The following is a 55,529-nucleotide window of genomic DNA, read 5'->3' as shown; positions in this document are numbered from 1 at the left end:
GCCCTCGGGCGCGACGCTGACGTGACAGGTCACCGTGCCCTGAGCCCCAGCCACTCGAGCCCAGATTTCGCGGCCTCGTTCCGCACGGTCGCGTACTCCAAGCGTTGCCGTGGCCGGGAGAGGCCAGTTGGCCGGGATCTCAATCGTGTCGTCCGTTATCCGTTCATGAGGGGCGGCATGGAGCGCGACGCGAACTGCCCATTCGGCTGCCTCACCAGGGCTCAATGGTGTTCCGCCGGCAGAGGCGCTGGTGGCCCCCGCGAGCGTGAGCGGCGACGCGGCATCCCGTTCGTAGTTCAGGAGACGAAGTCGCGCCATCGCCATGCCAGCGAGCACCATCGTGAGGAGGGCGGGAATCAGACGCGCCGGTAGACTCGATGAGCGCCGCAATCGCCAACAGACAAAGAAGAGCGCCATGCCAATGCCGGCGAATACCGCATCCACGAACCACGTACTCGGAATAAGATCGGGACCATCGGGCGCTGGCGTCCGCCAAATGAGGAAGGCCACCGAGAGGATGGCCGCGCCCAGCACAGCCGCGTCGAGCAACCGAAGGGCGGGGGTGCCGGATGCGCGCGATTCAAACGGCATCGACACGCTCCGAGGCGAGCACAGGGAAAGCCGGCCGACCGCGCGGCAAGGCGAGGAGCCACACCGCTGCTCCCCGCCGGATCCATGTCCCCCTCGGTGTCATTATCCGATCGCGACGTACGAGAGGTGACGGCCCTGGGCGAGCACGGCGGCCGCGATCATCGCCGGCACCGGTTCAACACCCGGATGAAGCCCGGCGATGAGCTTGGCATTCACGACCTCGACGTTCTCGCCCGTCTCCTTGGCGAAATCCTGGGCCCAGTGTCCCATGGTGTTGCGGCAGGCGAGGACGCGGATGCCTGAGGCGCGCATCGCGGCGACGCCTTCGCCTCCGATGGCCGACCACTTGGCGGGATCGGTGCGCAGCGACGCGGCCTCCTCGGGCGTCTTGGCCGCGCCGGCGACCTTGCGGCCCACGCCATACTCCGCCCACACCTTGGGACCCAGCACGTGCGCGATCGACGCGGAGCCGGCCCCGAAGGCAATGCCGACCTCCTCAGGCTTCGCCCCGTGCGCATCGATCAGCGCGCGCTGCAGATTGGACGCCTTCCGGAACGGCGTGCCATCCGGCATGAAGCTGCGGATATCGAGGAAGGCACGGACCTTCTTCTTCGAGATGCTCTCGAGCCACTCGCCAATCTCGATCGATTCGGCGCCTGCGGCCTGCAGCGTCCCAGGGATGCTGACCCCGGCGATTCCGGCGACGGCCATTCCCAGCATTCGGCGGCGTTCAATCATTGGCGATGTCCTCGTTGAAGTGATTCCGGGGGCGCGCGTCAGTCTCGCCAGGCCTCGACGGTGTGTACGCCACTCTCCTGCCCCTCACGGTAGTACCTGCGGCGAACCACGGAAAAATGATGCCGCGCCAGCAGCGCATAGAACGCGTCGACATCGATCTGCCGTTCATGCACCTCGGCGACGATCGCGCGGACCTGCCCCAGTCGGTCCCCGAGCCCCGCCAACGCGGCGAGCTCACTGCCCTCGACATCGAGCTTGAGGAGGTCCACCTGGGCAATCCCGTGCTCGTCGAGCAAACGGTCGAGCCGCCGACTCTGCACCGGCTCGCTGCCGCCATCGCCGGGGGCCGTTGCCACCGCATGTTCGGCGCCGTGCCGGGAAAGCGCCATCATCACGGTGCCCTCCTCCGCGCCCAGGGCGGCCTGCACGGCGGTGGCCCGTGGATTCGCCCCGAGGTTCTTCGCCAACCAAAGGAAGTTGCTCGAGACCGGCTCGATCGCAAGCAGGGTCGCATCGGGGTGGGCCATCAGAAACCAGGACGAGGCCACGCCCACGTTCGCCCCCGCGTCGACGATCACGGGGGCCGGGCCCAGCGGCCGTGCCAGCTCGTATTGGCGTTCGTGGAAGATTTCGGCGACCGTGTAGATGTCGCACGCCCGGATGGCGAGTTCTCGGCGAACTCCCCCTGCGCGGAGCGGGAGGGCGACCTCCTCGGTGCTCATCGGGTCACCAAAGGTCTTCGCGTAACACGACAGCAATGCCGCGACCCCTGACACCCCATCGGCATGATGCCGAGCGAGGAAGCCAAATTCCCGAAGACGCTCGAGACGTTGCATCAGCAGGGTCACCAAGCTGCTCCAGCGGGGGGCCCGCGACGAGGAGTGGGAAGGAGGGCACCCCCGGAATGGCGTCGCCGGGGCCGACCTGCGAGGTTGGCGATGTCGCCTTGGGAAGGCGGAATGTGCGGGGAGGCACCTCCGCGGCGCAACATGGACGCCAATTCCCGGCCGGGGCAGGCATGGAAGATGCTCTTGTGCACCACCGGCAGGCGGCCCCGCCTGATGACCCTGTTGCGTCGCCCCCTCAGGAGCCCCATGACTGTTGCACAGATGCCACACCAAAGGTCACGCCCACCGGCGAGCGCCGGCGTGCCCCGCGTGGCCACGTGAGCCTCCGCATCGGGATCGACGCGACCTGCTGGGCCAACGCCCGGGGCTACGGTCGTTTCACGCGCGAATTGGTGACGGCGATGGTCCGCATCGCCCCGGAGGACGAATTCGTCTGTTTCCTCGACGAACGCGCCCAGGCGGTGTTCACCCTCGATGCCCCAAATATCCGGACGATCGTGGTCCCGCAGCATGTCTCGCCGACGACCGCCGCGAGTGCCGACTCGGCACGGTCGCCCGCCGACATGTGGCGATTCACTCGCGCGGTCGGCCGTCACCGTCCGGATGTCTTCTTCTCGCCGACGGTATACACCTACTTCCCGCTGCCGCTCCGGTTGCCGGCCGTCGTGACGGTCATGGACGCGATCGCCGAGCGCTTCCCCGAGCTGACACTGCCATCGCGACGAGCTCGGCTCTTTTGGCGTGCGAAGGTGAGCCTCGCGCTTCGACAAGCGCGCCTGGTGCTGACGATCTCGGACTACGCGGCGCGGGAGATCGCCGAGGTGCACCGGTTGCGGGCGGAACGGATCCGAGTCGCCCCCTTGGCGCCGGCCGAGCTCTACCGAACCACGCCTCCGACGGACGCGATCCATCGCGCGGCCGCGTCGGTGGGACTGCCGGCTGGCGCGCGCTGGTTCGCGTACGTCGGGGGCTTCTCTCCCCACAAGCACGTGGACATCCTGGTGCGGGCGCACGCGAAGACGGCGCGACTGCACGGCGAGCCGGTGCACCTGCTGCTGATCGGAGCGCGGTCGGGGGATGCCTTCCATGGTGATCAAGCCGCGATCGTCGCGGCCGTCGAGGCGTGCGGCACCGAGGCCCTCGTGCATTGGACCGGCTTCCTGCCGGACGACGCGGTGCGTGACCTGCTGGCCGGCGCGCTCGCCGTCGTGCTGCCGTCGGCGTCCGAAGGCTTCGGCCTCCCGCCGGTTGAGGGCGCGGCGACGGGGACGCCGGTGATCGCGACGACCGCCAGCCCGCTGCCACAATTGCTCGAGGGCGGCGGGATCTTCGTGGCGCCGGGTGACGAGAGCGCGTTGGCCCACGCCCTCGAGCAGATGATGACCGATGAAGCAGCGCGCACGGCCATGGGTCGCCGCGCGCGCGAGCGGGCGCTCTCGCTCACCTGGGACTCGAGTGCACGCGCGGCGCTGGCGGCCCTGCGCGAGGCGGCCGCATGAGCAAGCTGCGCTTCGGCTTCCTCACCACCTTTTACCCCCCCTACAACTTCGGTGGCGACGGCATCGGGATTCAGCGCCTGGCTCGGGGACTGGTCCGCGCCGGCCACCAGGTCACGGTGATCCACGACGTCGATGCCTACGAGGCACTCGCCAAGCGGCCGGCACCGCCGGCCGAGCCCGAGCCGGAGGGGCTGGAAGTCATCCCGCTGCGCAGCGGACTCGGTGTGCTCTCCCCGTTGCTCACGCAGCAGACTGGCCGGCCGATCGTCAACGGACGGCGCATCAAGCGGCTCCTCGACGAGCGGCAGTTCGACGTCATCAACTTCCACAACATGTCGCTGATTGGTGGCCCCGGACTCTTCTCGTACGGCGACGCGATCAAGCTCTACATGGCGCACGAACATTGGCTGGTCTGTCCCACGCACGTCCTCTGGCGGAAGGGACGCGAGGTGTGCACGGGACGGCAATGCTTCAGTTGCCAGCTGCAGTACCGCCGACCACCCCAGTGGTGGCGCTGGACCGGGCATCTCGAGCGCAACCTGCGGCACATCGACCGATTCATCGCGATGAGCGAGTTCAGTCGCGACAAGCACCGGGAGTTTGGTTTCCCGCGGGAGATGGACGTCCTGCCCTACTTCCTGCCCGAGGGGGAAGCGGAGGCACCGGTGGTTGGCGACGCCGCCCCGCACCCGCGGCCGTACTTCCTCTTCGTCGGTCGGCTGGAGTTGATCAAGGGGCTGCAGGACGTGTTGCCGTCGTTCGAGGGCGACGGCCCCACCGATCTGGTGGTGGCCGGCGACGGCGAGTATGGTGAGGCGCTGCGCGCGCAGGCTGCGGGCAACCCTCGAGTCCGCTTCCTGGGCCGGGTGCCAAGCACGGAGCTCGCGGCATGGTATCGGGGTGCCGTCGGGTTGCTGGTGCCGTCGCTCTGTTACGAGACATTCGGTATCATCCTCCTCGAGGCGTTCCGGCAGTCGACGCCGGTGCTGGCCCGACGGCTTGGCCCGCTGCCCGAACTGATGGCGGCCTCCGGTGGTGGCGAAGTGTTCGCCACACGCGCGGAGCTTGACGCGGCCATGGCTCGGCTCCTGCATGACCCGGGCTATCGGGCTCGCCTCGCCCTGGCTGGGCGGCAGGCGCTGGAGTCGCTCTGGACCGAGCGGACGGTGATCCCTAGATACCTTGAGATCGTGCGGGCTGCGGCCGCCGATCGTCAGGGCGCGCGAGTGCCTTCTCCCAACTCTTGAGGTCGGACATGCGGTACCTGATTACCGGCGGCGCGGGCTTCATCGGCTCCCACCTCGCGACGCGGTTGATCGATCGAGGCGACGAGGTGCTGGTCCTGGACGACCTCTCCACCGGCAGCATGGACAACATTGCAGCCTTGGTCGACCGACCGGGCTTCAGCTACCGCATTGGTTCGGCGCTTGACGTGCCGCTCGTCTCGGAGTGCGTGGACCGCTGCGACGTGACGATCCACCTCGCCGCCGCCGTCGGCGTGCGACTGATCGTCGAACGTCCGGTGCACACCATCGAGACCAACGTCAAGGCGAGCGAGGTGGTGCTCGCGGCGGCGGCGAAGAAGCAGAAGCTGGTGCTGATCGCCTCCACGTCGGAGGTCTACGGCAAGAGCGCCAGCCTTCCGTTCCGCGAAGATGGCGACCTGCAGCTCGGGCCGACGACGCACTCGCGCTGGGCCTACGCCTGCTCGAAGGCGCTCGACGAGTGGCTGGGCCTGGCCTATCTGCGGGAGAAGGGCGTGCCAGTCATCATCGTCCGCTTCTTCAATACTGTGGGGCCTCGGCAAACCGGACGTTACGGCATGGTGCTGCCGAATTTCGTGCGGCAAGCGCTCGCCGGCGAGCCGATCACCGTCTATGGCACCGGCGACCAGCAACGCTGCTTCGGCCACGTGCAGGACGCGGTGGAGGCGCTGCTGCGGTTGATCGGCAATCCGAATGCGATCGGTGGCGTCTTCAACGTCGGCTCGGACGAAGAGGTGTCGATCCGACAGTTGGCGGAGATGGTGCGCGAGGCGGCGGGGAGCGATTCGCCGATCGTGAACGTGCCGTACGAGGAAGCGTATGCCGAGGGGTTCGAGGACATGCACCGCCGGATTCCTGACCTGACGCGTCTGAAGGCAATGATCGACTTCCGTCCGGAGACGCCACTGGCCACCATCATCCGGGACGTCGTGGCGGAGCAGCGCGCCCAACCGGTGCGAGGCTAGACCGAGGCCGCCCGACCTCGGCCCCCGGGGGGCATCATCGCCCCGCCGGCTCGACCAGCGGCACCGGCGCCCGGGAGGCCAGGTACAGGACGTGTGGGTAGGGGAGCCAATCGCTGATCGGATAGGCCTCCAGCCGCCAGTCGGACGGGACCGCATCACGGAACCGCTGCTCATCCCAGTACCACATGTCGAATCCGCCCGTCATGGCGACATCCAGCGCCCAGGTGAAGAACAGCTTGGGCCAGGGCCGACGGCCGATGTCCTTCATGACCAGGTGACCGCCGGGCGCGAGACGGGAGGTGGCCGTCTCGATCAGGCGATGTTTCGCCGGGTCGGGGACGTGATGCAGCAAGTCCATCATCAGGACCGCATCGTATTCCGGATCGAGCTGGAGATCCCCTCGCGCATCGCCATGATCGAACCGCGTGTTGCTGAGTCCAAGCCGCGCGGCGGCGGAGCGTGCCAACTCGATGCGTTTCGCGTTCAGGTCGATCCCATGATAGCGCACCTCCGGATCACGAGCGGCAAGGTAGGACCCGAACAACCCGAACCCGCAGCCGATTTCCAGGATGCGATGCTTGCCCTGCAGGGAGCGGCTCAGCATGTCCAGGATCGTCGCATTGATGATGGTAAACCTCGCCCGACCGTACGCGCGCACGATCGGGCTGTCGAACGCCGAGATGATCTGTCGCGTCAGCCGGCGGTGCCGCACCAGGTCAGCGTTCATGTCAGTCACTTCGTAGGCCTTTCAGGAGAATGGGGAGATTCCAGCGCCGAATCCGGACCGAGGGGGCCGTCCAGGGACCATGCGCCGCCAGGGGCTTGCGGGGCGAGGAGGCGCCACACGGGACGGCCCGCATAGGCGGCCATCAGCGCGGCCCGCGTCGCCGCATCCCTGTCCCAAGCAAGGATGGTGCCCGTGCGCACCCGAACATCGACCGGATTGTACGATGCCATCGAGGCAAATTCCGGGAATCGACGGCCAGCGACCAGAATGAGTCCCCCTGCCGCCTCGGGGGACTTCGCGAGGGCCGCAGCACCATCGGAGGACATCCCTCGGTAGCGATGGTACTTGTCCAGGGCGCGCCACGGGGAAAAGGCCCCCAGCGAGCCGATGCACAGGATCCCGACGATCGCGATGGCCCGTCCTTGGCGGCTGGCCTCCTCGCCTTCGAGCCATCGGAGGCCGCTCGCTGCCAGCGCCACGCAGGGAACGATGATCAGGAACCAGTACCTGGCGCCGAAGTCCGGACCTCCGCTGAACCAGAACAGGGAATGCAGCCCAATGACGACGAGGATGCTCAGAAGCATGAGCAGTTCGACGCCTCGTGGACGCCTGCAAGCAAGCGCCAGCACGACCAGTCCGATCGAGCCGCATGCCCAACCGAAGAGTTCCGTATTCACCTGGAACAGGTTGAGCAGGCCGTTGATGAGGACATCCGGGGCGCCATGCCCCGGGAGCGGGTCAAGCCCGGGCCAGCCGAGGCCGCGCGTCGGGCCGAACCCGATCTCGTATCGTCCGACACCGTATACCTGCCGGAAGTACTCCTCCACCGGGAACGTCAAGGCGTGACCCGTCATGGCGGCGTTGTAGGCGAGTCCTGTGGCGCCGGCGAGCAGGGTGCCTAGCCCGAGCAGGAGCGACGGTCCCAGCCGCCGGTGACCCACGAGCATGCCGAGGGTCACGGCCCCGAAGATCATCGCCAAGGCCACGCCCTCCAGCGGGCGATTCACGCTGGCGAACCCGATGGCCCCGCCGCCGAGCAGGCACCACCAGGCGGACCCGCCACGCCATGCGCGCGCCACGGCCAGACTCGCCACCAGCGCCAGGGTCAGACTGAAGGTGTGGCTCATGTAGCTCATGGCCAGGAACAGATGCCACGGCGAGACCGCCAGCAGGAGCGTGGCGATTCTCGCGGTCCGCTGGGGCAGGATCAATCGCAATGCGGCGTATGCCAGCACGATGTTGACAGCGCCGAGGATCGGGTTGACGAGCCACGGGCCGCCAGCCGCCATGCCGATCGCCAGGACGGCCGGCCATCCCGGCGGCATGGCGGAGAACCAGCGCGTGCCGTCGATGGTCATCAAGTCAACGCCGAAGCCGGATGGCACGGCCGGTGCCGGCATCCACAACAGCCCCTTGGCGAAGTACTTGGCCTGCAAGAAGAACGCGACCTCATCGGGGATGTGGGGTCGACGCTGGTAGACGGTCATCGCAAGAAGCGCCGAAACGATCAGGACGACGACGGCGGGTCCGATGGCCCAGGCCCACCCGTCGCGAGCGACCCCGTCGGACGAATCGCTCCCCAGCCATCGTGCACTTGCCTCGCCGAGTCGCTGCGCGGTGGACTGGGGAAGCATGACGGCGATCAGGCCGAGGTTCACGGCCGCGATCAGCTGCACCGCGAAGAGGAGAGCGGATTCGACGAGGTAGTCGACCGGCGAGGCGGAGAGCACGCTGCTCGAGCCAAAGACCACCACGAGCACCAGAGCCAGTCGCCGCGGGAATGCCCATGCGGCCCAGTGGCCCCGCATCGCCCAGCCACCCAGCAGCACGGCCATGGCGTAGCCCGCATAGCTGCCGAGCAGCAGCGGTTTGGTGCTGATCAGCGTGCCAAGCGATCCGAGATGCTGGTACCCGACCGCCGGGCCCGCCTCGACCAGTTGCAGGAAGGTGAGCTGGCCAAGCACGAGTGCGAGCGCCCAGGCGAGCACGCTCCGCCAGCGCTCGCCCGGCTGGACCGGGGCGGGCACGCCAGCTGGCGTCATGGCTGCCATGCGACCGTGATGACGCCGGCGATCGCCTCGAAGCGCAGCGCGCCGTCCGTGCCGACGGTCGCCGTCGTCGCCAGCACGGCGGCGGGATTGGAGTTGGTGATCAGGTAGCGACCAGGGCGCAGGCCCCGGACCGCGAGCGTCTCGGCACCCTTGGCGTGCACCACGACGACGGGGCCACCCCCGGGGTTGGTGAAGCCAACCGGCCGGACATCGGCGTTGTCGCTCGTCGCCGCGATGCGGTGGGCACCCCGGCGGACGTAATGAAAGTACTGGCGGAGCGGACCCGTCCGCGCTCCCATCACGGGGCGTCCGCCCGTGATCGTGTAATACTGCGCCCCGTTGTCCGGAGTTGGATACGCCAGGGTGAACTGCTGCCACGCCGAGACGTTCGCGATCGTCAGATCCCGGAAGAGGTCCTCCACGTCGCTGCCGATATGCTCGAGCATCGCGGTGCGGAGGCCGAGCTGGCTGGCCCGCGTGCGGATCGCGGCGAGGTTCGCATCGGAGACGCCGGCGTAGCGATGGTAGGACACCTCTCTGAGGTACGTCAGGGCACCCGGGACGGCCGCCATCTGATCGAGATACGGGACGGCGTTCGCCATGCTCATGGTGGACGGTGCAATGAACTCCGGCGCAAACCCCGCGGCGGCGAGCCGATTGCCAGCCGCGACCACGGCCTGTCCGATCAGGGTCCCCCGCCACGGAGTCTTGTTGTCGGGCTCGAGAATGACCTCGACCGCGTCCGGCACGAAGCCGAACGTGCGCTGCATGTGCTGGAAGGCCGCGAGCAGAAACTCCGCATACTCCGCAGGGTCCAGGTGCGTCGTGCCCGTGCTGGGATTGAAGGCGACATAGTTCAGGTTCACGTAGAGCCGCTCGCCCCTCGCCTCCAGGCGCTGCCGGAGGGGGAGGACGACGGTCGTGACGGATCGGTTGAGTGCGGTGAAGTGAAATCCCGCCGGGTTGATCACGTTCGGGTCGGCATTGTCATTCACCACGACGTACCGCGTGGGGCGCCACTCGGATTCGGTGATCGTGCCGGCGAAGTACGCGGCGTCATGGTCCACGGGATGTTCCACCCCGGCACGGATCTCGAGTCGGACCCGATTGAGTCCGAGATCGTTGGCCGCCAGATCGAGCAACTGCTGCTGCCAGCCGGCAAACCCGGCTTCGTCCTGGCCGGCCTGCGTCACCGCCTCCCACCCCGTCATCACTTGAAACCGCGTCGACGTGTCCGCGGTGATGGTGGCGGTCACCTGCGAGGCCGGGGGGGGCGGTGCGGGCGGGGAGGGTGGCGGAGGAAAGGGACGCTGGTCGACGGCGGAGTCATTGCACCCGTGCAGCGCGAGGCACGCGATCGTCACGACGGCGCACCGGACGATCCGATGCCACCGCCACGCTGACCCGGTTGTGAGTGGCCGAACCATGGATTCCCCCCCGGAGGCGGCGACAGAGCAGGCGTTGCAGAGATGGTCCATGACTCAACCCACCGCCGGGCGGCGTCGGACGCGCCAGATCAGCACGACGCAGCCGGCGAGTCCCAGCACAGCCAAGGCGCCGAACGGCTGCACGCCCCCTGCCAGCGCGGGCGCGTACGCGGCCGCGGTCTTCTGGAGCGTGAGCAGCACGGGGAGGGTCGGGCCGACGGTGAAAAGTAGCGTCAGAGATGCTGCGACATCTTCCCGCATCATCGAGACGGCAAGCGAAATCACCAGCGTCGGGGCCACGAGTCCGACGGCGGCCCAGCGCGGCAGGCCACGCAGCACCGGGACGACGAGCGGAAAGAGCAGCGGGACGGCCGGCACGAGATAGCGAACGCCGGTGTTCCACTGCAGGTAGGCGAACTGGTTCGCGGCGTTGAACAGGACGAGTGCGGCGACGGCGAGCAACGCGACGGCACGCTCGCGACGATCGAGGTCGCCGTCGGCCGGTTGCGCCCAGGGTGCGGCGAGCGCGGCCACCAGGAGGGGACAGAAGGCGAAGAGTCCGTAGCGCAGGTCGATCAGGATCCGCCAGAGCAGCTCCGGATCGGGAAGGGTGATGCCGCTCAGGCCGCGGACGCTCAGTGGCGTGGCCGGCATGTAGCGCTGCGCCGGGAACCACGGGGAACCGAAGGCCAGCCATTGGTACCCCAACAGCAGGAGCACGGGACCGATTGCACCAGTCACGCATGCTCCGCCCAGCTCCACCGCCCCGCGCACCCCGCGGCGCTGCCATCCCTCGACGAGAGCCCACCCCCCGAACACCAACGCGATCGGGGCGGCGCTGTAGTCCATCAGAAGCCCGACTCCGAGCAGCAATCCGGCCATCACCCACGGCCCCCGACGGGAGACGGGGGGTTCCGTGGTCGTCGGCCACGTGAGGACGAGCCAGACGCCGAGGACGAGGTGGGCCAACAGGGCGTTCTGGTTGAGGAAGGCCGACCGAAAGAAGATCGGCGTTCCCAGGGCGTAGAGCAGTGACAGCGACAGCGCGAGCCGATCGTCCCGATACCGTGCGGAGAGGTAGCGGAAGAGGAGCACGGCGGCGAGCGCCCCGAGTGGTGCCATCAGTCCGACCTGCGTCACGAGCGCGGCCAGCGCCAGGCGCACGTCGAGCCCGCGCGCGCGCATCTCGTTCATGAAGGTGGTGCGGTTCGGGCGCGCGTCATCGTACGTCGTCGGCGGTTTCGGACGGGCGAGTTCCGGTCGGAGCGCAAAGAGCCCGGCAATCACCGGGCGAGCCAGGGCGTACGGGATGGCGCCGACCAAGGACGCCCCGGGATTGCTGTTGATGTACGCCCCGCGGCCAGGAATTTCGAACAGGTCAGGATGGAGCCCCAGATAGGGGTCGACGCGCACCGAAAGCCGCTCCCCGAGGGAGACGGCGAGGTAGGTCTCGCGGACCACGTTGGTCGTGGCAAAGGCCGCGTACACCAACCATACCGTGAGAAAGAGGCGAACGGCCATCGAAGCGCGGGTCATGGGTCTCCGGGAGGGGCGAAACGAGTCCGTCTATCCGTCACCCTGCGACGGTATCAGGGGGACACCATCAGGGACGGTAGAGCACCCACGCGTTGTACACGAGCCACAGCGCAACCGTGGCGAGCAGCCACCGATCGGAGAGCACCGTGTCGGTCGGCGTCCCCTGATCGCGCTGATGGACGAGATAGAGATAGCGAAACACCCCGTACAGCACGAAGGGAATCCCGTAACTGAGCTCCTCCGTCCCCACGCGCATGGCGGTGTCCGAGGTGAGCGAGTACATCAGGTAGGAGACAATCGTCACGGCCAGCAGGACGGAGGAGATCTGGTCGAGGAATGGCGCGCTGTACTGGGCCAGCACGGTGCGATGCGTCGCCGAGGCGTCGCCGAGTGCCGACAACTCGTGCCGCCGCTTGGCAAAGCCGAGATACAACGCGAGCAGGCCGCCGCAGAGGAGCAACCAGACCGACGGATGGACGGCAACCGCCGCGGCCCCGGCGAGGAGCCTGAGCACGAAGAAGCTGGCGATGGCGAAGACATCGAGCAGCACCACGCGCTTGAGCCCGAACGAATAGACCAGGTTGAGTCCCAGATAGAGGCCGACCCACCCTGCGGTCTGCAGGTGCGCCTGCAGTGCCACGGCCAATGCGAGGACCGCGAGCAGGACCGACACCGCGATTGCCTGCCTGGTGGTGATCAGGCCGGCGGCGACTGGCCGGAGCCGCTTGGTCGGGTGGTTGCGGTCGGCGTCACAATCGAGCACGTCGTTGAACGCATAGACCGAACTCGCCGCGAAGCAGAAGGCGACGAAAGCCATCCCGGCCGAGATCGCCACGTCCACCTCGCGCGCGCGCCCCGAAAAGAGCAGCGGGGCGAGGACGAAGAGATTCTTGGTCCAATGGCTCGGTCGCAGGAGCCGATACCAAGGGTCCATGCGGCCCGGCGGGGTGGGTGCGTCTGACCGATCGGTAATCGCCATGGGATCCCTCGTGCGCCAGTTCCGTGCCACCGCGGGCTACCGGACCCTGGCCAGTGAATCGCCCGGTCCGAACCAGTATCCGACAATCTCGCCCACGGCCCAGGCACTGACGTAGACCAGGTGAAAGGGCGTCGTCGTGACCACCAATCCGCGCGGCACGCCCTTGGCGAGATTGCCCCGGAGAATCCGCAGCAGCAACAACGGCGGCAGCGCGAGCGCCGCGGCCCCCATCGCCAGGCGCCGGGCCGTCGGCGCGCCAGCGACCCGCGCCCCGGCATACGACCGGGAATAGAGGTAGCGCTGGGAGATGTACTCGACGAAGCCGAAGTGCTTCTTGTGCCCGACGATGAGGGAGGCGTCACAATACAGCGTGATGCCCTCCGCCCGCATCGCGTCGTGAAGGCGATTCTCCCACTTCCCCTCGGCCGTGACCTCGCGAAAGCGCTCGAGCAGCGCGCGGCGATAGACGATGTTGTTGCCTGGCAGCCAATTGGCGGCGCCCTCCGGCAGCGGGGGGAGACAGGCGCTGTATTCGCACAGGAAGGTTGACCAGTCGAGCAAGCGCTGATCGGCAGCATTGGCAATCGGCCCGCCCACCACGTCGTGGCCGGCGGCCAGACCATCCAGCAGTTTTCGTCCCCACTCCGGCGGGACGATCACGTGGTCCTCGATGACCGCGACTGCGTCGGCGCGCGCTTCCTGAAAGGCGAGATGCCGCATCTCGGGGATGGTGGTCGAGGCCGGCACGGGAAGCAGGCGCACCTCCGGGAAGCGCGAACGCACCAACTCCCGGACCAGCGGTCCGAGCCGGTCGACGACGAGCACCTCGAGCGCGAGGCCGTCGCGCATCCGCTCGACCGCTTCGAGACAGCCGATCAGGTCGTGGAGTCCGTTGACCGAGGGAATGACGACCGTGAGTTCAACGGGGCGCATCAGCCCTCCCGGGCAATGGTACGATCACGTGGGCGCTCCCACACGGGGGCGCCGTGGAGCAGACGGTAGACCAGTCGTTCCACCATCTGGCCCATCCTGATACTGCGAGGCAGCGACTCCGGGCCGATCGCCGAGAGCTTGATGCTCCGGACGCCTGCGAGATTGGCACCGGCAATGTCAGTGAAGTACTGGTCGCCGACCATCACCACGTCGTGTGGTACGAGCCCCAGATGGCGTGTCACGGCAAGCACCAGCTCACCGTGCGGCTTCCGGAGCGGCATCGCGCCGGCCGCGGCGCGTTCGGCCACCTGCTCGGCCGACCAGGAATCCTCACCGCGCAGGATCTGCCGCAGCGCCACCGCATCCTCCCACCAATATCCCTTCAGGACGGGCACCGCGGGAAAGATCGTGCCCAGTTCCCGAAAGCGATCCTCGCCGGCGTTGGAAAGGATAGCGTGCTGCAGGTCGGGGATCGACGACAGCGTGCGAAAGGCGCGGGCCTCGTCGGCCACCGTCGTGTCATGGAAATTGGTGATGGTGCCGTCGACATCCCAGATGAGCGCCTTGATCCGGTGGTGCGCCACGAACTCGGCGTCGAGCAGGTCGAGGGAGGGCAGATGCCATGTCGGCTCGAGGTTGCGGAGCACCGACCCGATCTTCGGCAGTACCTGCATGATGGTGCCGATCGGCGATTGCCTCGAGGCCATCGGGTTCATGGCGTGAGTTCCGGCAAGGCGCCCCGACGGAGCGTGATGCCACCGGCCGCCGTGAGTGCCAGCAGGTACGCGAGGGCGCCGCCGGCCACGACGAGTCCGAGGGGCTGCTGCCCAAGCCACCAGACCACGGCAGCCATCGCCGCCGACGCCACGATCACCCGGCGAAACCGCCACGGCGAGGACATCGGCAACCCGAGCCGGTGCGTGTATCTCGCAGCGAGGGCGGTCCGGAGCACCTCGGTCGCGAGCGTGGCCACCGCGGCGCCGGCGAGACCCCACCCGGGGATCAACGCGACGTTCAGCGCCACGTTGATGCCCGCGGCCCAGGCGGCGGTGAGCATCAACTGGTCCTGCCGTTGATACGCGATGAGGGCGCTCTGGGAGACGTTGCGAATCAGGGCCACCGGGATCGACCAGAGCAGGATCTGCAGTGGCAAGGTGGCGGCCAGATAGTCCGCGCCGAACACCAGCACGATCAGTCGTGGCGCGACCAGTGCGCCGCCGACGGCCACCGGGATCGCCCCCGCGAGGACCTGCGCCAACGAGCCGTCGTAGAGGGCCGTGACCGCCGGTCGATCGTCCCGCACGCGCGTCATGACCGGGAGGAGCGTCATGGTGTACGTGGCGCCGAGGTTGAGGAAGAAACTGATCAGGGCATAGGCGGCCGCGTAAATGCCGACCGCGGCGGAGTCGCGGAAGATCCGCAAGAAGATGAAGTCGCTGTTGAAGATCGCGAGCCCCAGGAGCGCATGCGCGATCAGTGGCCACGATTGCTGCAGCAGCGTCCGGATTCGCGCCGGCTCCAGCACGACGCGGAGCGCGCGAAGCGGCGCCGGCAGCAGGCGAAGCAGGATGATCGCGCCCAGGCCCTCGCCGACGACCTGCGCCATCGGCACCCGACCGAGGTCGTCGGGGCCGCGCACCAGCGCCAGCACCAGCACCACGGTGACACACTCGCTGAGCAGCCGCCCGATCGATGCCCGACCGGACTGCTCCAACCCGAGGTGCACCCAGCGTGTCCCGAGCGCATAGATCGGCAGCGTGAAGGCGTAGGCCGCGATGATCGCCCCGTCAGGCTGCGGCAGCAGGGCACCCACGGCGACCGTGAGCACCATGAGGGCGGTGCCGACCATCAGTCGCGCCCCCAACGTGCTCGGCAACAGCGTGGGGAGCGCTTCTGGTGCGGCGGCGACCTCGCGCACACCCAGTGCATCCACGCCACAGTCGGTGAGGAAGGTGAGGTACAGCATCACCGCCGTGGCGAGGACGATGACGCCGTACACCGACGCGCCGAGGGTGCGTGCCAGATAGACGGTGGCGCCAAAGGCGATGATCCGAGCGGCGGCCTCACCAACGCCGAGCTTGAGGAAGCTGCGGCCGACAGCGGTGTCGTGGCGGACGCGAGCTGGTGGCGGGTGGGGCATCACGGGCTACGGTCGACCGGTGACGGTGCCGATCGCCTCGCCCAATGCCCAGGCGACGAGGAAGCCGAGGATGGCGGGCGTCGCGGCCACAAATCGCCCGGCATCCCCGCGGCGGGCGTGGACCCGGGCGTGCCGGCTCAGCACCACCAGCGGCACCAGTGGCCACGAGCATCCCAGCAGCAGTCGCTTGCCGACGCTCAGCTCGCCGGCCCGGATGTAGCCGAAGAGTCGACCCCAGTGGAATCGTTCGGCGAGCGAGACGAGCATCGGCTTCGGTGTCCGGTAGTGATCGACGACCAGCTCCGGCGTGAGGAAGAGCACTTCGCCCTGCCGCACCAGCTGCCAGTGCACCGCCGGCTCGTGAAATCGATCGATCCAGAGCGCGCGGGTCGATTCCAGCGCATGCCGCTTGTAGGTCACATTCACGTCGCTCACCCACGCGGCGGGTCCGGCAGCCAGCGGCAGCGCGTAGCGGGAGAAGTCGCAGACATAGAGCGCCCACTCGATCAGTCCGCTAGGGGCGGGCTCGATCGCCCCACCAATGACGGCCCACGGCTGCGCATGCAGCTGGACCACGGTGCGCGCCCAGTCCGGGCGGGGCACGCCGCGGTCCTCGAGGATGGCGACGATGTCGCCAGTCGCGATGGCGAGCGCCGCGGCACGACGTCGATCGTACAGCTCGTGCTGGCCGCCGGGGCTCGTGATCGGGCGCGTGGTGGACACCTGCCCCAGATCGAGGAATCGCACGGTCGGGAACGCGGGCGCGAGGGCGAGCAGATCGCGCACGCTGTCGTCGATCGGGACGAGGATCTCCATCGAGGGCGCGTGCTGCTGCTGGCAGAGCGCGGTCAAGAACCGCGGCACGGCGTCCCCGCCTTCCACCACGGTGACCACCACGCTGAGTTCGGGCGCAGTTCGAGGTGGTGCCATGGCGGAGGGGTGGAGCGGCTCGGTCAACGCATCCTGCCGAGCGGCGGGAGCTGCACCACCTGGCGGCTCTCCGAACTCTGGCGCAGCGCGTAGGCGACCTCGATCGAACGGAGACCGTCATGCCCATCCGCGAGATCGCCGCCAACGCCCCCTTCCATGCGGGCGATGAAGTCGTTCAGCTCATCGGCAAAGGACATCTGGGTCGTGACGGTCCACGATTTCAACTTCTCGCGAAGGATGACATCGGGGTAGAACTTGCGGACGGTGTGTCGCGGCGCGCCGGGGCGCTCGTGGGTGATGAGGGTGTTGCGCATCGGTCCGTAGGAGCCGCGCACCATCCCCAGGCGACCATAGACTTCCACGGCAACGCGGAAGCCGGCCCATTCGTTCCAGGTCGCGTGATAGCTCGCCGGAGTGCCCGCCTGATTGTGGAAGATGGCCATCGCGTTGTCTTCCGAGCCGGGCAGCTGCCAGACCCGCCCCGGCCGACCTTTGCCGGAAGAGAGCCATGTGATGCCGATGTCCATCGTCGCCGCCGCCCGATCCGGCATGCGGTACTGCCACTGGCGCGGAAGTGGCCGACCGTCGCCCCCAAGAGTGGGGTCGATCTCCCCAGGGTGCCGGCGGCCTGTGCCGGGTACTGCATCAGGGGAGGAATCGCTGATGGAAGCCCACCGCCAGCACGCGGTCCGCGGCCACGGCCGCCGCCACCATGCGCTGGCATCCGTCCACGGTATTGGACATCGGCTTTTCGCAGAGCACGTGCAGCCCGCGGCTGAAGGCCTCGACGCAGGCGGCCTCGTGCAGATGCACCGGGGAGGAGATGATCACCCCATCGAGCGGTTGCTCGAAGAAGGCCTCGAGGGTGGTCACGGGGACCGCGCCGCCCACGGCGGAGGCGGCGGCGACGGCCGGATCGGGGTCGAAGACGGCGGTGAGCGTGGTCCGGGGGTCCTCGTGCACCGTCCGTGCACGCAATCGTCCGATCACGCCGGCGCCAATGACTCCGAGCTTGTGCACCATGGAAGGCCCTATGGGGTTGGTGTGGATGTTCCTCGCTGGGACAGCAGGAATCATGCCCTCGGTCGCCACAGGGATGCAGCGCCACCATGCCGACGGCCAGCGCGTGCGCCGGGCTCGGCATCGTGGTAATGTGTTGGCATTCTTTATGTTAGCGGGCGTGGTCGCGGGGCGCCAGACAGGCCACCGCGATCGCAGCGCCGGACGAGGCAGGTCCGGACCCCTCACCTCTCAGGAGTCCCATGCGAAAGCTGCTGCGCGCTCCCATCGGCCTCGCTGCGCTGCTTGCGCTGTTCCCGCTCGTGGCGCCCGCCGCCCAGGCGCCGGCAGGACCCACCGGGCTGCTTCCCTGGTCGCAACAGATTCGCGTCCGCGAGTCGTGGCTCGATGCCCGGCACGCGATGCTGCTGCCGATGATGCGCCGGCATGGCATCGGGATGTGGATCGTGGTGAACGAGGAGTTCCACGACAACCCGGTGGTGCATGCGATTGCCCCGCCGCGCCCCTACACCGGCAACCGCGACGTCTTCGTCTTCGTGGACGCCGGAGCAAAGGGGCTTCGGCGCGTGGCGCTCACCGGCTATTCCGAGGACAACCTGACGCGCTGGTTCGAGAGCACGTCCGAACCCCGGCCTGCGGCGGTCGTCCTGCGTGAGCTCTATGCCGAGCACGCCCCCGCCACCATCGGCCTGGAGATCGGCGGATCACGCGGGCAGGCTCGCGCCCTCACCCACGACGCCTACACCTGGCTCGTCGGCGTGCTCGGCGACAGCACCGTGCCCCGCTTCGTCAGTGCCGCGCCGTTGATCGAGGAGCTCCTCGACACGCGTCTTGAGCAGGAGAAGCCGCACTACACTGCGGCGGTGGCGGTGACGGCGCGGATCGTCGAGCGCGCCCTCTCCAACGAGGTGATCACGCCCGGTGTCACCACGGTCGGCGACGTGCGCAACTGGCTGTACGACGCGCTGGGCGCGCACGGCGTGCGGACCTGGTTCCAGCCGGACCTGCGTGTCCAGCGGCAGGGCGGCGGATTGCCACTCTCGCGCGGCTTCCTCGCCGTGGCGCCGGAGAAGACGGTGATTCTCCCCGGTGATGTGGTGCACATCGATTTCGGGATCACCTACATGGGCTTCGACACCGACTGGCAGAAGATGGCCTACGTCCTGAAGCCGGGCGAGACCGACGCCCCGGCGGGGCTCAAGGCCGCGATGCGGAACACGAACATCCTGCAGGATGCTCTCATGCAACGCCACTCGCGTCCCGACCGTTCCGCCGGCGAGGTGTATCGGGCCACCATGCAGGAGATGAAGGAGCGCGGGATCGAGGCGATGATCTATTCGCATCCGATCGGGCTGCAGGGCCACGGCCTCGGCGCGAGCATCGACTTCCGATCGGGGGCGCGTCCGGGCGCCGATGGCAAGCGACTCCGGAAAGGCTCCTACATCTCGATCGAGCTCAATACCAAGACCGCGATCCCGGAGTGGAATGGGGAGCAACTCTTCGTGATGTTCGAAGACGATGCCTGGCTCGACGATGAGGGCTGGCACTTCTTCCGGCCGCGTCAGGAGAAGTGGTTCCTGATCGGGCGGCGCTAGGCCCATCGACCGGAAGGACGGCGGCAGGTGGCTTGCGCCCCCCTTGACAAGAAAATCTGTCAAAGGTAGAATCTCTCCATGCTTGACCTCCAAGTCATAGACGATCCGGCCGCGGCGACGTCTGCCCTTGAGCCGATCCGCAGCCGGCTGCTCTCCGAATTGGCCGTCCCCGCCTCGGCGGCGACGCTGGCCACCCGGGTCGGCTTGGGTCGCCAGAAGGTCAACTACCACCTGCATGCGCTTGAGGCCCACGGGTTGGTGCGGTTGGCTGAGGAGCGGAAATGGGGCGGGCTGACGGAGCGGCTGGTCGTCGCGACGGCCGCCTCGTACGTCGTGTCGCCGAAGGCGCTGGGTCCGATTGCCGTGAACCCGGAGCGGCAAGTCGATCGGCTCTCGGCGCGCTACCTCATTGCCCTGGGCGCCCGGATCATCCGCGAAGTGGCCGACCTCGTGGGTCGGGCGGAAAAGGCGGGGAAGCGCTTGGCGACGCTCGCGGTCGAGACCGACGTGGTCTTCCGGTCGGCGTCTGACCGTGCCGCGTTCAGCAGAGAGCTCACCGAAGCGATCGCGACGCTCGTCGCGAAGTACCACGATCCCGCCGCCCCCGGCGGACGCCCGCATCGCCTCGTCGTCGTGGCGCACCCCATTCCGCAACAGTCCGACTCCAAGGAGCTGACATGAGCATCAAGCGAGAGGCCTCCGGCCGCCGTTCCATCCAGGTCGACATCGAGGTCCCCGGCACGCCCGAGGAAGTCTGGGAAGCGATCGCCACCGGCCCGGGCATTTCTGCGTGGTTCGTGCCGGCGCAGTTCGAGGAGGAAGGCGGCAAGCCGGTCGCGGTGACGTTGGACTTCGGTCCCGCGATGGATTCGCGCTCGGTGGTGACGGCGTGGAATCCGCCGAGGCTGTTCGCCCGCGAGGGAGCTGGCTGGGCCCCGGGTTCCCCGCCGATCGCGACCGAGTTCAGCGTCGAGGCGCGCGCCGGCGGCATCTGCGTCGTGCGCGTGGTACAGAGCCTCTTCTCCAGCACGGACGATTGGGACGCGCAGCTGACTGGTGCCGAAGAGGGGTGGCCGGGCATCGCCCGCGTCCTGCGGCTCTATCTCACGCACTTCCGCGGACAGCGCTCGGCGATCATGCAGATCATGTCCCCGGTGCCGGGCACGGCCGCAGAGGCGTGGGAGACACTGACCGCGGCACTCGGGCTGCACGGCGCGCGTGTGGGGGATCGTTGCGCCGCACAGGCGGGTGTGCCCGCGCTTGGCGGCGTGGTGGAGTACATCAGCGACAGTCCGTACGGTGCCCTGATGCGGCTCGACACGCCGGGGCCCGGCACCGCTGCGTTCGGCACCATCAAGTTCGGCAGCATGGTCATGGCGACCTTGACGTTCTACATGTACGGTGAGCAGGCAGCCGAGAACGTTACCCGCTACACACCGCTGTGGCAGGCGTGGATGCAGGAACGCTTCCCGATGCCGGCCGTCATGGACGACGCCACGCCATGAGGGGCTCCCTGCATTGCGCGTCCGCACGCGCGCTGGCCCTCCTGGCCCTCATGAGTGGCGGTGCCGTGGCGCAGGTCGCGGCACAAGCGGAGAAGTACCCGCGCATGGCGACAATCGGAGAGTACCAGATGGACGAGCGCGCCGAGATCGAATTGGCGCGCAGTGCCGCGCCGAATTCGGTTGCGCGCGATGCGACGATCCTGGTGCTGGGCCCGCAGGGGTACCGGACGGCGGTCGAAGGGACGAACGGCTTTGTCTGCATGGTGGCACGGAGCTGGATGGCGGCATTCGACTGGCCGGAATTCTGGAACCCGAAGGTGCGCGCTGCCGACTGCATGAACCGTCAGGCGGCCCGCACGATTCTCCCCGTGGTGCTCTTGCGAAGCAGAATGCTGATGGCCGGGAAGTCCAAGGCCGAGATCCTGACGGCGGTCAAGGCCGCGTTCACCAACGGCGAGGTACCGGAGCTGCAAGGCGGCGCGATGTCCTACATGATGTCGCGATCGGCCTATCTGACCGATGAGGGCACCCACAACGCGCCGCATGTCATGTTCTTCACCGCGGGCGTGGACGCGAAGGATTGGGGTTCGAATGCGGCAGACTCGCCGCTCATGGCGGCTCCCTACTGGTTCTTCTCGTCGACTGATGCATCGGCAATGCAGGGGCTGCCCCCGATCGTGGTGTTCCTCATCGGGGCGGCGAACTGGTCGGACGGAACGCCCGCGCAACCCTGATTGCGGGCAAGAACTACGCGGTGTCCAGTCGAAAACGTCTTTAATCGCTCCGGCACATCCCCGGCCCTTCGCTTCCGTGTTCCCGAACCGCATGGTAGCTTGGGTCAGGCGCTGGTCGGAGCGCCTCCGGTCCGCGGGAAGGGATGGTCCCCTCCGATGTCGTCGTAGTCCCGCAGCACCCCGACAACTCATCCTCTTTTCGGACCCACCTGGCGGACACGGGTCACCACGAAAGGAGATCCCATGTCCGGCACCAGCCCCCGGCGCGCCGATCCGATCGCGCGCAGCGCCCGCCCGCTCCCCGCCACTCCCCATCTCGACTACGAGCGCAAGCAGGCAAAGGCGCTCCTCAAGCAGGTGCACGCCGGCGACGCCGACGCGTTGCGTCGCGTGCAGACGGCGCACTCCGCCGCCCTGCGCGACCACGGCGCCGAGGCGCTCCAGTTGGCCGACGTGCAGCACGTGATTGCGCGTGAGTACGGCTTCACCAGTTGGCCGAGGATGGTCGAGTACTTCGAGGTGCTCGAGCGGCACCGCCATGCCCCGCGATTCAACGTCGCCGACGACGGCCTCGCACGCTTTGAGGCGCTGGCCAAGAACGTGGTGAAGCGGCACGAGCGCGGCGATGTCATTGTGGCGCGGAGCTCGCCCACTTCGTCCCGCGCTTCTTCGCGCGGCCACTCGCGGAGATTCTCGCGGTGCCCATCACCCTCGACGAAGCACGGCTCGTCGTCGCGCGGCGCTATCGTCGGGCGAGCTGGGAGGAGTTGATCGCACGTGGCGACGACTCGCGGCGGCGCAACGACAAGGACGTGTGGGATCGAGGGAGTGGCCCACGAGCGCGCGCCGGCACCGCGATCCAGGCGCACGATGTCGACGCCCTCTCGGCGATCCTCGACGCGCACCCCGAGCTGCTCACGCCCTCCGTTTCCGATCGCGAGTGGCGCAACACGCTGGGCCCGCTGGCACTCCGCGCCGAGCGCGACGCGACGACCCCCGACGCGCGCCGCATCACCGACCTCCTCGCCGCGCGCGGCGTCGACATCCAGCAGGAACTCAACGAGCTGCTCCTCGGCTGGCCGCAGGACGGGGCGCGGACACGTGACGGCCTCCTCGCCGAGACGGTGCAGTGGTGCCTTGACCGCGGCGCCGATCCCGACTGGCTACCGCCCAACGGCATCCCGATCGTCGAGCATGCGCTCGCCCGCTTCCGAAACCCAGCGGCGGTCGATGTCATCGCCGCACGGGTCACGCCACGGCGCGCCCTCTGGATCGCCGCCGGCCTCGGCGACGTCGCCGGCGTGAAGCGCTTCATCGCCGGGAAGGGGCGGCTCACCCCGGAGGGACGGCTCAATCGCCCTGATCCGGTGGCGATGGGACTGCACCAGGGCCACCTCCCTCCCCACCACGACGCGGACGACCTCGAGATCATGTACGAGGCGTTCCAGATCGCCGGATGGAACCAGCGGTGGGCGGCGATGGATGCGCTGCTCGCCGCCGGATTCCCGATCGACCATTCGCCGTTCCAGTGGCCGCTGCTCCGCGAGGCGGTGGGGAACCTGATGGTGCCGCTCGCCGAGTTTCTCGTGCGTCGCGGTGCCGACCTCGATCACGACTGGCCGGGGCACGGCTCGGCGCGCGCCGGCCCGCGGACACGTCCAGTACTTCCACGACCCGTCATCCGACGACGTGCGCCAGCTCCTGGCCATCTGCGGCGCAGGCACCGTCGAGGAGATCCTGGCCGAGATCGATGCCACCAGGCAGTCGCCGCCGCCGATGGACGAGATGGCGGTCCGTGTGCTGCAACTGGCCGCGGACGATGCGGCGCGGCAGGCGCAGCCAGCGATCACCACCGAGCACCTGCTCGTCGGTGTCCTCCGCCTCCGCGATGGTGCCTTCCTCTCATTCCTCCACGGCACCGGCGCGGAGATGCCCCAGCTGCGCGCATTGGTCGGCACGAGGCTCCTCCCCGATGCCGATCCGCTTCAGGGAGAGGGGTTGCAGCTTGATGCCGGCGCCGAGGCGGCGATCGCGGCGGCGACGGCGGCGGCGGACGCCCGCCGCCGCGAGGGGGTCGGCCCGTGGCACCTCTGGTACGGCCTGCTGCAGCAGCGGGGCGCGCCCGGGGCGCAGCTGCTCCATCAGGTGGGGACCAAGATGGACGTCCTGTCGGAGCGATTGGCCTCCACGATGTAGTGGCGCCACGCCGTGGTCCGCGCGCGTTAGAATTGTCTATGCGTGCGGGCCCCGACGCCCCACCACATACTCCGATTGGAGCACCTCGATGACCACGCTTCGCGCCATTGCACTCCTTGCCCTCCTCGCCGGGAGCGCCTCAGCACAACAGGCCGCCGTGCCGACGCCAGAGGTGGTCGTGCAGCGCTTCGTCGATGCGGCGAATGCGCGCGACGCGAACGCGATGGCACTGCTGGTCGCGCCGGACGCCGTCTTCGAACGCTTTCCGGGTGGGCAGATCATCGCGCAGGGGCGCGACAGCATCCGCGCCCGCTACGCCCGGTCGCTGCCGCCCATGCCGCCCGCTTGGCGCATCACCGTGCAGCCGAGGATCGTCGAGGGCAACCTGGTGATCGACCAGGAGCACTTCACGGGCGGGCCGCCGGAACGGACTCAGGCAACGTGGATGTATCTCGTGCAGGGCGGGTTGATCCGCCGCGCATGGGTGCTGGACGGGAAGGCGCCGTAGCAGCCCCGTCCCGGCGCTGACATCGGTCACCGCGCGACGATGCCATCATGCACCACTACTTTGCAGTGATCGATGGCCACACCCGCTGCCGCGGCGTGAAGGCCACGTGAGGCGCGGCGCAACGGGGAGTGGAGCGAATGGAATGGCTGACTGACCCGCAGGCATGGATCGCACTCGGGACCCTGACGGCGCTTGAGGTCGTGCTGGGGATCGACAATCTGGTCTTCATCAGCATCCTCGCGTCCAAGTTGCCGGCGAGCCAGCAATCGAAGGCGCGGCGCCTTGGCCTCCTGCTCGCCGTCATTTCGCGGGTCGCGCTGCTCTTTTCGCTGGCGTGGATCATCAAGCTGACGGCCCCGCTCTTCACCATTGCGTCGAAGGACATCTCCGGACGGGACCTGATCCTGATCGCGGGCGGTCTCTTCCTGCTCGCGAAGAGCACGCACGAGATCCACAACAAGCTGGAAGGCGATGAAGGCGCCATGTCCGCTCGGGTCGCGCCCTCCTTCGGTGGCGTGCTGATCCAGATCATGCTGCTCGACGTCGTCTTCTCGCTCGACTCCGTCATCACCGCGGTCGGCATGGTCGACGACCTCAGCATCATGATCACGGCGGTGGTGATTGCCATTTCGTTCATGATCTTCTTCGCGGACGCGATCAGCGGCTTTGTGGACCGGCATCCCACGGTCAAGATGCTGGCGCTGAGCTTCCTGCTCCTCATCGGTGTGACGCTCGTCGCGGAAGGTCTGGGTCAGCATTTCCCGAAGGGCTACATCTACTTCGCCATGGCATTCTCGGTCATGGTGGAGCTCCTGAATCTCAGGATGCGCCGCCCCAAGGGACCCCCCGTCAAACTCCACTCGCCGTACGTGGCACCGCCCACCGGCGCGTCGAACGACTGATGTCCTCCGGGACGCACACGCCCGACACCCCGCGCGCCAGGACCGCCGGCGTGATCGCCCCGCCGCCGCTCATCTACGGCGTCCCGCTGCTGGCGGGCCTGCTGCTCGACCGCTGGTCGCCGTGGCCGCTCGTCGCCGGACGCGCCACGATGCCTGGCGCGCTCGTGCTGGTACTCCTCGGCTTCATTGCACTTCCGGCCGTGCTCGCCTTTTCGGAAGGCGCGCACGCATCCGGAGCCGTGGAAGCCGACCAAGGCACTGGTGACGGTCGGGCCGTATCGCTTCTCGCGGAACCCGATGTACGTCGGCTTCACGCTCTGCTATCTCGGCATCGCGGGCTGGCGGAACAGCGTCTGGCCACTGCTGGCCCTGCCGGTGGTGCTGGCGGTGATGCAGGTGGGGGTGGTCCATCGCGAGGAGCGCTATCTCGAGCGACTCTTCGGCGAGGACTACCGGGCGTATCGCGCGCGGGTGCGTCGCTGGTTCTGAGCGGAGGTTGGGACGACCACCGCAGGCCGAGCGCCACGCGCGCATCTGGGAGGGACGATGGACAAGGTCAACCTCGCCGAGAAGTTCGCCCTGATCACGGAGCATTGGCGCCCCAAGGTCGTCGGCGAACTGAACGGGCAGGAGGTCAAGCTCGCGAAGTTCAAGGGAACGTTCGTGTGGCACCAGCACGACCACGAGGACGAGCTCTTCCTCGGCGTGCGCGGCCATTTCCAGGTCGAGTTCCGGAACAGCGTGGTGGAGCTCGGTCCCGGCGAGTTCCTCGTGGTACCGCGCGGCGTGGAACACCGCACGGTCGCGGACGAGGAGGTCGAGGTGCTGATCTTCGAGCCCGCCGCGACCCGGAACACGGGGAACGTCGAGGATCCGACGTTCACCGCACCCCAGGGCGTTCGGCTCTAGCGGTCCGTCGGACCTACGCGACCAACGGCGTCGACACGCCGAGCTTGAAGCCGTCGAGATCCTTGGAACTGGAACATCCGCGCGCCCCACGGGCGATCGGCCGGCTCGCTCAGCAGCGTTCCGCCGTTGGCCTTGATCCGCTCGGCGGTGCTGTCGACGTCGGCGTAGGTTGGGACGTTGATCTGCAGGTAGAAGCCCTGCCCCTTGGTGCGCGTCCCAGCCGAGCTTGCCGTCGTCCTGGTTGAGGACGAACTGGCAGTTGCCGGCGACGATCACGGCGGCGACGACCTTCCCCTCGTTCTCGAATTGCTGCGCCACGGCGAACCCGATGGCATCGCGGTAGAAGCGGATCGAGGCCGCGAGGTCGGTGCAGGTGATGGAGCAGCCCAGGTTGGTCGCGTTCAGCGCAGGAGCGGTCATGACAGTCTCGGGAAAGGGTTTGGAGAAGGAGGCAATGATAATCGGGCCGCGCGGGTGGCGCGCGACCGACCCCCTGCAGCCAGGATTGTAGGCACCACCCTCGGAGTACCAGATGACTCGGCTTCTTCTCGCCCTGGCGGCGTTGCTCACTGTGGCCACTCCCGCATCAGGGCAATTGGTCGTGCAAACGGGCGAACGACCGCCGCGTCGGCCGGAGGTGGAGTGCACAGAGGTCTTCCTGCCGGCTCCGGGCGACACGACACGCGGCGTGTACTGGAAACCCTACGTGCGTTCCATGGTCATCATCAAGGGGCAACCACCGAAGAAGTACCTCGATTCGTTGGTCACGTTGACGATGCGAGTCGATCGACGTGGGAAGGTCGACAGCACGATCGTGACAGGGATGCCCGACTCTGGATTCGTGCGCAAACTCAGGAAGTTCAGCCGCGACCTCATTTTCGTGCCTGCCTTGTACCAGGGCTGCGCGGTGTCGGGCTGGGCCAGCATGCGATTCACCTTTGGCGCGTCCGGATCCGAGCAGCGCATCTGGCCGGACGACTGAGGGAGGGGCGCGCCGGAATCGAGCCGGAGGTGGCGGAGAAGGCGCGAGCCTGAAGCGCACTGGAGCACACCTTGGCCCCGAGCGCGCATCCGCCTTACGGAGGGGGCAACACCCGCGTCGCCTGGAAACTGAAGGTGGGGTATGCAAGGCCACTGCTGTATCGCACGGGCCAGATCAGCGTGCCGGTGAGCGTGAGCCCTGACATCGTGGCATTCAGTGAACCACCTGGGAGCGAAATCTCATCCGGCTGCGGAATGTTCACGGCCGAGGCGATCAGCGTCCCGCTCCCCAGCGTCCCCATCGTCAACGACCAAATGTACGAGGGGTCTGGCGGACAGTCGGAGCCGAGGAATGCCTTGAGCACACCCGAGAAGGAGGAATCGAGGACGGGGGCATATTGTCCTGGAGGGAACTGCTCCAGATAGAGCGCGACATGTCGGACTGGGAACGTTGTACAGGAAGAGCAACGAGTTCTGTGGCGTGCTCGTGAGACTCTGGCTCCAGCCGTTGAACAGGTTGAAGATCGTCGTGTCGGACTTCTCGCTGCCGATGCCACCAGGCGGCAACTGCGACGAGACCAGCGTGGCCGACGTGAACCGCCAGGCGAAGTTGGTGGGCGCCGCCGTGACCGGCACGGTGGCCGTCCCGAAGCCGGTCGCGGCTGGTGCGCGGACCGGGTCACGCATGGTGACAGACACCGTATAGGGCCCACCAACGGGAAAGGCATGCGTCACCGTGCTATCGCCGGTGACCGTCACCGTGGCGGGGGTGGTCCCATCGTTGAACCGCCAGACATAGATCGACTGCGCCCTGGCCAGGACGCCTGGGTGAGCCGTCAGCTTGGCGGGAACGGCCCCGGTGATTCCAGCGGGCGCCGTGACGGTCAGCACGTGATATCCGACCGTCATCTTCTGGACGTCGACGAAACCGAGCTGCCCGGGGTCGCTCGCGGGATACGGCGAGAGCGCCTTGAACACCATCAAGTAGGTGGAGAAGCCGTCGGGAATGTTAAGCGAGGAGACTGGCCTGCTACCGTCCTCCTCCCAGAAGTAGACGAATTGCTGGTCGGTGCCGGCCACAGCGCGCACCGTACACGCGCTGCACATGAAGCGCACGGTGAGTCCTTGTCCGGTCCAGACCGTGTCACCTGGCACCACGCGCGCCCAGCTCTGATCCACGGTGAGCGAATCCTCCAACTGGTACGTCGCGGGATAGCGGTCCCTGCTTGAGGTTCGCGCGACAAACTCTTGCCACCGAGCATTGATTTGCCGAAGCGGGACTTCCGCCGTGACGCCGAGGGCCCAGACCTTCCCGTAGGCCGTCGCCGGGCTGCTGACATTCTGCTGCATTGAGACCGGCGTCGCGACGCCCGAGACGAAGTTCATGGTCCTGGCGACGCCAGGGTCATTCGGATCGGCGAACGACACCACCGTCTTTGTGCCGTCGAAGGTCGCGGCATAGGCCACGACCCGGTGCCCGCCGCTCGTGCCCTGCAAGGCCATCAAGACCGGTTGCTGGGTCAGCTTGAGGGTGAGGAGAATCCAGGTGGAGGTCAGAAATTTCGTCTGGATGCCGGCCGCGATTCCCTGCTCGATGAGCGTGTACAGTTGGCGGACGCCGGAATCCCAGATCTCCTCGTAGTCACCCTGAACACCACCCGCGAAGCGGATCCCCTGGATGTTGTCCCATTGATTCACCAGGGTGGTGTCGAACTGGTGATACAGCCCCTTCCCCGCGGCGGTGGGATGGAAGTAATAGTGATAAAACATCGCCGTGATGCTCATACCTTCGCAGTCGCCACCAGGCCCGACAAAATCGCCATAGTTGGTGAATTCCCAGTCGTCCACACCGGGGCGGAACGTGGAGCTCCAGCTGCCGACCAGTGAGGCCGTGGTGGTCTTGACCCACACGATGTGGATGTCGCCGAATGCTTGCCTGAGCGATGCCGGTGCCGTGCCGAGCGAGGGGCCGCTCCCGGGAATGGCCATCTGGCTGGCGCTGAAATGCTTGGTGGCAAGCGTCACGGAGTTCTCCGTGGCGGCAACGATCGGAATCCCTTCGAGGGTGTTGGTGGCGGGGTCAAAGTAGAAGGGTGCCACCGTCTCGGTCGCGGCCAGTTGCATCGGCATCGTGAGCGTCATGTTGCTGCTGGCGTATCCCTGCCCGTTCCCGATCAGCAGCGTCGGCCCGACCTGGGAAAATCCGGTCGGCAAGGACGGTACGGCGGCAGAATCTGCAACGAGGGTCCACGACGTGGCCCCGGTGTACGCCCCCGCGGGCACCGTGATGGACAAGCCATCGAGTGGGTCACCTGCCTTGGTATAGCGGATGGTGCCACCGCCGCTCCCCACTGCGGTGCTGGTGAAGATCGGACGTCCGGTCGCACTCCCCGGCGGGGGAGGCGGCGGCGGGACCGGGTCAACAGGAGCGGCACCGCCGCACGCGGTGGCAGCGACCAACAGGGCGAGACAGGCCGGACGACGCATCGAGATCCCTGGTTCGAGTTCTTCCTGACTGGAATTCTACCACCAGAGTTCCACATCGGTGCGCCAGGGTGGTCGCAGGCCCCCACCCCCTCGATATTGCGGGATGACCACCCTCTACGACATTCCCGTGCGCACCATCGACGGCACCGAACAGACGCTCGCCCAGTACCGCGGGAAGGTGTTGCTGATCGTGAACACCGCAAGCGAATGCGGCCTCACGCCCCAGTATGCGGGACTCGAAGCGCTCCACCGCGCACTGGGCCCGCAGGGCCTCACCGTGCTCGGCTTTCCCTGCAACCAGTTCGGCGCGCAGGAACCGGGAAGCGAGGCCGACATTACGACCTTCTGCTCGACCAGCTACGACGTGACCTTCCCGATGTTCGCGAAGATCGATGTGAATGGCGATGACACGCACCCGCTGTTCCGCCTGCTGAAGGAGGAGCGGCCCGGCGTTCTCGGCACCGAGGCGATCAAGTGGAACTTCACGAAGTTCCTTGTCGGGCGAGATGGTGCCGTGATCAAGCGGTATGCGCCGACCGATACGCCGGAGTCGATGCGTGGCGACGTGGAGCAGGCGCTCGGGGCAGCTGTCGGATCGTCCCCGACCTAGCGACAACACCCGCCACCATGCCAGACGGCGCTCAGAGTCCGAGCTCGCTCAACCCGGGATGGTCAGCCGGTCGCACGCCCTGCTCCCACCGGAACTTCCGCTCCGCCTCGCTGATCGGCACGTCATTGATGCTCGCGTGCCGTTCGGCCATGTAGCCCTCCGCATCGAAGCGCCAGTTCTCGTTGCCGTGCGAGCGGAACCACTGGCCATCGGCGTCCCGCCACTCATAGACGAAGCGCACCGCGATGCGATCGCCGGTGACCGCCCACAGCTCCTTGATCAGTCGGTACTCCTGTTCCTTGGCCCACTTCCGCGTCAAGAACGCCTCAATCTCGGCGCGGCCGGTGATGAACTCCGAGCGATTCCGCCACCGACTGTCCGGTGTGTAGGCGAGCGCGACCTTGGCGGGGTCGCGCCGATTCCAGGCGTCCTCCGCGGCGCGCACCTTGAGCGTGGCGGAGGCGATATCGAACGGGGGGATAGGTGGACGCATGCGTGCTACCTCCTGCGGTGAAGGGTGACGGGGTCCCCGACGGTGATATTCCCACCGCGACCGACAGCCGCGTTGAGCGCGAGCTTCCCTCCGAAGCGTCGTCCGATATCCTTGAGCACAGCGGGATCCCGGGTGATCGTGTCTGGGTCGACCGTCGTCATCGGACAGCGTCCGCGGAGCGAGTCGAGTTCGATGATCGCGTCGCCGATCTCGAGTTCCGCGCCTTCCCAGGTGGTCTCGGCCATCCCCTCGACGCCGTTGATCAGAAGATTGGGCCGTAGTCGCCGAATGTCACGGCCGAATGCGGTGACTGCCCCATCGGTGGCCACCAGCAACGGCAAGATGTCGAACTGGTGGCCCATCGGTGCGCGTTCGAGCCAGGCGTCCTCCCCCGCAGCGGCGCGCACGAGATCGCCGGCCGCCAGGGAGTCCCATGCGTGCCCATTGACCAGCACCTCGCCCTCAGAGCTGATCGTCCCGCGCAATCCGAGCAGTTGGTATTGTCTCCGCGCAGTGCGCACACCCTCGGGACCGCGCACCCAGATCCGTCGATCGCCCGGCACGCCGAGGTCGGTGAGGGTGGCGTGGGCAAGTTGCTGCCCGGCCATCGACTTGACCGGGTAGCGCCACAACTGGCCGAGGGTGAGCGCCATCGGGCTAGGCCGCCTGCTCGATCGCCACGAGCGGGAAGTCCACTTCGGTCTCGGCCAGGTTGTTCAGATAGTTGGTGAAAATGTTGAGGGCGACGTGGCCCACCACCTCCACGATGTCGCCGTCAGTGAACCCAGCCGTGTGAGCAGCCGCAAGCGTCGCGTCTGACACGCGACCCTTGGTGCGGACGATCTCGAGCGCCAGCGTGATGGCGGCTTGCGTCTTCGGGTCGTCCGAGTGTCCGTGGCGAGCCGAGGCGAGATTGGCGGCACTGACGCCATGCATTCCGCCGATGGCGGTGTGCGCCGAAAGGCAGTACTCGCAGCCATTGGCTTGGGCTACGGCGATGGCGACCTGCTCACCGACCTTCCCGCCCAGAGGGGCCTTGCCGAGCGAGGCGAAGAAGCCGTTCATCGCGGCCAGGGTTGCAGGGGACTGGGCTGCGGTCGTGAAGAGGTTCGGGGTCGACCCGAAGAGCTTCTTGGTCGCGGCGAGGTGCTCAGCGGGCAAGCCAGTGGCGGTCGAGGGAAGAACGGGCTGAATCCGGGACATGGTGTTTCTCCGTGGCTGAGTAGGCAAAGGTATTGTACCGATCGTTCGGTACAATACCGACTGCCCCCAATCCGCGCAAGGGGCGCCCGGCCTCAGCGTCGCAGCAGTTCGTCCGGAAGACTCTGCAGCGCCCGCCCGAAGATCGCCGGCTCGTCGAGCGAGCGCGCGAGGACCAGCGCCCCCTCGATCCGCGCCACGGCATCCTCGGCGCGCGCCTGGGCTACGTGCCGTGGGAGGCCGTCGTCCCGAAGGGCGCTGGCGATCGCGTCGATCCAGCTGCGGAAGATCTTCTTCACCTGGGGATGGAAGCGGCGGGAGGCATCGCCAACACCGAGGATCGCGAGGACGCAGGCCTCGCGGCCGCCGTGATAGAACCCCTCGAGCACCTCGTTCATGGCGCGCAACCTGGCCGCTGGCTGGCCAGGCTCGCGGAGCGGCGCGAACACCGCCGCCTCGAGGGAAGCATCGAGGTGGCTGACGACTGCGCCGACCATGTCGTCCTTCCCATCGGGGAAGTAGTGGTAGAGGCTCGACTTGCCGAGACCGGTGGCCTTCGAGAGTTCGGAAAGCGAGGCACCGTCGTACCCCTGTCGGCGGACCACCGCCATCACGCGGGCGACGACTTCATCTCGGCTCAGTACGGCGGGGGGCATTGGCTCTCCAGGCGATGGAACGATCGGTACAATGTAACGCCGGGTATGATGGTGGCAACCAGCGGGGCCCAACCCCGAGCCGCCCATCGTGGCGCGCGATGACCCGGCCAGCGTATTCTGGGCGCGCGTCGGCTGACGCCCGACATTTCCCGCTGACAGGTCACGCTCGCCATGCCCACCATCCGCCACGCCACCCCGCGCGACGCCCGTGAACTCGCCCACCTCGGGGAGCGCACCTTCCGCGACGCGTTCGGCCCGATGAACACGCCCGAGAACATGGACCACCACACCCGGGAACGGTATGGCGAGGCGATCCAGGCACGGGAGATCGCCGACCCCGGTCTGACGACGTTGGTGTGCGAGGTGGGTGGCGCGCTGATCGGATTCACCCAGCTCCGCTGGGAGGTGGCACCGCCGTGCGTCGCGGCGAACGCCCCCGGCGAGATCCAGCGACTCTACGTGGCGAGTGAATGGCACGGCCAGGGCGTCGCCCAGCAGTTGATGGAGGCGGCGCTCGGGCTGATGCAGGCGCGCCGCTGCGACGTGGCCTGGCTCGGTGTCTGGGAACACAACCCGCGGGCGATCGCCTTCTACCACAAGTATGGATTCGCCGAGGTCGGCGAGCTCCCCTTCTCCCTCGGCGACGACGACCAGCGGGACCTGGTGATGGCCCGGCCCCTTGTCATGATCTGACCCGCGCCCGCGCAGTACACTTACTGGAGTCCCAGACCCAGCCCGCCTGAGGAGGCGGTCCCGACAGCCTTCAACCCCCTGACGCGCCATGCCAAACATTCGCCTCTCGGAAGTTCGACAGATTCCCGCCCCCGCTCCCGCGATCTATGAGATCATCGCGGACTACCGGACAGGGCACCCCCACATCCTCCCAGCCAAATACTTCGGGGCGCTCGACGTCCTCGAGGGGGGCCGCGGCGCCGGCACGAAGATCCGCTTCGAGATGAAGGCGTTCGGCCGCCTGAACATCGCCACCGGTGATGTCACCGAGCCGCGGCCGGGGACGGAGCTGCGGGAGACGCTCACCTCCGGCATCGTCACCACCTTTCTGGTCGAGCCGCGCGAACCGAACGCTGCCATGGTCACGATCACGACCGAATACGACAAGCCCGGCATCCTGGGATGGTTCGAGAAGATCCTGGCGACGTCGTACCTGCGCCGCGTGTACACCGCCGAGCTCGCGCAGCTTGAGCGCGTCGCGCTGGAGCGTCTGCGCACTTCCTGACCTGATGCGGGGCGGCAACCAATCCGGGACGGCCGGGTATCTTACGCTCCGCCTCGTGGGGCGCTATTCTCCTCGCACCCCGATCAACCCCCGGAAACAACGCCCCATGCGCATCAGTGACATGCACTGGATGCAGGTCGACGCGTATCTCAAGCGCGACGACCGCGCCGTCTTGCCCCTCGGCAGCACCGAACAGCACAGCTATCTCCGACTCACCGTCGACTGCATCCTTCCCGAGAAAGTGGCCGTGGATGCGGCCGAACCGCTCGGCATCCCGGTCTTTCCGGTGCTCTCGTACGGCGTGACGCCGTACTTCCGGGAGTATCCGGGATCGATCTCGATCCGGGTCGAGACCCACCTCGCCATCGTGCGCGACATTCTCGACGGGATGGCGCACAGCGGCTTCCGACGGATCATGATCTGCAACGGCCATGGCGGGAACGGCGCGGTGCAGCAGTTCGCGCAGGAATGGGCCGCCGATCATCCAGGCTGCAAGGTGCTCTTCCACAACTGGTGGAATGCCCCGAAGACCTGGGCCAAGGTGCAGGCGATCGACCCGGTGGCCTCGCACGGCTCGTGGATGGAGAACTTCCCCTGGACGCGGCTTCCGGGTGTGGAGTATCCCACCACGCAGCGCCCGATGGTCGACCTCGCCAAGGTCCGGATGCTCGACCCGGTCGCGATGCGCGACTACATCCCCGATGGCAACTACGGCGGCCTCTACCAGCGCCCCGATGAGGATGTCCTTGCCCTCTGGCAGGTCGCCGTCGAAGAGACGCGAGAACTGCTTGATGGCGCGTGGGGTGGCCCATCGTGACCGCGCCCCGGACGCGCTGTCTCGTCTGGGGAGCTGGGGCGATCGGCGGCACCATGGGGGCGTTCCTGGCCAAGGCCGGGCACGAGGTGACCCTGGTCGACAACGTCCCCGACCATGTGGCCGCCATCAACGACGCCGGGCTCCGGATCACCGGACCGATCGCCGAGTTCACCGCGACGGTGCCGGCTTTCACGCCGGAGACGCTGCGCGGGACGTGGGAGACGATCATCCTCGCGACCAAGGCGCACCACACCGCCGGCGCGGTGCGTTCGCTCCTGCCTCACCTTGCGGACGATGGCTGCGTCGTCTCGGCGCAGAACGGCCTCAACGAGTTGACCATCGCCGAGGTCGTGGGCGAGGCGCGCACCGTTGGGGCGTTCGTCAATTTCGGCGCGGACTATCTGGAACCCGGGGTGCTCTTCTACGGCGGCCGAGGCACCGTGACGGTCGGTGAGGCATTCGGCCCCGCCGTCGAGCGGATCTCGCCGCGCGTGCTGGCCATCCGGGACAGCTGGCGCGACTTCGACGAACGCGCCTTCGCCACCGACAACATCATGGGCTATCTCTGGGGGAAGGAGGCGTACGGCGCCATGCTGTTCGTCACCGCCCTCACCAACGACTCGATCGCCGATGCGCTGGCGATGCCCGAGTATCGCGGCGTGTACGTCGCCATCGCCCGCGAGATGCTCGCCGTGGCCGCCGCCCACCACGTGCAGCCGATGGCGTTCGACGGCTTCGACCCGGCGGCCTACCGTCCCGACGCCCCGGCGGACGCCGCGACGCAATCGCTCGATGCGCTGGTCGCCCACAACCGCCGCTCGGCCAAGACGCACAGCGGCATCTGGCGCGACCTCGCCATCCGCAAGCGCCCCACCGAGGTCGATGCCCAGCTCGGCATCGTGGTGCGACTCGGTGCCGCGGCCGGCGTGCCCACGCCGCTGACGACGCGGGTGGTCACGATGATCCAGGAGATCGAGCGCGGCACCCGCCCGCAAGCGCGCGAGAACCTCGAGGCACTCACGACGTGAATCAGGACTTCAGCGGCCGGACCGCCATCGTCACCGGTGCGGCCCACGGCTTCGGCCGGGCGATTGCGCTCGCCTTCGCCACGCGCGGCGCCAGCGTCTGGGCGTGCGACGTGCTCGAGGACGAAGTGATGGAGACCGAGCGGCTCTGCCGGGCAGCCGGTGGTGACTGCACCGCGCGGGTCGTCGACGTGCGCGACAAGCCCGCAGTCGAGCGACTGGCGACCGAAGCCGCGCAGGCGACGGGCTCCGTGCACGTTCTGGTGAACAACGCCGGCGGTGTGCTCGGGCAGGTCGGACAACCACTCGAACAGGTGCTCCCCGAACAGTGGCAGGCGATCTTCGACGTGAACGTCACCGGCGCCTTCCACTTCGCGCAGGCGGTGGCGCCCGGGATGAAGACGGCGAAGTCCGGCCGCATCATCAACATCTCCAGCGGCGCCGGCCTCGGCATCTCGCTCACCGGCATCCAGGCCTACGCCTCGGCGAAGGCGGCCCAGATCGGACTCACCCGACAGTTGGCGCATGAGTTGGGGCCGTGGGGCATCACCGTGAACAACGTCGCTCCCGGCTTCGTCCGTTCCAACCCGACGACCGAACGGCAGTGGGAGTCCTACGGACCGGAGAAGCAGCGGGCGCTCGTCGAGAGCATCGCCCTCAAGCGACTCGGTACCGTCGAGGACATCGCCGCCGGCGTGCTCTTCTTCGCCTCCGAATCGGCGCGTTGGGTGACGGGACAGGTTCTTTCCATTGATGGTGGCCGATGACAGACATCATGCCGGTGCTCGAGCACCTCGACGCGGCGCACGACCGGATCCTGGCTGAACTGGTGGAGTTTGCCACGATCCCCAGCGTCAGCACCGACCCAGCGCATGCCGCCGACATGCACGCCGCGGCCGAGTGGGTCGCCGCCAAGTTGCAGGCCGCCGGGCCGTTCACGGTGCAGATCATGCCCACGGCCGGCAACAGCATCGTCTACGGCGAGTGGCTCGGCGCCCAGGGTGCGCCGACCGTGCTGGTCTACGGACACTACGATGTGCAGCCGGTCGACCCGATTGAGCTCTGGACCACGCCACCCTTCCAGCCGACGGTGCGCGACGGCCGCCTCTACGCCCGCGGCATCTCCGACGACAAGGGACCGATGTTCATCCCGATCAAGGTCGCCGAGGCGTTCTTCGCCGTGGATGGGCGGTTGCCGCTCAACGTGAAGTTCATGCTCGAGGGTGAGGAAGAGGTCGGCAGCAGCCACCTCGAGGAGTTTGTCGAGGCGAACCGCGCCCTGCTCGCCGCCGACGTGGTCATCTCCGCCGACGGCGCGATGTGGCGGATCGACGAACCGTCGATCACGATTGCCAACCGTGGCCTCTGCGGGCTCGAACTGACGCTGCGCGGCGCGTCGAAGGATCTGCACTCTGGTCGGCATGGCGGCAGCGTCGCCAATCCGTTGCATGCGATGGCGCAGCTGATTGCTTCGCTGCATGACGCCGAGGGGCGCGTGACGGTGGCCGGGTTCTATGACCAGGTGGTCGAGCTGAGCGCGGCGGAGCGCGCCGAGATTGCCGCGCTGCCGTTCGATGAGGCGACGTACCTGGCGCAGGTTGGCGCGCCCGCGGCGGTCGGGGAGCCGGGCTACACCACGATCGAGCGGCAGTGGACGCGGCCCACGCTCGAGGTGAACGGGATGTGGGGTGGCTATCAGGGGCCGGGGCAGAAGACGGTGGTGCCGTCGGAGGCGCACGCCAAGATCACCTGCCGCCTGGTGCCGGATCAGTCGCCGGACGACGTGGTGGCGCTGGTGATGCGCCACCTCGAGGCACACGTCCCGGCGGGAACCACGCTCAGCGCGCAGGTGGCAGACCACGGCGCACGCGCCGCACGGATTCCCCGCGACCACCCGGCGCTCACGTCGGCTGAGGCCGCGTTGCGCGACACGTACGGCACGCCACCGTTGATCGTCCGCATGGGCGGCACGGTACCGGTGGCCGAGATCTTCCAGCGCACCATGGGGCTCGGCACCGTCTTCTTCTCCTTCTCGACCGGCGACGAGGACTTTCACGCGCCGAACGAGTTCTTCCGCATCCATCGACTGCACGAGGGGCTGGCCGCCTGGACCAGGCTCTGGGATCGCCTCGGCAAGGAGCGCACGGCATGACGCTGGCTCAGGACGAGGCACGGGTCGAGGCGCACAGCGCCGGGCTCAAGAAGGAGCTTGGCGTCCGGGACCTGGCGCTCACCCAGATCCTCTTCATCATCGGCCTCACCTGGATCGGCGTGGCGGGGAAGCTCGGACCGTCGCACGTGGTGCTCTGGCTGACCGCCATGGTGCTCTTCTACCTGCCGATGGCGGCGGTGGTGATCTACCTGAACCAGTTGATGCCGCTGGAAGGTGGCCTGTATCAGTGGGCCAAGCTGGGGTTCAATCCGAAGATCGGATTTCCTGCTGGCATGGAATCTCTGGCTCTACGTGATCGTCTTCACGTCGGAGATCGGCATCCAGTGCGCGACCTACCTCTCCTATGCGCTCGGTCCCAGTGCGGCGTGGATGACGTCGAGCAGCTGGTTCGTCGCGCTCTCGTCGGCGATCATCCTCACCTTGATGGCGACGGCGGCGACGATCGGCCTGGCGGTGGGCAAGTGGGTGCACAATATCGGCGGCGTCTTCATGCTGATCATCTTCGGCGTGCTGATCGCGTTGCCATTCATCGGGCTGGCGACCGGACATCTCGGCGAGTTTCACCCCTTCCGGACCGAGCTCCCCGAGATGTCGCTCCTCAACCTGAACATCCTCGGGAAGATGGGATTCGGCGCCCTCGGCGGCTTCGAGTACATGGCGATCCTCGCCGGCGAGACGCGCGCCCCGGCAAGCGCGATCCGGCGCTCGGTGTACATCGCCGCGCCGATCATCGCGGTCATGTTCATCCTCGGCACGGCGACGGTCGTCGCGTATGTCCCGACCAACGAGATCGACCTGATCGGGCCGATGCCGCAGGTGTTGCGCGCGGGCTTCGAACCGTTCGGCATCGCGGGGCCACTGGTGACGATCGCGATCCTGATGACGCTGGCGATGCGCGTGGCGCAGGTCAGCGTCAGCTTCACCGCGGTCACGCGGCTCCCGATGGTGGCCGGCTGGGACCGGATGCTGCCGGCGGCGTTCAGCAAGCTGCATCCGCGCTACCGGACGCCGGTGAACTCGATCCTGCTGGTGGCGATCTGCTCGTTCGTCCTGTCACTGGTGAGCCAGGTCGGCGTCGGGCAAGCGGAGGCGTTCCAGTTGCTGTTCAATGCGGGCGGCATCTTCTACGCGCTGGCGTACGTGGTGATGTTCTCGATCCCGTTGTTCGGGCTGCGGAACGTGACGCCGCGGCCATCGCCCCTGCTGCGGATTGCCTCACTGTCCGGCCTGTTGATGACACTGTTGTATATCGTGGTCGCGGTATTCCCGATCATTCCGGTGGAGAGCGTCGGCAGTTTCGCGCTCAAGATCGGCGTGGTGGTGCTGGTGATGAACCTGGTCGGCGTGGCCATCCTGGTTGCCGCCCAGCGGCGATCTTCCTCGGTTCCGGACATGGGAGCGTAAGATGATGATTCGAACCTCGCGCACGGGCGGCGCTCGCTGGGCCGTCATCCTGGTGGTGCTGGTCGCGCTCGGGGCGGGTGCCCTGGCCGCGCGCCGCCGCGTGCCGGTCCTCGCCGGCGAATGGGATGTGTACATCGCCCTGAGCGCCAAGCCGAAGTTCGGCTTCGAGGGATGGCGGCGGATGGCCTACGCGCACTTCGCCGGCACCGACTCGGCCAACGCCGGATTCCTGCGTCGGCGCACCGGTGCCCCGATGCTGACGGTGGCCAAGGTGACGACCAAGGGCGACTCCCTCCTGTTGGCACAGGACGCCAACACGGTGCTCCGCGCCGCGTGGCACGGCGACACGCTCGAAGGGGTGCAGTACACCAACGACCGGCCGATGGATCGCCGGTATCGGTTGGTTCGCCGGGCGACCCCCGGCGCCCCCGAGCCGACCCATCAGATCTGGAAGATGCCGGCGTCGGACTCGCAGTATGCCACCGTGGTCGACACCACGACGCTGATGCCGGTCCGTGACGGCACCATGCTGGAGACGTACATCGTCATGCAGCGCTCGCCGTACCGCGCGTCCAACCCTGGTCCGGGGCGGTGGTGGGCTGCGCGTGGCTACATCTTCGTCGGCCAGCTGGTGCGCGAGCGCGGCAAGTCCACGGGCAGGATCGAGGAGTTCGGCGACTACAGCCATGACATCGAGGACGGCTACGACGCCGTCGAGTGGGCGGCGAAGCTCCCAGGCGCCAACGGCAAGGTCGGCTTGATTGGCCACTCCGACGAGGGCCGGCTGGCCTGGTACGCTGCGGTGAGCGCCCCGCCGCACCTCGCGGCGATCGCGCCCTCCGCGGCGACCAGCGACCCCTGGCGGATCGTCCCGTACGCCGCGATGGCGTTCGGCCCGATCAACATCAGCTGGGCCTGCATGATGCGGGATCGGAACATGGCCACCAACGGGGCGGACCTCGAAATCGGCGAGGCGATCACCCACCTCCCGCTCTCCGCGCTGCCGGCGCGCCTGGGGTGCGCCCCCAACGCGATCTGGGACCGCTGGATCGCGCACCCGACACTCGACGCGTTCTGGCGCGCGCGCGCCGTCACCACCTACATCGACAAGGTGAAGGTGCCGGCGATGTCCCTGGCCGGTTGGCACGACGACGCGCGTGGCCCGCTCGACTACACCAACGCGCTCCTCAAGGTGAAGAATCACCCGGCGTGGCATCTGGTCATGGGCGTCCATGCCCACAAGGGCGTGGATTACGTCGCCGGCGACTTCGGACCGCAGGCGCGCTACGAATACCGCGACATGCAGATCCGCTGGTTCGACCACTACCTGCTCGGCCGGGACAACGGCGTCGAGAAGATGCCGCCGGTCGACATCTTCGTGCAGGGCGACAACAGCTGGCGTCAGGAGCAGGAGTGGCCGCTCAAGCGGGCGCGGGCGATGAAGTGGTATGTCTCGTCTGGCGGGCGGGCGCAGACGAGTGCGGGCGACGGTGTGCTCGACACCCTGCCGCCGCGCGGCGCGGTGGCCGACACCTTCACCTACAACCCCGGCGACCCGACGCCGTACCTGATCGATTCGCGCGAGCTCGAAGAGTCGCTGAACGAGGACTACACCAAGTTGAATGCCACCCGGCGCGACGCACTGGTCTTCACCTCGAAGCCGCTCACCAAGCCACTCGAAGTCACCGGCGAGATGACGGCGACGATCTGGGCCTCCAGCGACGCCAAGGACACCGACTGGGCCGTCATGCTGCTCGATGTCTTCCCCGACGGCCACGCCGAGCGGGTGCAGGACGGCTTCGTGCGGGCACGCTTCCGGAAGGGAATGGACAAGGTGGTCCCCTTGGTGAAGGGGCAGATCGAGCAATACGAGATCGACCTCTGGTTCACGTCCAAGGTGTTCGCCCCCGGCCATCGGCTCCGGGTCAGCATCACCTCGGCGCTCTTCCCGAAGTACAACCGGAACTTGAACACCGGCGGCAACAACGAGAAGGAGTCGATCTTCGTCTCGGCGCATCAGCGACTGATCCACGACGCGGCCCACCCGAGCCACATCGTGCTGCCCGTCATCCCGCGCTAGGCATCGCGCCACGCAGAACAGATCGCCGGTGTCGGACTCGCGTCCGGCACCGGCGATTCTGTTGTCGGTCCTTCTCTCGTGCCTCGGCTACCCGGCTTGCCCGACCTCGAAGGTCCGCAACTTCCGAATGCAGAGGGTGACCGCCGCCACCGCAACCACTCCGCTCATGATGTAGGCGGTCTTCGGCGCCAGCAACGCCACGAACACCTCGGCGTTGACGGTGCTGATCGCGTCGGCGACGGCGAGCATGTACTGCCGCACGCTGAGCACCCGGGTTCCCTTGAAGAAGGAGCCGAGGGCTCCCTCCCACACCACCAGATACGTCAGCCCGATCAGCATCCCGCGCTTGGTGATCAGGCCGAGGGCGAGGAAGATCGCGGTGTAGAGGAAGGCACCGAGCGCGGCACCCGCAGTCAGGCCGAGCACCAATCCGGTGGGGTCGAGCCCGCGCACGAGGCTCACCCCGGCGCCCAGGGTGGTCAGGGCCGCCAGCGTCATGCAGATGACGGCCGTGACCACGAGCTTGGTGAGGACGATCTCGGTGCGAGAGATCGGCTTGGCCAGCAGGTAGATCGCCGTGCCATCCTCGATCTCCGCGCCAAACGACGAACTCGCGAGAATCAGCGCGATGACCGGAACGACCACGGTGTAGATCAGCGTCATGATCGGAATGGCGACGATCTGGAGTGGCTCGTCGTCGACGGTACCGTACAGATGAATCAGGGTCGCCATCACCACCGGCAGGGCGGCCAGCAGGAGGACGATCATCCAGCGTCGCTTGGCGAGCGCCTGGCGCACGGTCAGCCCGGCCAGCACAGGGTTGAAGAGCATCGGTTACCCCTGCACCAGGTAGGAGAAGACGCTCTCGAGCGATTCGTCGGCCGGATGCACCTCGAGAATCGAGACGTTCGACTCACGGGCCAGTCTGGGCAACGCTCTCGTGAAGGCACCCAAGTCCGACGTCCGGATGCTCAGCCCGGCGGGCGTCACCTCGACACTCGCCGTGACATCCTGCCGAATGAGGCTCGATGCCAGCAATCGGTCGTCGCTGGTCCGCACCGTGAAGGTATGCGGCCGGTCGGTCATCAACTGCCGAATGACCCGGCTGGTTCCGGAGGCGGCGAGCCGCCCGCCGATGATCACCAGCACGGTATCCGCGAGGCGATCGACTTCTTCCAGGATGTGCGACGAGACGAGGATGGTGCTGCCGGCGTCGGCGAGCCGGCGCAGCACCGCCATCATCTGCAGCCGCTGCTTCGGGTCCATCCCGTTGAAGGGCTCGTCGAGCAGCAGCACCGTGGGGGAGTGGACCAGCATCGCGGCGATCTTGATGCGCTGCCGCATCCCCTTGGAATAGGTCGCCACCGGCCGGCCCTGCGCCGCGGTCATCTCCACGAGGTCGATGGCGCGCTTGACCGCGGCCTCGGCATCGGGCAGTTGCTGCAACCGGGCGTTGAGGCGCACCAACTCATAGCCGGTCAGGAAGCTGTACACCGACTCGCTTTCGGGGACGAAGCCGAGGGTGCGGTAGATCTCCGGATGCTGCCACGACGGCACACCATTGACAGTGACGGTGCCGCTCGAGGGTCGCAGCAGCCCGACCAGCATGTGGAGGATCGTCGACTTCCCCGCGCCATTCGGGCCGAGCAGTCCGGTGATGCCTGGGGTGAGCGTGAAGGAGACATCGTTCACCGCGACAATGTTGCCATACCACTTCGAGACGTGCGCGAGTTCGACGGTCACGTCTCGATGCTCCGGTAGCGCAGCGTGAGCACCACGCCGGCAATCGCGATGAAGCCCACCATCGTGCCCAGGTAGGTCGTCCCTGGCAGGTTCGCGGCCTGCAGCACCGTGCGGTTGCGGCGGCGAAAACGGCGGCGGAGCTGTGCATTGCTGTCGGCTGCATTCTTCGGCGGCCGGGCCTTGGCGTCCGCCGCGTCGAGCGCCGCGATCGAGTCGGCCTTCTGCTTGACCGAGGTGGTGTCGAAGATCCACGTCGTCACGCCATCACCGACGATCATCGGCGACGTCAGCGCGAGGTAGCGCATCTTGTCGGGCCGCTGCATGATGAGCGGGGTGACGAATCCGCTGGCGAGCAGGAAGAAGGCGAGGATGGCGGCGGTGGCGAAGGGACGCCGCTTGAGCACCGCCGCGATGGTGATCGAGACCGTGGAGAGCAGGATCGCGATCGCGAAGGCGCCGGCGAGGATCCGCGGGATGGTCGGCAACGAGGTCCGCATTGCCGCGGCGACATCTTCGGCCGACATCCAGGTGCCCGCGAGCAGCACGATGTGCGGCAGCAAGGCGACGACGAAGAGCGACGTGGCCAGGGCGGCGACACGGGCCAGCACATAGTCCGACCGGCGGACCGCGCGAGAGAAGTAGAGCGCCAGCACGCGGCTCTGCGAGTCGCTGGTGATCAGCTCCGGCGTCTGGAAGGCGCAGAAGAGGCCGAAGAGCCACACCGTGGTGCGGAAGTAGGTGGCGTGGGCAAAGAGCTGGATCATGTTGCCCGCGAGGCCGGTGACCGCGCTCTGGATCAGCGCGGGAATCACCATCATCGCGATGAGCACCACCGGCGGAATCTTGGCCTTGCCGCCGCGGCCGATGCCGAAGATCGACCGGATCCCCTCGACGTAGAGCGCCCGCACGGCGCCGGCGCGGCCGAGGCGCGGACCGTCGTAGTGCTGGTAGCCGATGTCGTAGATGACGCCGGTGCGTGGAGTGGCTGGTTCAGCCATGCATCCCTCCGGCGATCACCGCATCGTCGACGTGAAAGAGATCCTCGAGGCGGTCGCGCCGGCGGGCCACGCGCAACAGCCCGACCCCCATCTCGGCGGCGACATCGCGCACGATGTCGAACGGCGAGTCCGACCCCACCTGAATCGCGATCGCCCCGCCCGCCCCCATGCGGGCGGGCAGCCCTCGGGCGACCAGCATCGCCATGAAGGCATCGGCATCGCCAACAATTTCCACCACGAGCAACTCGGTCTCCTGCACGAACTCCTTGAGCGGCGCGGCGCGCAGCAGGCGGCCGCCGTCGATCGCCACCAGGAAGTCGCAGACCTCCTCGACCTCGCCGAGCAGGTGGGTCGCCACGATCACGCTGATGCCGAACTCGCGCCCGGTGCGCTTGATCAGGTCGAGCATGTCGGTGCGGCCGGCCGGATCGAGCCCATTGGTGGGCTCGTCGAGCAGCAAGAGTTTCGGATCGTGTACCAGCGCCTGCGCCAGCTTGACGCGCTGCTTCATCCCCGTCGAGTAGCCACCAATCGGCCGATACCGTTCGTCGTAGAGACCCACGTGCCGGAGCATCTCGGCGGCACGCTCGCGCGCGGCCGTGGCCGGCAGCCCGGAGACCCGGGCGAGGTGCGTCACCAGATCGGTCGCGGTGCGATCGGCCGGCAGGCAGTCGAACTCGGGGATGTAGCCGAGGTACTGACGCAGCTCGGTGCCACGGGTGGTGGCGTCGATGCCGAGCACGGTCAGCGACCCGCTGGTGGGCGGGAGGAGGCCGAGCATGATCTTGAGGAAGGTGCTCTTGCCGGCGCCGTTGGCACCGACCAGCCCGATGACACCGGGCTCGAGGTCGAGCGTCAGATTGTCGAGCGCCGTCACCCCACCGGGGTACCGTTTGGTCAGCTCGTAGGTACTCAGGAGGGGCATGTCGACCTGGTCCCAGGGGAGAAATGCGTGCAGCAACGGGGAATCCTACGGCCCAGCGGCCGAGATAGGTAGCCACGTCGCACACATGAAACGAACGCACCCCTCCCTGTCGGCTGCACGGCACGAGCAGTAATTTCGAGGCAGGCGCGCAGGGCGCCTCCCGTCCGCGGACAGGACCGAGTCCACCTGAGCAGCGTGCCGAGCAGTACCCGGGACGTACCCATGACCCTCCTTCGCCCGGCGCCAGCGGACCACGGGCACACCAAGGAGGTTCGTCATGCCCGCCCGTGATCTTCCCGTCCGCCCCGATCTCGACCAGCTGCATCGCCAGGCCAAGGAATTCCTCAAGGCGATCCACGCCGGTGACGCCGCGGCGATCGCCGAATGGCGCGAACTCCACCCCGAACCAGCCGATCCCGCGGCGGCGAAACTCGCCGAGGCGCAGCGCGTCCTCGCGAAGAGTTATCGCGCGTCGAGCTGGCCAAGGTTGGTCGTCGCCGTGGAGCTGGTCGATGGGATCTGGCGCGATGACCGCACCAAGGTGCTGTCGCTCGTCGATGCGAATCCGGCCCTGCTTCATGAGACGGTGCTGCTCCGCCCCGACAGCAACTGGGGGCCGCCGATGAGCTACGCGGCGAACCTTGGTCGCGACGAGCTGATCCGCCAACTGCATGCCCGTGGTGCTCGCGACCTGGAGAATGCCGCCGGTCGGGCCGCCCTGCAGGGCCATCCCGGCACGGTGCAGATGATCTACGACCTGGCGGGGCGGCCGCCGGTCAAGCACGACTCGCTCGCCGGCCCCGCGTATACGCTGAACGTCCCGGGGACGGCGGTGCTCTTCTCGCTCGGCGTGCGCGCCGATGGCCCCAACGGTGTCGAGCCCAACGTCATGGAGCACCTGCTCGGCACCGACAGCCGGAACTCGGCGGCGAAGCACCGCATCCTGGAGCTGTATGTCGAGCACGGCTTCGAGCCGTCCGACACGCCGATCATGGCATTTCATCGCGGTCGGCTCGACCTGCTCGAGGCCCACCTGCTGCGCGACCCGCAACTGCTCACGCGCACCTTCCCGAAGGCGGCGATCTTTCCGATGGCGCCGGCCTGCGCAGCAGGTCCGTACACCGCCCAGGGAACACCGCTCGAGGGCGCCACGCTCCTGCACATTGCGGCATACTTCGACGACGTGGAAATCGGCGAGTGGCTGCTCGACCGCGGCATGGACCCGAATGTCCCTGCGGCCATCGATGCCGACGGCTTTGGCGGCTACACGTCCCTCTTTTCAACCGTGGTCTCCCAGCGCAACTTCTGGGTCAACTACGGCAGCGGGCAGCCCGACGAGGCGCGATTCACCCGGCTGCTGCTCGATCGTGGTGCCGACCCGAACGTCCGTGCGTCGATCCGCGCGCAACTCGAGGAAGGGCACGGCGGTGGGCCGATCCACGAAGTTCGCGGCGTCACGCCGCTCGGCTGGGGCGAGCAGTACCACGCACGGATCTTTGTGAGTCGCGAGTCGATGCGACTGGTCGAGGAGCGCGGCGGTGGGCGTTAGCGGAGTGCACTGAAGCGGGTGAATGAGAAACCCCTGGGAGAATCGCCGATGAAGAAGGGTGCCTCGAGCTCTACCGGCTCACCGTCCGCGCTGATCGACGGACGGATTGCCGAACTCGGTGACTGGCGGGGCGAGACCCTCGCGAAGGTTCGCGCGCTGATCCTTGCCGCCGATCCGGACATCATCGAGGAGTGGAAGTGGGGCGGGCCGGTCTGGTCGCACACTGGCCTGATCTGCACCGGCGAGAGCTACAAGAAGGCCGTCAAGCTGACCTTCGCGAAGGGGGCATCGCTCAAGGATCCGAGCGGCCTCTTCAACTCGAGCCTCGACGGGAACGTGCGCCGCGCGATCGACATTCACGAAGGCGAGGCGGTGAACGCCAAGGCGTTCACCGCGCTCATCCGCGCTGCGGTGGCCTTCAACGTCGCCTCGGCGAAGGACTGAGTCGATCTCATGGCGAAGCGGCACCCGACCACGATCGCCGAGTACATTGCCGCGGCGCCTGCCGCGGGACAGCCGCACCTGCGCCGCCTCTACGCGATCCTGAAGGAGATCGCGCCCGACGCCGAGGAAGCGATCAAGTGGGGCACGCCGTTCTTCGTCGAGCCCCGGTTTCTTTTTGCCTTCTCGGGGCACAAGGCGCACTGCAGCTTCACGTTGATGGAGGCGGGCCTGGAGCCGTTCCGGAAGGAAATGGCGAAGCACCGCACCACGAAGGGGCTGCTCCAGATCCCGTACACCGAACCGCTGCCCGAGGCGCTGATCCGCAAGATCGCCAAGGCCCGTGTGCGCGCCGTGAAGGCGCGGGACGACGACGGCTTCTGGTGAGCTCCCGCACCCTCTTCCCCTCCTGACCCGGGTCCCTGATGAAGAACCTCGCGGATGACGCCGTGCGCGACGAGCTGGTCGCGCGCCTCGAACGCCTGACTCCCGCGCACGCGGCGGCGTGGGGCACGATGAACGGGCAACAGATGGCGCGCCACCTCGGGGACGCCTCCGAGGCCGTCCTCAAGCTGCGCCCGTTCGCGTCGAGGGCGCGCGGCAAACCCTCCCCGCTCCGCAAGTTCCTGCTGCTCCATGTGCTCCGGCAGATGCCGCGCGGCATCAAGGCCGGTGCCGACCCGGCAGGGGCCGCCGTCGACCCCGTCAACTTCACCACCGACCTCGAGCGAGCCGTCTCGCTGCTCCGGGCCCTCGCGGCCGCCACACCCGAGGCGCTGGTGGACCGCCATCCGGTGCTCGGACCGATGTCGCGGGCCAACTGGATGCGTTGGGCGTGGCTGCACACCGACCATCACCTTCGGCAGTTCGGGGTGTAGCACCATGACACCCCCGAACCCGAGTGTCGTGCTGTTCGTCGATGACGTTCCGCGGATGACGGCATTCTACGCCGAGCTCGCGCAGATGACCGTCCTGCACCAGGAGCCGAGCCATGCCGTGCTGGCGATCGACGGACTCGAGGTGGTGATCCACGCGCTTCCGGCCTACGGGGGCGACGACCACGCCACACCGACCACTGTCGCGGTGCGTGAGGACTCGTACTGGAAGCTCTGCCTGCCGGTCGTGAGCATCCTGCACGCCCGCGAGGTGGCCGCGGCGCTGGGTGGAGCGATTCGCTCGGCCGAGCACGAATGGGTGGCGCGGGGATTTCGGGCATGCGACGGCCACGACCCGGAAGGCAATGTGCTGCAGGTTCGCGAGACCGCCTCCTGACGGCCTGCCATGGCCCACGACATTGTGCCATGGAAATTTCGGAGCTACACTGAAGTGCGTCTGGGGCGCATTCAGTCCGCGTAAAGGGCCGTGCCCACCCACCGCAGTCGCCAAAAAATCGACGAACCTTCTTTCAGCCTGATCAGTGCGGACTCCAGGCGCCCCGAAAGGAGATTCGTATGTATCCCAATCCGCAGGACGCGCTTCCCCTCCCGCCACGCCCCGACCTCGACCAGTACCGCACGCGCGCCAAGGAACTCGTCGCGGCGTGTCGCGACGGCGACCCCGCCATGCAGCGCTGGGTCACCCGATGGATCGCCGATCTGGTGCGACTCCAGCCCGACGGCAGCCGGCTGAGCCCTGCCGACGTCGAACGCCGCGGGCAGCAGCTGATGCATTTCGTCCGCGAGCGGCTCCGCCCGAACGACGCCACCATCGCACAGGCGCAGTTCGTGATCGCCCGCGCGCACGGCTTCGACAGCTGGCCCAAGCTGGGGCAGTACGTCGAGGCGCTGCGCAGCAGTGATTCGTCGGTCGCCACCTTCGAACAGGCCGCCGACGCGATCGTGCAAGGCGATCTCGCCACACTGGACCGCCTGCTCCGGGCCGAGCCGTCGCTGGCGCGTGCACGCTCCAGCCGCGAGCATCGGAGCACACTGCTCCACTACGCCTCCGCGAACGGCGTGGAGAGTTATCGCCAGCGCACGCCCGCCAACATCGAGGCGATCACCACGCGCCTGCTCGATGCCGGCGCCGTGATCGATGCCGAGGCCGATGTCTATGGCGGCGGCGCCACGACGCTTGCGCTCGTCGTGACGAGCTCGCACCCGCGCGCGGCCGGGGTCCAGAACGCTCTTGCCGATCTCCTGCTGGCGCGCGGCGCACGGCTGGACGCAGGCATCGTGCGCTACTGCCTGATGAATGGCTGCCCCGAGGCAGCGGCACACCTGGCCGAGCGTGGCGCGCGTGTCACCGCGACCGACGCGGCCGGCATCGGTCGGCTCGACCTGCTGCGGCAGGCGTTCGAGCCCCCGAAGACCGTCTCCCTCGCCGATCGCGGCGAGATGATGGCGATGGCGGCATGGTATGGTCGCCGGGACGTGATCGCGCTCCTGCTGGAGCTCGGCGTTGATCCGGCGGTGCGACGGCCTGAAGGAGGGCAAACGGCCCTGCATGTGGCCGCCTATCAAGGCGACGCGCCGCTGGTCGAACTGCTGATCGCGCACGCTGCACCACTTGACCTTCCCGATGCCCATTTCGGCACACCGCCGCTGGTGTGGGCGCTCCATGCCTGGCTCAAGGAAAGCCGGCCCGATGCCGAGCCGTATCGGCAGATCGTACGCGCGCTCGTGGCGGCGGGGGCGAAGGTGCGGGCGGAGTGGATCGAGGATGACCGACTGCGGGCCGAGACCGAGCTCATGGTGTTGCTGCGCGAGGCGGTGCGCTGACTGCCGTTCAGCGCACGCAGCTCGGCGCGTTCAGGAGGGATCCTTCGGCAAGTCGCGCGACCGCGTGTGACTCACGCCGCTCAGGATACCGACACCCAGCATGATCACGGCGGCGATGATGACCCAGACCGTCGGGAGCCCGGCCCTGATCATGCCCCAAGCCACGCCGCCGATCACGATCAGCGCACCGGCGAAGTAGAGTCCGAATGACATGGTGCCTCGTTGTGCAGGGAAGCGCATCATACCCTGCTGCACCGAGGCACGCGTGACGATGTCCACTGGCACTCCATCCGACGATGGAGGACGAGACTGACTCGCTCCTCGGGCTGATCTCCGTTGGCGAAATTGTATGCCCCCCTCGACGATTGCTTCTTCCGTCGTCCCGTCGGCATGCGTGGAACGGGCGTCCCCAGTCAGGAGCACCCACCATGTCGCCCTCCAGGCCTGAGGACCCGGCCGCCGCCACGCCCGCCTTGCACGCGGCCCTCGACCAGAGCGAGAAGGTCACCGTAAAGGTGGAGGAAGCGGCGCACGAGCTTGCGGCCGTCAACACGACGCTCCAGAAGGACATCACCGCCGGCGCGCCGACCGCGCAGGTCCAGCGCACCATCGAGAAGAGCGAGGCGGTCGAGCAGAAGGTCCAGGAGGCCGCCGCCGAGCTCGTGGAAGTCACCACCGCACTCGCCGCTGAAGTCGACGAACGCGAGGCGCTCGAGGGCCATGTCCTCGAAATGCAATCGGACTTGCTGCGGAGCCAATCGGCGGAGGCGGCCTCCCGGCATCGTGCCCTGCACGATGCACTCACCAACCTGCCGAACGCCACGCTCTTTGCTGACCGACTCGAACTGGCGCTCGAACAGGCTCGCCGCCACGAGTGGCGCCTCGCCGTCATGTTCCTCGATCTCGACCGGTTCAAGCACATCAATGACACGCACGGGCACGACATCGGCGACCGGGTCCTGCAGGAGACCGCGGAGCGCCTGACCGCCTTCGTGCGCGGTGGGGACAGCGTGGGTCGGCGTGGCGGCGACGAGTTCCTGCTCCTCCTGCTCGAGGTCAAGGGCGACGCCTCGGTCCTGGACCTCGCCGCTGCGCTCGCCACCAGCATCGGGGAGCCGATCGCCCTCGATGACCTGCGCCTCAGCGTCGGCGCGAGCATCGGCATCGCGATCTATCCGGAGGACGGGAAGAGCGCGGATCTCCTGCTGAAGCGTGCGGATGCGGCGATGTACCTCGCCAAACAGACCCAGTCACAGGTCGCCAGACATGCATCACCTGAGGTCGGGTGACGCCCCTCCACCAGGGCGGAAATGCTCGGTGAAGAACCAGAGCAGCGTGTCGTGCTGGTGCGCCTTGGTGTTGATCCCCTCGGCCATCCCATGGGAACGATTGGGATAGGGCACCACGGCGAAGTGCTTGCCTGTGGCGATGAGCGCATCGACCATCAGTTCCATGTTCTGGTAGTGCACGTTGTCGTCCGCCGTCCCGTGCAGGATCAGCAAGTCCCCGGTGAGGTTCTTCGCGTACCGCAGCGCGGCCGCCTTGTCGTAGGCCGCGGGCGATTCCTGCGGCAGGCCGAGATAGCGCTCGGTGAAGCCGGCCTCGTAATAGCGATGATCGCTGATGAAGGCGCCGGGGACTGCCGCCTTGAAGACGTCGCCATGGCGGAGCAGCAGGAGCATGCTGATCAACCCGCCACCGCTCCAGCCGTAGGCGCCGACGCGTTTGGCATCGAGGTAGGGCCGCTCGGCGAGGAGCACCTTGGCGGCCGCCGCGATGTCGTCCGAGGGAAGGATGCCGTGGTTCTGGTAGATGATCTTGCGCCATGCCCGCCCGTACAACGACGGCGTGCCGCGTGAGTCGACGGCCATGACCACGAAGCCGCGCTGGGCCAGCATGAGGTAGAAGAGATAGTTGTCACCCTTCCAGCTGTCGGTGACGAACTGGCCGCCGGGCATGCTGTACTCGTGGAAGATCACCGGGTACTGCTTCGACGGATCGAAGTCCGGCGGCTTGATGCACCAGGCGTCGAGACGCACGCCGTTGCCGATGTCGACCTTGAGAAACTCGTAGGGCGCGCGCGCGACAGCGTCGAGTCGGGCCCGGAGTGCCGCGTTGTCCTGCACGGTGCGCACGACGCGGTGCGTGGGGAGGGCGACCACCTCGGACACCGGCGGCGTATCGAACCGCGAATAGCTGTGGAATGCCCACTGCCCCGATGGCGAGATGCTGTAGCTGTGCGTGCCCGGCGCGCCGGTCGGCGTGACGCGTTCCGGCATGCCGCTCCCGTCCAGCCGCGTCCGATAGAGGTAGCGGTAGATCGCGTTGTCCGGGGACGCCAGATAGTACAACCAGCCACCAGCCTCGTCGATCCGTTCGATCGAGGCGACATCGAAGTTCCCGCGGGTCACCAGCAGCGGCTGGCTGCCATCGCGATCGTGACGGTAGACGTGGCGCCAGCCGTCGCGTTCCGTCATCCAGAGAAAGTGGCGACCGCCGCCGATCCACTGGATGCTGACCGGATCGAGGAAGGCTGGGTCGGTCTCGGTCAGGATCGCCCTGGGGCTGCCCGTCGGCAGCGTCATCAGGAAGACCGTCATGCGGTTCTGGTGCCGATCGAATTGCTGGACGACCAGCTCCGACGCACTGGCCGCCCACTCGACCGTCGTGAGGTAGTTCATCCGAGGGTCACCCGGCAGCTCGACCCACGATGTTGCCCCGCCGTCGATCGACACCACCCCCACCCGACTCGCCGGTAGTGTGGCGCCCGGCTTCACGTGCTGGAAGGAATCGACCTGCGGGTAGAGGAAGTCGACGTTGTTGACCATCAGGACGCTCCGCACGCCCACCATGTCGAACTGGACGTAGGCGAGTCGCGAGCCATCCGGACTCCAGCGGAAACCCTTCGTGTTGTTGACCGCCGCGAACGGGCGTGGCGAGTCGCCGTTGATGCGAGTCGGCGAGCCGTCCTGCGTCAGCTGGCGCCGAATCGACGTCGCCACCGCCTCGACATAGAGGTTGTGGTCCGAGGCATACGCCACGTGGCTCCCGTCCGGCGAGAGCTGTGGCGCCACGACGCGGCCGGGCAGCCCCGACGCGCCCACCTGCGTGAGCTGCCGCGACCCCAGATCCATCACCCACCAGGTCGCCTCGCTTCCCGAGGCGGGGGCGCCGGTCGCGCTGAAGAGGAGACGCGAGTGGCCCGCCGAGAGCGCGTATGAGACGATCCGGAGTGGTCGGCTTCCGCCGAGGGGCACGAGCTCAGTGGCCGCCACGAGCGTGGTTCGGACCCCGGCAGCCGTGGTTGCGACCAGGTCGACCAAACCGCTCGCCTGCCGGGACGGTTCGAGGCGCGTCGAGCCGCGCACGTCGTCCAGCCATGGCTGCCACCCCGCCGGTGCGGTCGCGAACTCCCGCTTCGTGAAGATGCGCTCGATGGTGAGCGGATCGCGCGTCGCCGTCTGTGCCGTGGCGGGGTGCGGCATGGCAACGGCCAGCGTGAGCGCGACCGACGACAGCATGCGGTGGGACATGGTCACCCTCGAGGGCATGGAATGGTCACTTCGCGGGCATCGCCGCGCGCCAGCCGGCCAATCGCTCGGTCTCGAGCCGGGCCAGCAACGCGGCGCGCTCCGGTCGGCTGGCCAGATTCACGTTTTCCATCGGGTCGGCACGACGATCGTACAACTCCCACGCCACGTATTGGCGAGTCGTCCAGTTCATCCACGCGACGTAGTGCCAGTCCGCGGTGAGCATCGAGTAGCCCATGTAGGGAATGCTGTCCTTCGCCACCCAGATCCCGTTGCGGAGGTACTGGCTGAACACGGCGCCCTTCCAGGGCCGCTGGGGATTCGCCAGCAGGGGCACGGCGCTGGCGCCTTGCAGCTGCGACGGCACGGGCAACCCCGCGAGCGCGGCCAGGGTCGGGTAGATGTCGACGAGTTCCACCGGCTGTGACAAGCGGAGTCCGGGGCGAATCTGGCCGGGCGCGCGGATGATCAACGGCACGTGGGTGTCGATAGTGTAGTTGGTCATCTTGGCCCAACTGTTGTGCTCTCCGAGCTTGAAGCCGTTGTCGCCCCAGAGCACCACGATGGTGTTCCTGGTAAGGCCCAGCGAATCGAGTTGGTCCAGCAACCGACCGACCTGCGCGTCGATGTAGCTGATCGAGGCGTAGTAGCCATGCGTGAGGCGGCGCACATCGGCCGGATCGAGCGTGCCGTCGACGGCGTCCTTCGCGTTGGCGAAGTCGGCATAGCCGCGGAGTTCGCGATTCGTGTTGACGGCCATGCCCGGCGCGCCGGCCGGCACCATCTGGTTGGGTGCGAGTGGCAAGGCGTCGCGCTTGTAGAGATCCCAGTACCGCTTCGGGGCGTTGAACGGGAGGTGCGGTCGGTAGTAGCCAACGGCGAAGAAGAATGGTTGGCCGGCGTCGCGGAGCGCCGCCAACCGGCGCACCGCATAGTCGGTCTGAGCGCCGTCGTAATAGACGCTGTCGGGGAGGTCCTCCTCCTCGGTGGCATTCGCCTTCAGGTACCACTGCCCGAACTGGTCGATGGCCGTCGCCTGACGCCCGGCACGGATCAGGGCCGCCTTCCGGATCTCCTGAATGGACACATTGTCGTGCCCATGGTAGACCGCGTCGGGATCGTAGGGAAAGCCCGCCACCTTGTGCTCCGGCTCGCTCCAGGAGAGCGAGTCAGGGATCAGGTTGTGATAGATCTTGCCGACGCTGACCGCGGTGTAGCCGTTGCGGATGAAGTACTGCGGCAGGGTGACGACATCGGGTGTAGTGCGGCGGAAGTCGGTCTCGAGGTCCCAGACGCGCAGCGAGTCGGGGCGCAGCCCCGTCAGGAGGCTGGCGCGCGAGGGATTGCAGACCGCTTCCTGCGCGTGCGCCTCGAGGAAGACGGCCCCCGAGCGCGCCAGCCGATCGATGTTCGGCGTCTTGACGACCGGGTCACCGTAGGCGCCGAGGCTCGGACGGAGGTCATCGATGGCGATGAAGAGGACATTGGGTGGGGTCGCCGCCGACGGTTGCGGCGTGGTCTGCGGGGTACAGGACGCCAGCAGCAGGGCCATGCAGGTGCCGACACGGAAGGAGCCTACCATGCGCAGACCTCGGGTCGGGGATGGTGCCATCGAAATCGTGGAGGATCCTGACAGTATACGACAGGAGCGGTAGCTTTCCCATCATCCATTCACACCGAGACGGCAACCTGACCGTCGCCACCCATTCGGTGCATCAACGACACTGAGGTCCCATGGCCGACACGGAGTGGTGGCAACGCGGTCCGATCGCTGACGTCCCGGATGTGCTGCAGCCGGTGGCGCACATCCTGTTGCAGGTACGCGAGAGCGTCGGGGAGCTGGTGGCGTCACTGACTGAAGCGGAGTGGAATGCGCGGCCGGCCGGGATCGCCTCTGCTGCCTTTCACGTCCGGCACATGAGCGGCGTGATCGACCGGCTCTTCACCTATGCACGCGGCGAGAGCCTCACCGAGACACAGTTCACCGCCCTGAGGGCCGAGGGCAGTCCCCTCTCCCTTGGCGACGTGCCCGCGGTGCTGACAGCCCTTTCGGATCAGGTGGACTCGGCGATGGCGCAATTGCGGAGCGTCCCGGCCGAGACGCTCGGTGATTTTCGTGCGGTCGGCCGCGCGCAGCTCCCCTCCACGGTGATTGGCTGCCTGGTCCACGGCGCCGAGCATGCGATGCGCCATGTGGGGCAACTTTCAGTGACGGTGCGGGTGGTGCGCGCCGCCGCGGGCTGAGGCGTGCCATGGCCTTCGTGATTCACCAGCTGGGCCCAGACGACCTGCCGCTGATGGATGGCCTGCTGACGATGTTCGGCGAGGCCTTTGACGAGCTCGAGACCTACACGGCCGCGCGCCCCAGCCCCGACTATCTCCGCGGACTGCTCGGCGGCGACTCCTTCATTGCCCTCGCGGCGCTGGATGGCGACGCCGTCGTGGGCGGCATTGCGGCCTAC

At 67.6% G+C, this 55,529-nt stretch carries 59 protein-coding genes and 1 pseudogene (2 of these 60 running past the window's edge); 32 read left to right on the top strand and 28 right to left on the bottom strand.

The window, feature by feature from the left end:
- The 3 genes from IPG05_14090 to IPG05_14080 all read right to left on the bottom strand — a co-directional run.
- Positions 1-591 carry the 5' end (the start) of a PQQ-binding-like beta-propeller repeat protein gene (locus IPG05_14090; GenBank protein MBK6496206.1) on the bottom strand. The gene continues 1,374 nt to the left of window position 1, outside the view, so only the first 591 of its 1,965 coding nucleotides appear in the window; the start codon lies at positions 589-591; its stop codon lies beyond the left edge, outside the window.
- 102 nt (positions 592-693) lie between these two features.
- A complete protein-coding gene (locus IPG05_14085; GenBank protein ID MBK6496205.1) occupies positions 694-1,329 on the bottom strand; it encodes a hypothetical protein in 636 nt (211 codons plus the stop codon).
- A gap of 38 nt (positions 1,330-1,367) precedes the next feature.
- Entirely contained in the window at positions 1,368-2,177 is an 810-nt protein-coding gene (locus IPG05_14080) for an FkbM family methyltransferase (GenBank protein MBK6496204.1), read from the bottom strand.
- Positions 2,178-2,494: 317 nt separating this feature from the next.
- On the opposite strand from IPG05_14080, the gene IPG05_14075 reads away from it, so the two are divergent.
- The 3 genes from IPG05_14075 to IPG05_14065 are packed head-to-tail and all read left to right on the top strand — an operon-like array spanning position 2,495 to position 5,906.
- On the top strand, positions 2,495-3,676 hold the full coding sequence (locus IPG05_14075; GenBank protein ID MBK6496203.1) for a glycosyltransferase family 4 protein: 1,182 nt from the start codon (positions 2,495-2,497) through the stop codon (positions 3,674-3,676).
- Entirely contained in the window at positions 3,673-4,923 is a 1,251-nt protein-coding gene (locus IPG05_14070; GenBank protein MBK6496202.1) for a glycosyltransferase family 4 protein, read from the top strand. The genes IPG05_14075 and IPG05_14070 overlap by 4 nt, the downstream gene beginning before the upstream one ends.
- Positions 4,924-4,931: 8 nt before the next feature.
- Positions 4,932-5,906 carry an NAD-dependent epimerase/dehydratase family protein gene (locus IPG05_14065; protein MBK6496201.1) on the top strand — a complete coding sequence of 325 codons (975 nt, stop codon included), beginning with the start codon at positions 4,932-4,934 and terminating at the stop codon, positions 5,904-5,906.
- Between the two features lie 34 nt (positions 5,907-5,940).
- Here IPG05_14065 and IPG05_14060 read toward each other — a convergent pair whose 3' ends face one another.
- From IPG05_14060 to IPG05_14010, 11 genes are all read right to left on the bottom strand, one after another.
- Positions 5,941-6,564 (bottom strand): class I SAM-dependent methyltransferase, encoded by a 624-nt coding sequence (locus tag IPG05_14060; GenBank protein MBK6496200.1) that lies wholly within the window; start codon positions 6,562-6,564, stop codon positions 5,941-5,943.
- 74 nt (positions 6,565-6,638) lie between these two features.
- Positions 6,639-8,675, bottom strand: coding sequence for a hypothetical protein (locus IPG05_14055; protein MBK6496199.1), 2,037 nt, complete (start codon positions 8,673-8,675; stop codon positions 6,639-6,641).
- The gene (locus IPG05_14050) at positions 8,672-10,048 is read right to left on the bottom strand and encodes a hypothetical protein (GenBank protein ID MBK6496198.1); all 1,377 of its coding nucleotides are present in this window, start codon (positions 10,046-10,048) and stop codon (positions 8,672-8,674) included. Before IPG05_14050 ends, IPG05_14055 begins: the two co-directional genes overlap by 4 nt.
- Before the next feature lie 117 nt (positions 10,049-10,165).
- Complete coding sequence (locus IPG05_14045) at positions 10,166-11,647, bottom strand: hypothetical protein (protein ID MBK6496197.1); 1,482 nt, start codon at positions 11,645-11,647, stop codon at positions 10,166-10,168.
- Positions 11,648-11,714: 67 nt separating this feature from the next.
- Positions 11,715-12,626, bottom strand: a complete 912-nt coding sequence (locus IPG05_14040; GenBank protein ID MBK6496196.1) for a decaprenyl-phosphate phosphoribosyltransferase — start codon at positions 12,624-12,626, stop codon at positions 11,715-11,717.
- Between the two features lie 36 nt (positions 12,627-12,662).
- Positions 12,663-13,559, bottom strand: a complete 897-nt coding sequence (locus tag IPG05_14035; GenBank protein ID MBK6496195.1) for a glycosyltransferase — start codon at positions 13,557-13,559, stop codon at positions 12,663-12,665.
- Entirely contained in the window at positions 13,559-14,275 is a 717-nt protein-coding gene (locus tag IPG05_14030) for an HAD hydrolase-like protein (protein MBK6496194.1), read from the bottom strand. Before IPG05_14030 ends, IPG05_14035 begins: the two co-directional genes overlap by 1 nt.
- A complete protein-coding gene (locus tag IPG05_14025) occupies positions 14,272-15,699 on the bottom strand; it encodes a flippase (protein MBK6496193.1) in 1,428 nt (475 codons plus the stop codon). Before IPG05_14025 ends, IPG05_14030 begins: the two co-directional genes overlap by 4 nt.
- 6 nt (positions 15,700-15,705) lie before the next feature.
- Positions 15,706-16,629, bottom strand: coding sequence for a hypothetical protein (locus tag IPG05_14020; GenBank protein ID MBK6496192.1), 924 nt, complete (start codon positions 16,627-16,629; stop codon positions 15,706-15,708).
- Positions 16,630-16,652: 23 nt separating this feature from the next.
- Complete coding sequence (locus IPG05_14015) at positions 16,653-17,156, bottom strand: hypothetical protein (protein MBK6496191.1); 504 nt, start codon at positions 17,154-17,156, stop codon at positions 16,653-16,655.
- Positions 17,157-17,274: 118 nt separating this feature from the next.
- Positions 17,275-17,652: a Gfo/Idh/MocA family oxidoreductase gene (locus tag IPG05_14010; GenBank protein MBK6496190.1), complete on the bottom strand. Its 378-nt coding sequence runs from the start codon at positions 17,650-17,652 to the stop codon at positions 17,275-17,277.
- 239 nt (positions 17,653-17,891) lie between these two features.
- Between IPG05_14010 and IPG05_14005 the strand changes: the two genes are divergently transcribed.
- From IPG05_14005 to IPG05_13985, 5 genes are all read left to right on the top strand, one after another.
- Complete coding sequence (locus tag IPG05_14005; protein MBK6496189.1) at positions 17,892-19,244, top strand: aminopeptidase P family protein; 1,353 nt, start codon at positions 17,892-17,894, stop codon at positions 19,242-19,244.
- A gap of 78 nt (positions 19,245-19,322) precedes the next feature.
- The gene (locus IPG05_14000; GenBank protein MBK6496188.1) at positions 19,323-19,925 is read left to right on the top strand and encodes a helix-turn-helix domain-containing protein; all 603 of its coding nucleotides are present in this window, start codon (positions 19,323-19,325) and stop codon (positions 19,923-19,925) included.
- Positions 19,922-20,749 carry an SRPBCC domain-containing protein gene (locus IPG05_13995; GenBank protein ID MBK6496187.1) on the top strand — a complete coding sequence of 276 codons (828 nt, stop codon included), beginning with the start codon at positions 19,922-19,924 and terminating at the stop codon, positions 20,747-20,749. The genes IPG05_14000 and IPG05_13995 overlap by 4 nt, the downstream gene beginning before the upstream one ends.
- Positions 20,746-21,483 (top strand): hypothetical protein, encoded by a 738-nt coding sequence (locus IPG05_13990; GenBank protein ID MBK6496186.1) that lies wholly within the window; start codon positions 20,746-20,748, stop codon positions 21,481-21,483. The genes IPG05_13995 and IPG05_13990 overlap by 4 nt, the downstream gene beginning before the upstream one ends.
- Positions 21,484-21,726: 243 nt before the next feature.
- Complete coding sequence (locus IPG05_13985; GenBank protein ID MBK6496185.1) at positions 21,727-22,254, top strand: hypothetical protein; 528 nt, start codon at positions 21,727-21,729, stop codon at positions 22,252-22,254.
- 392 nt (positions 22,255-22,646) lie between these two features.
- Here IPG05_13985 and IPG05_13980 read toward each other — a convergent pair whose 3' ends face one another.
- Positions 22,647-23,096: a hypothetical protein gene (locus IPG05_13980; GenBank protein ID MBK6496184.1), complete on the bottom strand. Its 450-nt coding sequence runs from the start codon at positions 23,094-23,096 to the stop codon at positions 22,647-22,649.
- On the opposite strand from IPG05_13980, the gene IPG05_13975 reads away from it, so the two are divergent.
- The 5 genes from IPG05_13975 to IPG05_13955 all read left to right on the top strand — a co-directional run bounded on the left by IPG05_13975 (position 23,080) and on the right by IPG05_13955 (position 25,998).
- Positions 23,080-23,679: a hypothetical protein gene (locus IPG05_13975; GenBank protein ID MBK6496183.1), complete on the top strand. Its 600-nt coding sequence runs from the start codon at positions 23,080-23,082 to the stop codon at positions 23,677-23,679. The genes IPG05_13980 and IPG05_13975 overlap by 17 nt on opposite strands.
- 88 nt (positions 23,680-23,767) lie before the next feature.
- Positions 23,768-24,187 (top strand): nuclear transport factor 2 family protein, encoded by a 420-nt coding sequence (locus IPG05_13970; protein ID MBK6496182.1) that lies wholly within the window; start codon positions 23,768-23,770, stop codon positions 24,185-24,187.
- A gap of 137 nt (positions 24,188-24,324) precedes the next feature.
- Positions 24,325-25,089, top strand: coding sequence for a TerC family protein (locus IPG05_13965; GenBank protein MBK6496181.1), 765 nt, complete (start codon positions 24,325-24,327; stop codon positions 25,087-25,089).
- A 261-nt stretch (positions 25,090-25,350) separates the two neighbouring features.
- Positions 25,351-25,578: a phosphatidylethanolamine N-methyltransferase family protein gene (locus tag IPG05_13960; GenBank protein ID MBK6496180.1), complete on the top strand. Its 228-nt coding sequence runs from the start codon at positions 25,351-25,353 to the stop codon at positions 25,576-25,578.
- A 57-nt stretch (positions 25,579-25,635) separates the two neighbouring features.
- Entirely contained in the window at positions 25,636-25,998 is a 363-nt protein-coding gene (locus tag IPG05_13955; GenBank protein MBK6496179.1) for a cupin domain-containing protein, read from the top strand.
- Here IPG05_13955 and IPG05_13950 read toward each other — a convergent pair.
- Positions 25,995-26,234, bottom strand: a pseudogene (locus tag IPG05_13950) (VOC family protein). The gene IPG05_13955 and the pseudogene IPG05_13950 overlap by 4 nt on opposite strands.
- A gap of 296 nt (positions 26,235-26,530) precedes the next feature.
- Between IPG05_13950 and IPG05_13945 the strand changes: the two are divergent.
- The gene (locus IPG05_13945; protein MBK6496178.1) at positions 26,531-26,980 is read left to right on the top strand and encodes a hypothetical protein; all 450 of its coding nucleotides are present in this window, start codon (positions 26,531-26,533) and stop codon (positions 26,978-26,980) included.
- Positions 26,981-27,219: 239 nt separating this feature from the next.
- Here the strand turns inward: IPG05_13945 and IPG05_13940 are convergent, their stop codons facing one another.
- Positions 27,220-29,466 (bottom strand): PKD domain-containing protein, encoded by a 2,247-nt coding sequence (locus IPG05_13940; GenBank protein MBK6496177.1) that lies wholly within the window; start codon positions 29,464-29,466, stop codon positions 27,220-27,222.
- A 103-nt stretch (positions 29,467-29,569) separates the two neighbouring features.
- Between IPG05_13940 and IPG05_13935 the strand changes: the two genes are divergently transcribed.
- Positions 29,570-30,076 carry a glutathione peroxidase gene (locus tag IPG05_13935; GenBank protein MBK6496176.1) on the top strand — a complete coding sequence of 169 codons (507 nt, stop codon included), beginning with the start codon at positions 29,570-29,572 and terminating at the stop codon, positions 30,074-30,076.
- A gap of 31 nt (positions 30,077-30,107) precedes the next feature.
- On the opposite strand, the gene IPG05_13930 is transcribed toward IPG05_13935, so the two are convergent.
- The 4 genes from IPG05_13930 to IPG05_13915 all read right to left on the bottom strand — a co-directional run bounded on the left by IPG05_13930 (position 30,108) and on the right by IPG05_13915 (position 32,425).
- Positions 30,108-30,569 (bottom strand): nuclear transport factor 2 family protein, encoded by a 462-nt coding sequence (locus IPG05_13930; GenBank protein ID MBK6496175.1) that lies wholly within the window; start codon positions 30,567-30,569, stop codon positions 30,108-30,110.
- 5 nt (positions 30,570-30,574) lie between these two features.
- The gene (locus IPG05_13925; protein MBK6496174.1) at positions 30,575-31,222 is read right to left on the bottom strand and encodes an MOSC domain-containing protein; all 648 of its coding nucleotides are present in this window, start codon (positions 31,220-31,222) and stop codon (positions 30,575-30,577) included.
- Positions 31,223-31,226: 4 nt separating this feature from the next.
- The gene (locus IPG05_13920) at positions 31,227-31,772 is read right to left on the bottom strand and encodes a carboxymuconolactone decarboxylase family protein (GenBank protein ID MBK6496173.1); all 546 of its coding nucleotides are present in this window, start codon (positions 31,770-31,772) and stop codon (positions 31,227-31,229) included.
- Between the two features lie 92 nt (positions 31,773-31,864).
- Positions 31,865-32,425: a TetR/AcrR family transcriptional regulator gene (locus IPG05_13915; protein MBK6496172.1), complete on the bottom strand. Its 561-nt coding sequence runs from the start codon at positions 32,423-32,425 to the stop codon at positions 31,865-31,867.
- Positions 32,426-32,596: 171 nt separating this feature from the next.
- On the opposite strand from IPG05_13915, the gene IPG05_13910 reads away from it, so the two are divergent.
- The 8 genes from IPG05_13910 to IPG05_13875 all read left to right on the top strand — a co-directional run bounded on the left by IPG05_13910 (position 32,597) and on the right by IPG05_13875 (position 41,161).
- Positions 32,597-33,118 (top strand): GNAT family N-acetyltransferase, encoded by a 522-nt coding sequence (locus tag IPG05_13910; GenBank protein ID MBK6496171.1) that lies wholly within the window; start codon positions 32,597-32,599, stop codon positions 33,116-33,118.
- Between the two features lie 88 nt (positions 33,119-33,206).
- Positions 33,207-33,662 carry an SRPBCC family protein gene (locus IPG05_13905; GenBank protein MBK6496170.1) on the top strand — a complete coding sequence of 152 codons (456 nt, stop codon included), beginning with the start codon at positions 33,207-33,209 and terminating at the stop codon, positions 33,660-33,662.
- 106 nt (positions 33,663-33,768) lie between these two features.
- A complete protein-coding gene (locus IPG05_13900) occupies positions 33,769-34,479 on the top strand; it encodes a creatininase family protein (protein MBK6496169.1) in 711 nt (236 codons plus the stop codon).
- A 53-nt stretch (positions 34,480-34,532) separates the two neighbouring features.
- Positions 34,533-35,507, top strand: coding sequence for a ketopantoate reductase family protein (locus IPG05_13895; protein MBK6496168.1), 975 nt, complete (start codon positions 34,533-34,535; stop codon positions 35,505-35,507).
- The gene (locus IPG05_13890) at positions 35,504-36,271 is read left to right on the top strand and encodes a glucose 1-dehydrogenase (protein MBK6496167.1); all 768 of its coding nucleotides are present in this window, start codon (positions 35,504-35,506) and stop codon (positions 36,269-36,271) included. The genes IPG05_13895 and IPG05_13890 overlap by 4 nt, the downstream gene beginning before the upstream one ends.
- An 8-nt stretch (positions 36,272-36,279) precedes the next feature.
- Positions 36,280-37,656 (top strand): dipeptidase, encoded by a 1,377-nt coding sequence (locus IPG05_13885; protein ID MBK6496166.1) that lies wholly within the window; start codon positions 36,280-36,282, stop codon positions 37,654-37,656.
- 234 nt (positions 37,657-37,890) lie between these two features.
- Entirely contained in the window at positions 37,891-39,081 is a 1,191-nt protein-coding gene (locus tag IPG05_13880) for an APC family permease (GenBank protein ID MBK6496165.1), read from the top strand.
- Between the two features lies 1 nt (position 39,082).
- On the top strand, positions 39,083-41,161 hold the full coding sequence (locus IPG05_13875; GenBank protein MBK6496164.1) for a CocE/NonD family hydrolase: 2,079 nt from the start codon (positions 39,083-39,085) through the stop codon (positions 41,159-41,161).
- Between the two features lie 87 nt (positions 41,162-41,248).
- Here IPG05_13875 and IPG05_13870 read toward each other — a convergent pair whose 3' ends face one another.
- Genes IPG05_13870 through IPG05_13855 form a run of 4 tightly spaced genes read right to left on the bottom strand, consistent with a single transcriptional unit; the run spans position 41,249 to position 44,827 of the window.
- Entirely contained in the window at positions 41,249-41,992 is a 744-nt protein-coding gene (locus IPG05_13870; protein ID MBK6496163.1) for an ABC transporter permease, read from the bottom strand.
- Positions 41,993-41,995: 3 nt separating this feature from the next.
- Positions 41,996-42,904, bottom strand: a complete 909-nt coding sequence (locus tag IPG05_13865) for an ABC transporter ATP-binding protein (protein ID MBK6496162.1) — start codon at positions 42,902-42,904, stop codon at positions 41,996-41,998.
- Positions 42,901-43,902, bottom strand: a complete 1,002-nt coding sequence (locus tag IPG05_13860) for a hypothetical protein (protein MBK6496161.1) — start codon at positions 43,900-43,902, stop codon at positions 42,901-42,903. Before IPG05_13860 ends, IPG05_13865 begins: the two co-directional genes overlap by 4 nt.
- Entirely contained in the window at positions 43,895-44,827 is a 933-nt protein-coding gene (locus IPG05_13855; protein ID MBK6496160.1) for an ABC transporter ATP-binding protein, read from the bottom strand. Before IPG05_13855 ends, IPG05_13860 begins: the two co-directional genes overlap by 8 nt.
- A 277-nt stretch (positions 44,828-45,104) precedes the next feature.
- Here IPG05_13855 and IPG05_13850 point away from each other — a divergent pair, with 277 nt between their 5' ends.
- The 6 genes from IPG05_13850 (at position 45,105) to IPG05_13825 (ending at position 49,537) form a co-directional block, all read left to right on the top strand.
- Positions 45,105-46,376 (top strand): ankyrin repeat domain-containing protein, encoded by a 1,272-nt coding sequence (locus IPG05_13850; protein MBK6496159.1) that lies wholly within the window; start codon positions 45,105-45,107, stop codon positions 46,374-46,376.
- Between the two features lie 48 nt (positions 46,377-46,424).
- Positions 46,425-46,820: a DUF1801 domain-containing protein gene (locus tag IPG05_13845; GenBank protein MBK6496158.1), complete on the top strand. Its 396-nt coding sequence runs from the start codon at positions 46,425-46,427 to the stop codon at positions 46,818-46,820.
- Positions 46,821-46,829: 9 nt separating this feature from the next.
- On the top strand, positions 46,830-47,204 hold the full coding sequence (locus IPG05_13840) for a DUF1801 domain-containing protein (protein ID MBK6496157.1): 375 nt from the start codon (positions 46,830-46,832) through the stop codon (positions 47,202-47,204).
- A 38-nt stretch (positions 47,205-47,242) separates the two neighbouring features.
- Positions 47,243-47,695, top strand: coding sequence for a DUF1569 domain-containing protein (locus IPG05_13835; protein ID MBK6496156.1), 453 nt, complete (start codon positions 47,243-47,245; stop codon positions 47,693-47,695).
- 4 nt (positions 47,696-47,699) lie between these two features.
- Positions 47,700-48,089 (top strand): hypothetical protein, encoded by a 390-nt coding sequence (locus IPG05_13830; protein MBK6496155.1) that lies wholly within the window; start codon positions 47,700-47,702, stop codon positions 48,087-48,089.
- A 179-nt stretch (positions 48,090-48,268) separates the two neighbouring features.
- Entirely contained in the window at positions 48,269-49,537 is a 1,269-nt protein-coding gene (locus IPG05_13825) for an ankyrin repeat domain-containing protein (GenBank protein MBK6496154.1), read from the top strand.
- A 30-nt stretch (positions 49,538-49,567) separates the two neighbouring features.
- On the opposite strand, the gene IPG05_13820 is transcribed toward IPG05_13825, so the two are convergent.
- Positions 49,568-49,750 (bottom strand): hypothetical protein, encoded by a 183-nt coding sequence (locus IPG05_13820; protein ID MBK6496153.1) that lies wholly within the window; start codon positions 49,748-49,750, stop codon positions 49,568-49,570.
- 215 nt (positions 49,751-49,965) lie between these two features.
- On the opposite strand from IPG05_13820, the gene IPG05_13815 reads away from it, so the two are divergent.
- On the top strand, positions 49,966-50,826 hold the full coding sequence (locus IPG05_13815) for a GGDEF domain-containing protein (GenBank protein ID MBK6496152.1): 861 nt from the start codon (positions 49,966-49,968) through the stop codon (positions 50,824-50,826).
- On the opposite strand, the gene IPG05_13810 is transcribed toward IPG05_13815, so the two are convergent.
- Both IPG05_13810 and IPG05_13805 read right to left on the bottom strand, forming a co-directional pair.
- Positions 50,809-53,070, bottom strand: a complete 2,262-nt coding sequence (locus IPG05_13810) for a DPP IV N-terminal domain-containing protein (GenBank protein MBK6496151.1) — start codon at positions 53,068-53,070, stop codon at positions 50,809-50,811. The genes IPG05_13815 and IPG05_13810 overlap by 18 nt on opposite strands.
- 25 nt (positions 53,071-53,095) lie before the next feature.
- On the bottom strand, positions 53,096-54,619 hold the full coding sequence (locus tag IPG05_13805; protein ID MBK6496150.1) for a sulfatase: 1,524 nt from the start codon (positions 54,617-54,619) through the stop codon (positions 53,096-53,098).
- A 182-nt stretch (positions 54,620-54,801) separates the two neighbouring features.
- On the opposite strand from IPG05_13805, the gene IPG05_13800 reads away from it, so the two are divergent.
- Together IPG05_13800 and aac(3)-I are read left to right on the top strand one after the other, a co-directional pair.
- Positions 54,802-55,311: a DinB family protein gene (locus IPG05_13800; GenBank protein MBK6496149.1), complete on the top strand. Its 510-nt coding sequence runs from the start codon at positions 54,802-54,804 to the stop codon at positions 55,309-55,311.
- Between the two features lie 8 nt (positions 55,312-55,319).
- On the top strand, positions 55,320-55,529 hold the 5' portion of the coding sequence (aac(3)-I, locus tag IPG05_13795) for an AAC(3)-I family aminoglycoside N-acetyltransferase (GenBank protein ID MBK6496148.1). It continues 264 nt past the right edge of the window; only the first 210 of its 474 coding nucleotides appear in the window; it begins with the start codon at positions 55,320-55,322; the stop codon falls past the right edge of the window.

The sequence above is a fragment of the Gemmatimonadota bacterium genome, assembly GCA_016704275.1.
Taxonomy (GTDB): Bacteria; Gemmatimonadota; Gemmatimonadetes; order Gemmatimonadales; family GWC2-71-9; genus Palsa-1233.
Note: the sequence above shows the minus strand (reverse complement) of the source record. Positions and strands in the feature narration are given on the sequence as shown.

Bases quoted from the DNA above. Each gene is read 5' to 3' on its own strand.
- IPG05_13955 (MBK6496179.1), top strand. From the start codon at position 25,636: ATGGACAAGGTCAACCTCGCCGAGAAGTTCGCCCTGATCACGGAGCAT.
- IPG05_13845 (MBK6496158.1), top strand. From the start codon at position 46,425: ATGAAGAAGGGTGCCTCGAGCTCTACCGGCTCACCGTCCGCGCTGATC.
- IPG05_13815 (MBK6496152.1), top strand. From the start codon at position 49,966: ATGTCGCCCTCCAGGCCTGAGGACCCGGCCGCCGCCACGCCCGCCTTG.
- IPG05_14065 (MBK6496201.1), top strand. From the start codon at position 4,932: ATGCGGTACCTGATTACCGGCGGCGCGGGCTTCATCGGCTCCCACCTC.
- IPG05_14020 (MBK6496192.1), bottom strand. From the start codon at position 16,629: ATGGCACCACCTCGAACTGCGCCCGAACTCAGCGTGGTGGTCACCGTG.
- IPG05_14055 (MBK6496199.1), bottom strand. From the start codon at position 8,675: ATGACGCCAGCTGGCGTGCCCGCCCCGGTCCAGCCGGGCGAGCGCTGG.
- IPG05_14085 (MBK6496205.1), bottom strand. From the start codon at position 1,329: ATGATTGAACGCCGCCGAATGCTGGGAATGGCCGTCGCCGGAATCGCC.
- IPG05_14025 (MBK6496193.1), bottom strand. From the start codon at position 15,699: ATGCCCCACCCGCCACCAGCTCGCGTCCGCCACGACACCGCTGTCGGC.
- IPG05_13925 (MBK6496174.1), bottom strand. From the start codon at position 31,222: ATGGCGCTCACCCTCGGCCAGTTGTGGCGCTACCCGGTCAAGTCGATG.
- IPG05_13930 (MBK6496175.1), bottom strand. From the start codon at position 30,569: ATGCGTCCACCTATCCCCCCGTTCGATATCGCCTCCGCCACGCTCAAG.
- IPG05_13910 (MBK6496171.1), top strand. From the start codon at position 32,597: ATGCCCACCATCCGCCACGCCACCCCGCGCGACGCCCGTGAACTCGCC.
- IPG05_13945 (MBK6496178.1), top strand. From the start codon at position 26,531: ATGACTCGGCTTCTTCTCGCCCTGGCGGCGTTGCTCACTGTGGCCACT.
- IPG05_13805 (MBK6496150.1), bottom strand. From the start codon at position 54,619: ATGGCCCTGCTGCTGGCGTCCTGTACCCCGCAGACCACGCCGCAACCG.
- IPG05_14035 (MBK6496195.1), bottom strand. From the start codon at position 13,559: ATGCGCCCCGTTGAACTCACGGTCGTCATTCCCTCGGTCAACGGACTC.
- IPG05_13985 (MBK6496185.1), top strand. From the start codon at position 21,727: ATGTCCGGCACCAGCCCCCGGCGCGCCGATCCGATCGCGCGCAGCGCC.
- IPG05_13840 (MBK6496157.1), top strand. From the start codon at position 46,830: ATGGCGAAGCGGCACCCGACCACGATCGCCGAGTACATTGCCGCGGCG.
- IPG05_14015 (MBK6496191.1), bottom strand. From the start codon at position 17,156: ATGGACATCGGCATCACATGGCTCTCTTCCGGCAAAGGTCGGCCGGGG.
- IPG05_14010 (MBK6496190.1), bottom strand. From the start codon at position 17,652: ATGGTGCACAAGCTCGGAGTCATTGGCGCCGGCGTGATCGGACGATTG.
- IPG05_13935 (MBK6496176.1), top strand. From the start codon at position 29,570: ATGACCACCCTCTACGACATTCCCGTGCGCACCATCGACGGCACCGAA.
- IPG05_13875 (MBK6496164.1), top strand. From the start codon at position 39,083: ATGATGATTCGAACCTCGCGCACGGGCGGCGCTCGCTGGGCCGTCATC.
- IPG05_13915 (MBK6496172.1), bottom strand. From the start codon at position 32,425: ATGCCCCCCGCCGTACTGAGCCGAGATGAAGTCGTCGCCCGCGTGATG.
- IPG05_13870 (MBK6496163.1), bottom strand. From the start codon at position 41,992: ATGCTCTTCAACCCTGTGCTGGCCGGGCTGACCGTGCGCCAGGCGCTC.
- IPG05_13855 (MBK6496160.1), bottom strand. From the start codon at position 44,827: ATGCCCCTCCTGAGTACCTACGAGCTGACCAAACGGTACCCCGGTGGG.
- IPG05_13800 (MBK6496149.1), top strand. From the start codon at position 54,802: ATGGCCGACACGGAGTGGTGGCAACGCGGTCCGATCGCTGACGTCCCG.
- IPG05_13835 (MBK6496156.1), top strand. From the start codon at position 47,243: ATGAAGAACCTCGCGGATGACGCCGTGCGCGACGAGCTGGTCGCGCGC.
- IPG05_13970 (MBK6496182.1), top strand. From the start codon at position 23,768: ATGACCACGCTTCGCGCCATTGCACTCCTTGCCCTCCTCGCCGGGAGC.
- IPG05_13995 (MBK6496187.1), top strand. From the start codon at position 19,922: ATGAGCATCAAGCGAGAGGCCTCCGGCCGCCGTTCCATCCAGGTCGAC.
- IPG05_14045 (MBK6496197.1), bottom strand. From the start codon at position 11,647: ATGACCCGCGCTTCGATGGCCGTTCGCCTCTTTCTCACGGTATGGTTG.
- IPG05_13850 (MBK6496159.1), top strand. From the start codon at position 45,105: ATGCCCGCCCGTGATCTTCCCGTCCGCCCCGATCTCGACCAGCTGCAT.
- IPG05_14030 (MBK6496194.1), bottom strand. From the start codon at position 14,275: ATGAACCCGATGGCCTCGAGGCAATCGCCGATCGGCACCATCATGCAG.
- IPG05_13905 (MBK6496170.1), top strand. From the start codon at position 33,207: ATGCCAAACATTCGCCTCTCGGAAGTTCGACAGATTCCCGCCCCCGCT.
- IPG05_13895 (MBK6496168.1), top strand. From the start codon at position 34,533: ATGGGGGCGTTCCTGGCCAAGGCCGGGCACGAGGTGACCCTGGTCGAC.
- IPG05_14070 (MBK6496202.1), top strand. From the start codon at position 3,673: ATGAGCAAGCTGCGCTTCGGCTTCCTCACCACCTTTTACCCCCCCTAC.
- IPG05_13965 (MBK6496181.1), top strand. From the start codon at position 24,325: ATGGAATGGCTGACTGACCCGCAGGCATGGATCGCACTCGGGACCCTG.
- IPG05_14040 (MBK6496196.1), bottom strand. From the start codon at position 12,626: ATGGCGATTACCGATCGGTCAGACGCACCCACCCCGCCGGGCCGCATG.
- IPG05_14005 (MBK6496189.1), top strand. From the start codon at position 17,892: ATGCGAAAGCTGCTGCGCGCTCCCATCGGCCTCGCTGCGCTGCTTGCG.
- IPG05_13860 (MBK6496161.1), bottom strand. From the start codon at position 43,902: ATGGCTGAACCAGCCACTCCACGCACCGGCGTCATCTACGACATCGGC.
- IPG05_13990 (MBK6496186.1), top strand. From the start codon at position 20,746: ATGAGGGGCTCCCTGCATTGCGCGTCCGCACGCGCGCTGGCCCTCCTG.
- IPG05_13885 (MBK6496166.1), top strand. From the start codon at position 36,280: ATGCCGGTGCTCGAGCACCTCGACGCGGCGCACGACCGGATCCTGGCT.
- IPG05_13940 (MBK6496177.1), bottom strand. From the start codon at position 29,466: ATGCGTCGTCCGGCCTGTCTCGCCCTGTTGGTCGCTGCCACCGCGTGC.
- IPG05_14000 (MBK6496188.1), top strand. From the start codon at position 19,323: ATGCTTGACCTCCAAGTCATAGACGATCCGGCCGCGGCGACGTCTGCC.
- IPG05_13920 (MBK6496173.1), bottom strand. From the start codon at position 31,772: ATGTCCCGGATTCAGCCCGTTCTTCCCTCGACCGCCACTGGCTTGCCC.
- IPG05_13825 (MBK6496154.1), top strand. From the start codon at position 48,269: ATGTATCCCAATCCGCAGGACGCGCTTCCCCTCCCGCCACGCCCCGAC.
- IPG05_13810 (MBK6496151.1), bottom strand. From the start codon at position 53,070: ATGTCCCACCGCATGCTGTCGTCGGTCGCGCTCACGCTGGCCGTTGCC.
- IPG05_13900 (MBK6496169.1), top strand. From the start codon at position 33,769: ATGCGCATCAGTGACATGCACTGGATGCAGGTCGACGCGTATCTCAAG.
- IPG05_13830 (MBK6496155.1), top strand. From the start codon at position 47,700: ATGACACCCCCGAACCCGAGTGTCGTGCTGTTCGTCGATGACGTTCCG.
- IPG05_13820 (MBK6496153.1), bottom strand. From the start codon at position 49,750: ATGTCATTCGGACTCTACTTCGCCGGTGCGCTGATCGTGATCGGCGGC.